The organism is Aliidongia sp., assembly GCF_035943795.1.
Taxonomy (GTDB): Bacteria; Pseudomonadota; Alphaproteobacteria; order ATCC43930; family CGMCC-115725; genus Aliidongia.
The window spans coordinates 1-42,503 of the sequence record NZ_DASZBY010000096.1 but is presented as its reverse complement, the minus strand read 5'-3'; the positions used below and the strand labels follow the sequence as shown (position 1 = coordinate 42,503).

Annotated in this window: 45 protein-coding genes and 1 pseudogene; 27 read left to right on the top strand and 19 right to left on the bottom strand. The window is 67.8% G+C overall.

Annotated features, from left to right (window positions below):
- Positions 1 to 1,417, top strand: a 1,417-nt coding sequence (locus tag VGV37_RS18250) for a hypothetical protein (RefSeq protein WP_326881168.1), incomplete at its 5' end; no start/stop codon positions are given.
- 32 nt (positions 1,418 to 1,449) lie between these two features.
- Here the strand turns inward: VGV37_RS18250 and VGV37_RS18245 are convergent.
- On the bottom strand, positions 1,450 to 2,352 hold the full coding sequence (locus VGV37_RS18245) for a hypothetical protein (RefSeq protein WP_326881167.1): 903 nt from the start codon (positions 2,350 to 2,352) through the stop codon (positions 1,450 to 1,452).
- Between the two features lie 416 nt (positions 2,353 to 2,768).
- Here VGV37_RS18245 and VGV37_RS18240 point away from each other — a divergent pair, with 416 nt between their 5' ends.
- The 5 genes from VGV37_RS18240 to VGV37_RS18220 all read left to right on the top strand — a co-directional run bounded on the left by VGV37_RS18240 (position 2,769) and on the right by VGV37_RS18220 (position 7,357).
- On the top strand, positions 2,769 to 3,962 hold the full coding sequence (locus VGV37_RS18240) for an MFS transporter (RefSeq protein ID WP_326881166.1): 1,194 nt from the start codon (positions 2,769 to 2,771) through the stop codon (positions 3,960 to 3,962).
- 25 nt (positions 3,963 to 3,987) lie between these two features.
- On the top strand, positions 3,988 to 5,847 hold the full coding sequence (locus VGV37_RS18235) for an ABC transporter ATP-binding protein/permease (protein WP_326881165.1): 1,860 nt from the start codon (positions 3,988 to 3,990) through the stop codon (positions 5,845 to 5,847).
- A gap of 81 nt (positions 5,848 to 5,928) precedes the next feature.
- A complete protein-coding gene (locus VGV37_RS18230; protein WP_326881164.1) occupies positions 5,929 to 6,171 on the top strand; it encodes a GlsB/YeaQ/YmgE family stress response membrane protein in 243 nt (80 codons plus the stop codon).
- Between the two features lie 30 nt (positions 6,172 to 6,201).
- Complete coding sequence (locus VGV37_RS18225) at positions 6,202 to 6,399, top strand: hypothetical protein (RefSeq protein WP_326881163.1); 198 nt, start codon at positions 6,202 to 6,204, stop codon at positions 6,397 to 6,399.
- Positions 6,400 to 6,481: 82 nt separating this feature from the next.
- A complete protein-coding gene (locus VGV37_RS18220; protein ID WP_326881162.1) occupies positions 6,482 to 7,357 on the top strand; it encodes a transglutaminase family protein in 876 nt (291 codons plus the stop codon).
- An 18-nt stretch (positions 7,358 to 7,375) separates the two neighbouring features.
- Here VGV37_RS18220 and VGV37_RS18215 read toward each other — a convergent pair whose 3' ends face one another.
- Positions 7,376 to 8,362: a quinone oxidoreductase gene (locus VGV37_RS18215; RefSeq protein ID WP_326881161.1), complete on the bottom strand. Its 987-nt coding sequence runs from the start codon at positions 8,360 to 8,362 to the stop codon at positions 7,376 to 7,378.
- A 120-nt stretch (positions 8,363 to 8,482) separates the two neighbouring features.
- Here VGV37_RS18215 and VGV37_RS18210 point away from each other — a divergent pair, with 120 nt between their 5' ends.
- From VGV37_RS18210 to rpmB, 4 genes are all read left to right on the top strand, one after another.
- Positions 8,483 to 9,391 carry a LysR family transcriptional regulator gene (locus VGV37_RS18210; protein WP_326881160.1) on the top strand — a complete coding sequence of 303 codons (909 nt, stop codon included), beginning with the start codon at positions 8,483 to 8,485 and terminating at the stop codon, positions 9,389 to 9,391.
- A gap of 60 nt (positions 9,392 to 9,451) precedes the next feature.
- Positions 9,452 to 10,525, top strand: coding sequence for a patatin-like phospholipase family protein (locus VGV37_RS18205; protein WP_326881159.1), 1,074 nt, complete (start codon positions 9,452 to 9,454; stop codon positions 10,523 to 10,525).
- Between the two features lie 23 nt (positions 10,526 to 10,548).
- Positions 10,549 to 11,538 (top strand): methylmalonyl Co-A mutase-associated GTPase MeaB, encoded by a 990-nt coding sequence (gene meaB, locus VGV37_RS18200; protein WP_326881158.1) that lies wholly within the window; start codon positions 10,549 to 10,551, stop codon positions 11,536 to 11,538.
- 168 nt (positions 11,539 to 11,706) lie between these two features.
- Entirely contained in the window at positions 11,707 to 12,021 is a 315-nt protein-coding gene (rpmB, locus tag VGV37_RS18195) for a 50S ribosomal protein L28 (protein ID WP_326881157.1), read from the top strand.
- 108 nt (positions 12,022 to 12,129) lie between these two features.
- Here the strand turns inward: rpmB and VGV37_RS18190 are convergent, their stop codons facing one another.
- Positions 12,130 to 13,788: an FAD-dependent monooxygenase gene (locus VGV37_RS18190; protein ID WP_326881156.1), complete on the bottom strand. Its 1,659-nt coding sequence runs from the start codon at positions 13,786 to 13,788 to the stop codon at positions 12,130 to 12,132.
- 115 nt (positions 13,789 to 13,903) lie between these two features.
- Entirely contained in the window at positions 13,904 to 15,496 is a 1,593-nt protein-coding gene (locus tag VGV37_RS18185; protein WP_326881155.1) for a PAS domain-containing sensor histidine kinase, read from the bottom strand.
- A gap of 240 nt (positions 15,497 to 15,736) precedes the next feature.
- On the opposite strand from VGV37_RS18185, the gene VGV37_RS18180 reads away from it, so the two are divergent.
- The gene (locus VGV37_RS18180) at positions 15,737 to 16,129 is read left to right on the top strand and encodes an MAPEG family protein (protein WP_326881154.1); all 393 of its coding nucleotides are present in this window, start codon (positions 15,737 to 15,739) and stop codon (positions 16,127 to 16,129) included.
- Positions 16,130 to 16,183: 54 nt separating this feature from the next.
- Here the strand turns inward: VGV37_RS18180 and VGV37_RS18175 are convergent, their stop codons facing one another.
- Positions 16,184 to 16,711, bottom strand: a complete 528-nt coding sequence (locus tag VGV37_RS18175; protein ID WP_326881153.1) for an acyloxyacyl hydrolase — start codon at positions 16,709 to 16,711, stop codon at positions 16,184 to 16,186.
- A gap of 77 nt (positions 16,712 to 16,788) precedes the next feature.
- Entirely contained in the window at positions 16,789 to 17,742 is a 954-nt protein-coding gene (gene pip / locus VGV37_RS18170; RefSeq protein ID WP_326881152.1) for a prolyl aminopeptidase, read from the bottom strand.
- A gap of 314 nt (positions 17,743 to 18,056) precedes the next feature.
- Between pip and VGV37_RS18165 the strand changes: the two genes are divergently transcribed.
- A complete protein-coding gene (locus VGV37_RS18165) occupies positions 18,057 to 18,707 on the top strand; it encodes an ABC transporter substrate-binding protein (RefSeq protein ID WP_326881151.1) in 651 nt (216 codons plus the stop codon).
- A gap of 139 nt (positions 18,708 to 18,846) precedes the next feature.
- Here VGV37_RS18165 and minE read toward each other — a convergent pair.
- The 4 genes and pseudogenes from minE to VGV37_RS18145 all read right to left on the bottom strand — a co-directional run.
- Positions 18,847 to 19,086 (bottom strand): annotated as a pseudogene (gene minE, locus VGV37_RS18160) (cell division topological specificity factor MinE); the annotation flags it as partial.
- Positions 19,086 to 19,898, bottom strand: coding sequence for a septum site-determining protein MinD (minD, locus tag VGV37_RS18155; RefSeq protein WP_326881149.1), 813 nt, complete (start codon positions 19,896 to 19,898; stop codon positions 19,086 to 19,088). The pseudogene minE and the gene minD, both read right to left, overlap by 1 nt.
- A 172-nt stretch (positions 19,899 to 20,070) precedes the next feature.
- Positions 20,071 to 20,793 (bottom strand): septum site-determining protein MinC, encoded by a 723-nt coding sequence (minC, locus tag VGV37_RS18150; protein WP_326881148.1) that lies wholly within the window; start codon positions 20,791 to 20,793, stop codon positions 20,071 to 20,073.
- 178 nt (positions 20,794 to 20,971) lie between these two features.
- A complete protein-coding gene (locus VGV37_RS18145) occupies positions 20,972 to 21,841 on the bottom strand; it encodes a hypothetical protein (protein ID WP_326881147.1) in 870 nt (289 codons plus the stop codon).
- A 169-nt stretch (positions 21,842 to 22,010) separates the two neighbouring features.
- On the opposite strand from VGV37_RS18145, the gene VGV37_RS18140 reads away from it, so the two are divergent.
- From VGV37_RS18140 to VGV37_RS18130, 3 genes are all read left to right on the top strand, one after another.
- Entirely contained in the window at positions 22,011 to 22,547 is a 537-nt protein-coding gene (locus VGV37_RS18140) for a phasin family protein (RefSeq protein ID WP_326881146.1), read from the top strand.
- A 120-nt stretch (positions 22,548 to 22,667) separates the two neighbouring features.
- Positions 22,668 to 22,895, top strand: coding sequence for a twin-arginine translocase TatA/TatE family subunit (locus tag VGV37_RS18135; protein WP_326881145.1), 228 nt, complete (start codon positions 22,668 to 22,670; stop codon positions 22,893 to 22,895).
- 51 nt (positions 22,896 to 22,946) lie between these two features.
- On the top strand, positions 22,947 to 24,071 hold the full coding sequence (locus VGV37_RS18130; RefSeq protein ID WP_326881144.1) for an aminotransferase class I/II-fold pyridoxal phosphate-dependent enzyme: 1,125 nt from the start codon (positions 22,947 to 22,949) through the stop codon (positions 24,069 to 24,071).
- A gap of 11 nt (positions 24,072 to 24,082) precedes the next feature.
- Here VGV37_RS18130 and aroB read toward each other — a convergent pair whose 3' ends face one another.
- Positions 24,083 to 25,189: a 3-dehydroquinate synthase gene (aroB, locus tag VGV37_RS18125; protein ID WP_326881143.1), complete on the bottom strand. Its 1,107-nt coding sequence runs from the start codon at positions 25,187 to 25,189 to the stop codon at positions 24,083 to 24,085.
- The gene (locus tag VGV37_RS18120; RefSeq protein WP_326881142.1) at positions 25,189 to 25,791 is read right to left on the bottom strand and encodes a shikimate kinase; all 603 of its coding nucleotides are present in this window, start codon (positions 25,789 to 25,791) and stop codon (positions 25,189 to 25,191) included. Before VGV37_RS18120 ends, aroB begins: the two co-directional genes overlap by 1 nt.
- Before the next feature lie 132 nt (positions 25,792 to 25,923).
- Here VGV37_RS18120 and VGV37_RS18115 point away from each other — a divergent pair, with 132 nt between their 5' ends.
- The 3 genes from VGV37_RS18115 to xerD are packed head-to-tail and all read left to right on the top strand — an operon-like array spanning position 25,924 to position 28,737.
- On the top strand, positions 25,924 to 26,064 hold the full coding sequence (locus VGV37_RS18115) for a hypothetical protein (protein WP_326881141.1): 141 nt from the start codon (positions 25,924 to 25,926) through the stop codon (positions 26,062 to 26,064).
- A 55-nt stretch (positions 26,065 to 26,119) separates the two neighbouring features.
- Complete coding sequence (locus VGV37_RS18110) at positions 26,120 to 27,793, top strand: hypothetical protein (protein WP_326881140.1); 1,674 nt, start codon at positions 26,120 to 26,122, stop codon at positions 27,791 to 27,793.
- Between the two features lie 5 nt (positions 27,794 to 27,798).
- Positions 27,799 to 28,737, top strand: a complete 939-nt coding sequence (gene xerD / locus VGV37_RS18105) for a site-specific tyrosine recombinase XerD (RefSeq protein ID WP_326881139.1) — start codon at positions 27,799 to 27,801, stop codon at positions 28,735 to 28,737.
- A gap of 4 nt (positions 28,738 to 28,741) precedes the next feature.
- Here the strand turns inward: xerD and VGV37_RS18100 are convergent, their stop codons facing one another.
- Positions 28,742 to 28,930: a hypothetical protein gene (locus VGV37_RS18100; RefSeq protein WP_326881138.1), complete on the bottom strand. Its 189-nt coding sequence runs from the start codon at positions 28,928 to 28,930 to the stop codon at positions 28,742 to 28,744.
- Between the two features lie 159 nt (positions 28,931 to 29,089).
- Between VGV37_RS18100 and VGV37_RS18095 the strand changes: the two genes are divergently transcribed.
- The 3 genes from VGV37_RS18095 (at position 29,090) to VGV37_RS18085 (ending at position 31,766) form a co-directional block, all read left to right on the top strand.
- Positions 29,090 to 29,989 carry an amidohydrolase family protein gene (locus VGV37_RS18095; protein WP_326881137.1) on the top strand — a complete coding sequence of 300 codons (900 nt, stop codon included), beginning with the start codon at positions 29,090 to 29,092 and terminating at the stop codon, positions 29,987 to 29,989.
- 2 nt (positions 29,990 to 29,991) lie between these two features.
- Entirely contained in the window at positions 29,992 to 30,687 is a 696-nt protein-coding gene (locus tag VGV37_RS18090; RefSeq protein WP_326881136.1) for a carboxymuconolactone decarboxylase family protein, read from the top strand.
- Positions 30,688 to 30,788: 101 nt separating this feature from the next.
- Complete coding sequence (locus VGV37_RS18085) at positions 30,789 to 31,766, top strand: CoA ester lyase (protein WP_326881135.1); 978 nt, start codon at positions 30,789 to 30,791, stop codon at positions 31,764 to 31,766.
- Here VGV37_RS18085 and VGV37_RS18080 read toward each other — a convergent pair.
- Positions 31,735 to 32,214 carry an Rrf2 family transcriptional regulator gene (locus VGV37_RS18080; RefSeq protein ID WP_326881134.1) on the bottom strand — a complete coding sequence of 160 codons (480 nt, stop codon included), beginning with the start codon at positions 32,212 to 32,214 and terminating at the stop codon, positions 31,735 to 31,737. The genes VGV37_RS18085 and VGV37_RS18080 overlap by 32 nt on opposite strands.
- A 235-nt stretch (positions 32,215 to 32,449) precedes the next feature.
- On the opposite strand from VGV37_RS18080, the gene VGV37_RS18075 reads away from it, so the two are divergent.
- The 4 genes from VGV37_RS18075 (at position 32,450) to VGV37_RS18060 (ending at position 35,325) form a co-directional block, all read left to right on the top strand.
- Positions 32,450 to 33,403, top strand: coding sequence for an acetyl-CoA carboxylase carboxyltransferase subunit alpha (locus VGV37_RS18075; protein ID WP_326881133.1), 954 nt, complete (start codon positions 32,450 to 32,452; stop codon positions 33,401 to 33,403).
- 161 nt (positions 33,404 to 33,564) lie between these two features.
- On the top strand, positions 33,565 to 34,008 hold the full coding sequence (locus tag VGV37_RS18070) for a response regulator (RefSeq protein ID WP_326881132.1): 444 nt from the start codon (positions 33,565 to 33,567) through the stop codon (positions 34,006 to 34,008).
- A gap of 269 nt (positions 34,009 to 34,277) precedes the next feature.
- On the top strand, positions 34,278 to 34,466 hold the full coding sequence (locus VGV37_RS18065; protein ID WP_326881131.1) for a hypothetical protein: 189 nt from the start codon (positions 34,278 to 34,280) through the stop codon (positions 34,464 to 34,466).
- A 40-nt stretch (positions 34,467 to 34,506) separates the two neighbouring features.
- Positions 34,507 to 35,325, top strand: a complete 819-nt coding sequence (locus VGV37_RS18060; RefSeq protein ID WP_326881130.1) for a DUF2272 domain-containing protein — start codon at positions 34,507 to 34,509, stop codon at positions 35,323 to 35,325.
- 6 nt (positions 35,326 to 35,331) lie between these two features.
- Here VGV37_RS18060 and VGV37_RS18055 read toward each other — a convergent pair whose 3' ends face one another.
- The 4 genes from VGV37_RS18055 to hflK all read right to left on the bottom strand — a co-directional run bounded on the left by VGV37_RS18055 (position 35,332) and on the right by hflK (position 39,186).
- Entirely contained in the window at positions 35,332 to 36,861 is a 1,530-nt protein-coding gene (locus VGV37_RS18055; protein ID WP_414638029.1) for a DegQ family serine endoprotease, read from the bottom strand.
- Between the two features lie 101 nt (positions 36,862 to 36,962).
- Positions 36,963 to 37,151 carry a DUF2065 domain-containing protein gene (locus VGV37_RS18050; RefSeq protein ID WP_326881128.1) on the bottom strand — a complete coding sequence of 63 codons (189 nt, stop codon included), beginning with the start codon at positions 37,149 to 37,151 and terminating at the stop codon, positions 36,963 to 36,965.
- Between the two features lie 11 nt (positions 37,152 to 37,162).
- Complete coding sequence (gene hflC / locus VGV37_RS18045; protein WP_326881127.1) at positions 37,163 to 38,041, bottom strand: protease modulator HflC; 879 nt, start codon at positions 38,039 to 38,041, stop codon at positions 37,163 to 37,165.
- Positions 38,038 to 39,186: an FtsH protease activity modulator HflK gene (hflK, locus tag VGV37_RS18040; protein WP_326881126.1), complete on the bottom strand. Its 1,149-nt coding sequence runs from the start codon at positions 39,184 to 39,186 to the stop codon at positions 38,038 to 38,040. Before hflK ends, hflC begins: the two co-directional genes overlap by 4 nt.
- Positions 39,187 to 39,330: 144 nt before the next feature.
- On the opposite strand from hflK, the gene apbC reads away from it, so the two are divergent.
- Positions 39,331 to 40,464 (top strand): iron-sulfur cluster carrier protein ApbC, encoded by a 1,134-nt coding sequence (gene apbC, locus VGV37_RS18035; protein WP_326881125.1) that lies wholly within the window; start codon positions 39,331 to 39,333, stop codon positions 40,462 to 40,464.
- Positions 40,465 to 40,642: 178 nt separating this feature from the next.
- On the opposite strand, the gene thyX is transcribed toward apbC, so the two are convergent.
- Positions 40,643 to 41,581 (bottom strand): FAD-dependent thymidylate synthase, encoded by a 939-nt coding sequence (gene thyX, locus VGV37_RS18030; RefSeq protein ID WP_326881124.1) that lies wholly within the window; start codon positions 41,579 to 41,581, stop codon positions 40,643 to 40,645.
- A 158-nt stretch (positions 41,582 to 41,739) separates the two neighbouring features.
- Here thyX and VGV37_RS18025 point away from each other — a divergent pair, with 158 nt between their 5' ends.
- Positions 41,740 to 42,402: an orotate phosphoribosyltransferase gene (locus VGV37_RS18025; protein WP_326881123.1), complete on the top strand. Its 663-nt coding sequence runs from the start codon at positions 41,740 to 41,742 to the stop codon at positions 42,400 to 42,402.
- Positions 42,403 to 42,503 lie beyond the last annotated feature (101 nt).

The following is a 42,503-nucleotide window of genomic DNA, read 5'->3' as shown; positions in this document are numbered from 1 at the left end:
CGCGGCCCTTCTGCTGCTGCCGCTCGCGCTCGCCCACCTGGCCGACGTCGAAGGCCCGGCGATCCTGGGTCGCGATCTCGACCTGGCCGCCGACCTCGGCCATGTGCCGTCGCTGATCGGCCTGTTCGCCGGCGCGGCCAGCCCCTGGCAATCGATCGGCGCCACGATCGCCGCCGTTCTGCTGCCGCTCGGCCTCATCGCGCTCATCGCCGCCAACCTGGGCTGGATCGAGCGCGGTCTCGCCGGCCTGCCCCGCCCGGGCCGCCTGCTGCCGCTCGGCCTCGCGGCCCTTGGACTGGTCCTGGTGTGCTTCCCGGGCCGGAGCCGCGTCGTCGGCTTCGGCACGACGGCCTCGATCGAGCGGCAGCTGACGACGGTCGCCGACGCCTGGCGACTGACCCATGGCGACCGCGCCGGCTTCCTGGCACGGCTCGGACCGGCACCGGCGGCCAAGCGCGATGTCGGCCGCCTCGGGCACCGCGACGTCTGGCTGATCTTCTTCGAATCCTATGGTGCCGTGCTGCTGGACGATCCGGCCTTGAGCGTCCGGGCACTGCCGGCACTGGCACGGTTCCAGACGCTGGTCACCCGGGCCGGCCTCAGCCTGCGCAGCAGCCGCATCGCCTCACCGACCTATGGCGGCGGCTCGTGGCTGGCCCATGGCACGGTCGACGCCGGCACCTGGCTGGCCAACCAGCGGCTCTATCAACTGGAGACGACGACCGACCGGCCGACCTGGCCGGGCATCATGAGCAAGGCCGGATGGCAGAGTTTCGACATCCAGCCCGGGCTCAAGACACCGCTCGAGCACGCGGAATTCTGGGGCTTCGACCGGATCGTCGGCGCCGACGATCTCGCCTATGCCGGCCCGAGCTTCGGCTGGTTCGGCATCCCGGACCAATATGCGCTGGATGCGAGCCTGGACCTGCCGCGCGATCGGGCGCGGCCCCTCTTCGCCCAGGTCGTGCTGGTCTCCAGCCACATCCCGTTCCACCCGGTGCCGCCCGTGGTGGCGGACCCGGCCGACGTCGGCCGGTTCGCGAGCCATCCGGAGGTCGCCCGGATCGTGGCGACGCCGCCTGACTGGAACGATCTGGCAGGTCCGTACCTGCAGTCGGTCGAGTATGATTTGACCGTGCTCGCGAACTGGCTGCCCCGCGCGCTGGGCGACGACGGGGTGGCGATCATCCTGGGCGACCACCAGCCCCCGGCACTGATCGGCCATGCCAGCGCGTCGCACGACGTGCCGATCCACATCCTGTCGCGCGATGCCGCCTTCGTGCGGCGCCTGGCCGGGGCGGGCTTCGTCGATGGCGCGGTGCCGACGGGCGAGGCAGGCACCATGGCCGAACTGATGAACCGCTTCTTCGAGGCTGCAGCCTCACCCGCCGACGCTGCGGTAAACCCGGCAGACTGATCCGCTACATTCTTGTCCGTGCGCGCGATATTTCAGGATCGCGCTGCCTGGGTCTCGTCCGGCTCCAGCGCGAAGGACGAGCGCAGGATCGAGGCGCCGCTGACGAATAGCTCGCCGCGCGACCGCCAGGGCAGCATCAGGCGGTCGTAACGGCTGCGCTTGACCGGACGCCCGGGCACGTCGATCACCGCATCGACCAGTTCGAGCCGCGGTTGTCCAAGCGCCGCCACTTCGTGGTAGCCCCGGGCAGATTGCGCGCCATAGACGGGATCGGGCTGATCTTCGAGATCCCGGCCGATGGCGTTCAGGGCCCAGCAGGCGTCGAACGCGCGATACTCCGGCCCGATATGTTCCACCAGGGCCCGACTGCCGTTCGCGCCGTCCGACGGACGCATGCGCGCCAGCGTGATCCGAGGCTTCAGCGAGGCCGGTGTCAGCCCGATGATCTGGTTCGGGGCCAACTGGCCCCGGCGCGCGCGCCACAGGTGGAGCAGCGCCTGCAGCGATTCCTGACCCGATTGGCCCAACCGGTCGAGCGAGAGTTCCTGGCTGGAATAGGGATTGCCCCGGGCCAGCGCCGCGGATGGAACGCTCAAATCCTTGAGCCGCGCCACCGCTTCCTCGACCTCGCCAAAGATCTCGAAACGAGGAATCGGTTCCGAATGTTCGATCACCAGGCGGCGCCAGGATTCCTTCAGCAGAAAGCGCACGACCGCTTCGAGCGTCGGAAATTCGAGCCGCCCGGCACGGATCGTGAGCCGGATCTTGCCCTGGCCCAAACGCAGGCGGGCAAAGCCAAGATCGCGCACGACGAAACCCGCCATGTCGACGTCCGGGCTTGGCCGCCCCAGGCGATGCCGCAAGGCGCTCGAACCGTTCAGCCAGGGGTGCCCGGCATGGTCGATCAGCAGATCCATCTGTCCGGTACCGCTCATCGCATGCGATCGACGCGGCGATCATGATCCATCGACGAACCATGAGTCCGCACGAAGGCGCCTCGGAATATGCTGGACACTTTGCTCGTTCCCCCGGATTTACCGGTTCTTCACATCGTTTTCACAACACGGGCCGCAACGCCCGGAAAAATCAGCAAATCATACCCGCTGATAAAATAAGAAGACATGAATTTCTCATAGCGTCTTTCCGCAATACCTCCGCACGGGCTTCCGACTCTTGCGGACGACCATCGAAAACCGCGAACTATGAGGGATAATCTCTAACAATCGTTGTGAACCTTCTCTCACCCTCGGCCGGTGTCAGGCGTCAAAGGTGAGGCCCGCGCGCTCGCGCCGCAGCGGGGCTGCCATCTCTCCCCTGTCGCGCCGGCGTCGCGCGCGGTATGTAGGCCCTCATGCTGATCATGCTTCTGGTCGTCTTCACCGATCTCGTCGGATTTGGCGTCGTCATTCCGCTGCTGCCGTTCTATGGCGAGCATTTCGGCGCGTCCGCGCTGACGGTCACGATGCTGCTCGCGACCTTTTCCGGCTGCCAGCTATTCGCCGCACCCCTCTGGGGTCGCCTGAGCGACCGGATCGGCCGGCGCCCGATCGTCCTGATCAGCACGGCCACCTCCGTTTTGGCTTATGTCTGGCTCGCATCGGCCGATGCGCTGTGGATGCTGTTCGCCGCCCGGGCGTTGCAGGGCATCAGCGCCGGCAACATCTCGGTCGCCCAGGCCTACGTCGCCGACGTGACCGCGCCGGAAAATCGGGCTAAGGGCATGGGCATGATGGGGGCGGCACTCGGCCTGGGCTTCATCGTCGGCCCGGCGATCGGCGGGCAGCTGGCAGGCGGCGATCCGACGGCATTGACCGTAGCGCTGCCAGCCTATGCCGCCGCCGCGTTCTCGGCCCTCGCCTTCATCCTCGCGGCCCTGTTGCTGCGCGAATCGCTGACGGACGAGCGCCGCGCCGAGGCCATCCGGAATCGGACCGGCCGGATCGCCCAGATCCGCGAGGCCTTCGGGCGGCCGAACCTGCGCCGGCTGATGATCTTGTTCTTCACCACGACCTTTGCCTTCGCCGGCATGGAGACGACCTTCGCGCTGTGGGCGCTTGCCCGCTTCGGCTGGGGACCGCGCCAGGTCGGCGAATTGTTCGCCATGGTCGGCATCGTCCTGGTGCTGATCCAGGGCGGCCTGATCGGCAAGCTGACCCGCCGCTTCGGCGAGGCGCGCATGCTGCTCGCCGGCACCGTGACCATCGGCCTGGGCCTGGTCCTGCTGGCGGCGGCGATGACGCCGCTCGTCGGCATTTCCGCCAGCTGCCTGCTGGCGCTCGGCATGGGCATGGCCCAGCCGTCGACCGCCAGCCTGATCTCGCGCGAAGCCGGTGCCGCCGAGCAGGGCGGCATCCTGGGCGTCAACCAGTCGGTCGGCTCGCTGGCCCGGCTGGCCGGGCCGGCCGCGGCAGGTGTTGCGTTCACCTTCGGCGGCCCGTCCGCACCTTATATACTGGGGGCTGCCTTGATGGTCGTGTCGTCCTGGCTCGCCGGCCGGGTGCTGCGCCGGCATCGCATGGCCGATCTCGGCGCCCTGGCGCTCTGACCGCCGGGACGGTACCGTCCGTCCGATGCGCGACCGAATCCGTTCCCCCTCGACCGAACCGCGCGCGGCGGCCGCCACGGTCCGGGCCCAGCTGCGCGTCGTCCGGCACCTGGCCCCCCACCTCTGGCCGGCCGGCGAACCCGGCCTCCGGCTGCGGGTACTGGCGGCCATCGGCCTCATCGTCGCCGGCAAGCTCATCACCGTCACCATTCCGCTGCTCTACAAGCAGGCGGTCGATGCGCTCAGCGGTGCCGCCGGTCCGATCGTGCTCGTGCCCGCCGCCCTCATCATCTTCTATGGCCTGGCGCGCCTCGCCGCGCAGGCGACGGGCGAACTGCGCGAGCTGGTGTTCGCCAAGGTCGCCCAGCGGGCGATCCGCCGCATCGCGCTCGAAGTGTTCCAGCATCTCCACGCGCTCTCGATGCGCTTCCATCTGGAGCGGCAGACCGGCGGATTGAGCCGGTCGATCGAGCGCGGCACGACCGGCATCGAATATCTGCTGTCCTTTACCCTGTTCAATATCGGGCCGACCCTGCTCGAGATCGCCCTGGTCTCGACCATCCTGTGGCGCCGCTTCGACGCCCGGTTTACCGCCGTGACGCTCGCGACCATCCTCTGCTATGTCGCCTGGACCATCGGCATCACCCAATGGCGCGTCCGCTTCCGCCATGAGATGAACGAGCGTGACGGCGAGGCCAACACGCGGGCGATCGACAGCCTGCTGAATTACGAGACCGTCAAATATTTCTCGAACGAGGCCCACGAGGGGCGGCGGTTCGACCAGGCGAAGCAGGCGTTCGAGCGCGCGGCCGTGCGCAGCCAGACCTCGCTGTCGCTGCTCAACCTGGGCCAAGGCCTGATCATTTCGAGCGGCCTCGTCGCGATGATGATCCTGGCCGGCCAGGGCGTCGCCGCCCATCGCCTGACGGTCGGCGATTTCGTGCTGGTCAACAGCTACCTGCTGCAGCTCTACCAGCCGCTCAACCTGCTGGGCATGGTCTATCGCAACATCAAGCAGTCGCTGATCGACCTCGAAGCCATGTACCGGCTGCTGGGCGAGCCGCCGGAGGTCCAGGACCGTCCGGGCGCCCCGGCCCTGATCTCACGCGGCGGCCGGGTCCAATTCGACCGCGTGACCTTCGCCTATGATCCGCGCCGCCGGATCCTCGACGGGATCTCGTTCGACGTGGCGGCCGGCCAGACCGTGGCGATCGTCGGACCCTCGGGCGGCGGCAAGTCGACCATCGCCCGGTTGCTGTTCCGGTTCTATGACGTGACCGACGGTGCGATCCGCATCGACGGACAGGACCTGCGCGAAGTGTCCCAGGAGTCGGTCCGGCGCGCGATCGGCGTGGTGCCGCAGGACACGGTGCTGTTCAATGACACGATCCGCTACAACATCGCCTATGGGCGGCCCGAGGCCGGCGAGGCCGAGATCGTCGAGGCGGCCCGGCTGGCGCAGATCCACGACTTCGTCGCCCGCCTGCCGGATGACTACGAGACCAGGGTCGGAGAGCGCGGGCTGAAGCTGTCGGGCGGCGAGAAGCAGCGGGTGGCGATCGCGCGCGTCATCCTGAAGGCGCCCGAGATCCTGATATTCGACGAAGCGACCAGCGCGCTCGACAGTGCCACCGAGCAGGAAATCCAGGCCAGCCTGCGTCAGGTTTCAACCAACCACACCACCCTGGTGATCGCCCATCGCCTGTCGACCGTGGTCGATGCCGACGAGATCCTGGTGCTGGACCAGGGGCGGATCGTCGAACGCGGTCGCCACGGCGAACTGCTGCGTCGAGACGGCGCCTATGCCGGCATGTGGGCCCGCCAGCGCCGCGCCGCCGAACGCGAGGCAGCGCTTGCCGAAATGCAGGCCGATATCCAAGAATGAGCCGTTTTCGCTTTTCGGGCGTTGGTCATCACGTCAGAGGGCAGCCCTAGTCGGCTACCCCCTGAAACAGGAGGTGTGGGCATGTCGGTCGTCCTCTGGCTCGTCTCGGGCCTGATCGCCGGATGGCTGGCCAGCCTGCTCGCGGGCAATCGCGCCGGCCGGGTCACCTATCTGGTGCTGGGCTGCATCGGCGCGCTGGTCGGCGGCTTCCTGTTCTCGCTGTTCGGCGGCCTGGACGTCACGACACCCGGCCTGCTCACGGCCGTTGCCGGGTCGATCGTCGTCCTGACGCTCTATCTGGGCATCAGCCGCCGCCGGACCTGACGTGTCGGATCGAAACGAGGATTTGTGACCATGACCAAGCTGTTGCGCCTGTTGGTGCTGTTTCTGCCCCTCGCCGTCGTCGTGACCGGCTGCGACGAAAAGAAGGGCCCGGCGGAAAAGACCGGCTCGGCCATCGACAACACGGTTCAGAAAGCCAAGGACGCGATCGATCCGCCCGGCCCCGCCGAAAAGGCCGGTCGTGCGGTCGACAAGGCCGTCGGCAACTGAGCAGACTGGCACCAGGTCTATACAGAGTATCGCGCGACAGGCGGAGGACGCGGACCCCCGCGCTTCGCGGGGGTCCGGGTTCATGCCGACATTGCTGACGGTCCGTCATCGGACGGTCTATCGCTACGTCAATCCCGTCTATCTGGGTGAACACCGGCTGATGTGCCGCCCGCGCGACAGCCACGACCTGCGCCTGGTCCACACCGGCCTGACGATTTCGCCGCCGGCACAGGTCCGCTGGCTCCATGACGTCTTCGGCAATTCGATCGCGCTCGCCCGCTTCGACGAACCCACCACAGAGCTCGCCATCGAATCCTCGTTCGAGGCCCAGCATTTCCCGATCCGCGCACGCGACATCGTGCTGGAGCCCTATGCCGAGACCTACCCGTTCCGCTATGCCGCCGACGAGGTGCCCGACCTGGGCCGGACCTACGAGCGGCACTATGCCGATCCGGACCACCGGATCGACGCTTGGGCGCGCCGCTTCGTCGGCGGCATCGGCCCCGGCACCATCGACCTGCTGCTGAACATCACCCGCGCCATCCGCAACGAGTTCAGCTATGGCCGGCGCGAGGAGATGGGAACGCAGACCCCGACCGAGACGCTCGACCTGGGCGGCGGCAGCTGCCGCGACTATGCGCTGTTCATGATGGAGGCTGTGCGCAGCCTGGGCTTCGCCGCGCGCTTCGTGTCGGGCTATCTCTATGACGCCGCCCTGGTCGGCGCATCCGGCGGCTTGGTCGGCGGCGGCGAGACCCATGCCTGGGTCCAGGTCTACCTGCCCGGCGCCGGGTGGGTCGAGTTCGATCCGACCAACGCACTCGCCGGCGGGCACAACCTGATCCGCGTCGCGGTCGCCCGCGACGCGTCCCAGGCCGTGCCCCTGTCCGGCAGCTATACCGGCAATCCCGCCGACTTCATCGGGATGGAGGTCGAAGTCAGCGTGACGGCCGATTAGACTCTGGGTGAACCGGCGCTAGGGGATCAGCAGCAACGAGCCGGTCGTGCGCCGGCCTTCGAGATCCGCATGGGCGCGAGCCGCTTCGGCCAGCGGATAGACCCCGCCGACCTCGATGCGGATGGTGCCCGCCGCGATCGCCGCGAACAGCGCGGCGGCCGAGGTCGTGATGTCGGACCGGTTCGCCATGTAGGTGCCGAAGGTCGGCGCAGCAACCTGAAGCGAGCCTCGGGCCCGGAGATCCTCGACCGACAGCGGCGGCACGGGACCCGATGCGCTGCCGAAGCTGACGAGCATGCCGTGAGGCGCCAGGCTGTCGAGCGACAGGTCGATCGTGTCCTTGCCGATCGAGTCGAACACGGCCGGCACGCCCTTGCCCTGGGTCAGGGCCCGCACCCGGGCCGGGACGTCGTCGCGGCCCAGCACCAGCACTTCGTCATAGCCATGGTCGCGGGCCAGCGCCACCTTGCCGGCCGATCCGACCGTGCCGATGGTCCGCACGCCCAGCGATTTCAGCCATTGGCCGGCGATCAGCCCGACCCCGCCGGCCGCGGCGTGGAACAGCACGGTTTCGCCGCCCTTGGCCGGATAGAGCCGATGGATCAGGTAATGCGCGGTCAGGCCGGCAAACAGGCCCGCCGCCGCCGTCCGGTCATCGACCCCGTCGGGTAGCGCCACGACCCGCGCGGCGGGCATCACGCGATGGCCGGCATAGGCGCCGGGCGGAAAGCTGGCATAGGCAACACGTTGGCCGACCGTGAAGCCGGTATCAGCGGAGCCGACCGCCTCGACCACGCCGGCGGCTTCGACCCCCAGCACGGCGGGCAGCGGCACCGCGTAGCGGCCCTGGCGATGATAGACATCGACATAGTTGATGCCGATCGCGGTCTGGCGGATCAGCACTTCGCCGGCGCCGGGTTCGGCGAGCGGCAGCTCGACCAGGCGCAGCAGGTCGGCGGCGCCGACCTCGGTCATCTGGATGGCCTGGGTGGTGGATACGGTCATGATGTGCTCTTCCTTGCTGGAACGATGAAACCGCCATGACATCTGCGCCCGGATCTGCCAGAAGCCGAGAGTGAAGACCGCCAAGTCATTTGCCGTTTTTGCGGAGTGCTGCGCCCAGCCATGGATTGGAACGACCTGCAATATTTCCTGGCCGTGGCACGCGACGGCAGCCTGACCGGCGCCGCGCGCCGGCTCCATGTCAGCCAGTCGACGGTGACCCGGCGGATCGAAGCCCTGGAAACCGCGCTGAAGGCGCCGCTGTTCCTGCGCCGGCGCGAGGGCTATGTGCTGAGCGAGGCCGGTGCCGAGCTGCTGCCCTGCGCCGAGCGGGCGGAGGAGGCGCTGGCCGTCGTGACGCGCCAGCGTTTTGATTCCCCGGCCGAAATCGCCGGCACCGTGCGCGTCGCGGTTGCGGAGATGCTGGGGCAGTGGGTCCTGCTGCCGGCGCTCGGCGAGTTGCGAACGGCCCATCCGGATCTGGAGATCGAGCTGGTCGCCGGCATCGAGACCATCCGGCTGGGCCGACGCGAGGCCGACCTGGCGATCCGGCTGCAGAGCCCCCGGGAAGCCGGCGGCCTGACCATCCGTCGCCTGGGGGCACTCGGCATCGGGCTCTATGCCAGCGCCGGCTACCTCGAAGCGCGCGGCATACCCGTCGTCCTGGCGGATCTCGCGGGTCACGACCTGGTCGGCTGGGACCCGGTACACGCGGATTTCCCGATCCCGCGCTGGATGGCCGAGATCGCACCGGCCGCGCGCCAGCCGATCCGGGTCAACACCATGGCCGGCCATCTGCTCGCGGCGCGGGCCGGGCTCGGTATCGCAGCATTGCTGCGCCCCGCGGCCGAGGAGACCGGCCTCGTCCGCGTGCTGCCGGACGCGGCCGTGTTTCACCACGAGATCTTCCTGGTCGCCCAGGCGCTGCCCCAGCCGGACCGGCGGATCGAGGCGGTCGCCCTATTCATCGATCGGCTGTTCCGGCGCGAGATGGACCGGCTGACCCTCCCCGACCTCGTTACCGATCGCTAGCTTTTCCCGCCCATCGGCGCCATCTTTGCCGGGCCATATCATTCCCAGGGTTCCTCATCCATGACCGACATGCTCGACACGTCCGTGCCGCCGAAGAAGGCACGTGCCAAGCCGACCGGGCCGAAGCGCATCAATCTGGCGCTGCAAGGCGGCGGCTCGCACGGCGCCTTCACCTGGGGCGTGCTGGACCGGCTGCTCGAGGACGATCGGCTGGAGATCGAGGGCATCAGCGGCACCAGCGCCGGCGCCATGAACGCCGCGGCCCTCGCCCAGGGCTACGTCGACGGCGGCCGCGAAGGCGCCCGCAAGTCGCTCGACAAGTTCTGGGGCCGCATCGCCGATTTTTCCCGCTACAGCCCGCTGCAGCGCAGCCTGATGGACCGGCTGATGGGCAATTGGAACCTCGACAGTTCGCCCGCCTACATGATGCTGGATACGATCGGCCGGGCCTTTTCGCCCTACCAGACCAACCCGCTCAACTGGCACCCGATCCGCACCGTGCTGGAGGAGGAGATCGACATCTCCCGGATCCGCAAGTGCAAGGATATCAACCTGTTCGTCTCGGCGACCAACGTGCGCACCGGCAAGATCCGCGTGTTCGACCGCAAGGATCTGTCGATCGACGCGCTGCTGGCGTCGGCCTGCCTGCCGACCGTGTTTCAGGCGGTCGAGATCGACGGCGATCCCTATTGGGACGGCGGCTACATGGGCAATCCGGCGATCTTTCCGCTGGTCTACGAGTGCGAGAGCCCGGACGTGGTGATCGTGCAGATCAACCCGGTCGAGCGCGAGGGCACGCCGCAATCCACGGCAGAGATCCTGAACCGTCTCAACGAGATCACCTTCAATTCCTCGCTGATCCGCGAGTTGCGCGCCATCGCGTTCGTCCAGCGCCTGATCCACCAGGACATGCTGCAGGGCGACCATGTCTCGCGGCTGAAGCTGATCCATATCCACATGATCGGCGCGGAGGAGCACATGAAGGAGTTCGGCGCGTCGAGCAAGATGAACTCCGACCCGGAATTCCTGGGCTACCTCAAGGAACTGGGCCGGGCGCAGGCCGACGCCTGGCTGGCCACGACCTTCGACAAGATCGGCAAGCACACCAGCATCGATATCAACAGCTACCTCTAAGCCCGTCCTGCATGAATTCGGCCATGAATGCTTCGACCGCTTCGCTCGACGCCCGCGCCGCCGCCATCGCCGCGGGCGACCGGCGCGCGCTCGCCCGGGCCATCACTCTGGTGGAATCGACCCGGCCGGACCATCGGACCGAAGCGGAGAGCCTGATCGAGCGCGTGCTGCCGCACACCGGCAATTCGACACGCATCGGCCTGTCCGGCGTGCCGGGCGTCGGCAAATCGACCTTCATCGAGGCGTTCGGCCTCAAGCTGATCGGTCATGGCCATCGCGTCGCGGTTCTGGCGGTCGATCCCTCGTCGCGCCGGACCGGCGGCTCGATCCTGGGCGACAAGACGCGCATGACTGAATTGGCGCGGGCCGAAGCCGCTTTCATCCGCCCCTCGCCGACCGGCGGGACCCTGGGCGGCGTCGCCCGGCGCACCCGCGAATCGATCCTGCTGTGCGAGGCCGCCGGCTTCGACGTCATCCTGGTCGAGACCGTCGGCGTCGGTCAGTCGGAGACCGCGGTCGCCGACATGGTCGACCTGTTCTGCCTGCTGCTGTTGCCGTCGGCGGGCGACGATCTGCAGGGCATCAAGAAGGGCATCGTCGAGCTGGCCGAGTTGCTGCTGGTCAACAAGGCCGACGGCGAGTTGATCTCCAAGGCCCGGACCGCCGTCGGCGACTATCGGGCGGCACTGCGCCTGCTGCGCCCGCTGTCGCCGTTGTGGCAACCCGAAGTGCTGCCCGTCTCGGCCGTGACCGGCGAAGGGCTGGACCTGGCCTGGGCAGCGATCGAGCGGCACCAGGCTGCCCTGGACACGGCCGGCGAGAAGACCCGCCGCCGGGCCGGGCAGGCCCAGGCGGCGCTCTGGGCGGACCTGGGTGACGGCATGATCGAGGTCTTGCGCCACCGTCCCGCGATCGCCGAACGCATTCCGGAAATCGAGGCAGCGGTCGCGGCCGGGACCATGACCTCCATGGCCGGCGCACGCCGGCTCTTGGGCTTGTTCTTGGGCGAATGACCTGCCCGTCGGTTGGCGCAGCCCAGCCTTTCGGTGCGTTATTCGGGAAATGTCCCGACTCTTGTTGACGCGCCGTCCGACCTCGCGTAGATACCCCAGCCTTGTTCCGGCTGCCCTCGATCGCGAGGCGAGCGGTCGATACACCTGATTTTTGCGAAGAGACACGTCATGGCCAGAAAGTGCGAAATCACCGGCAAGGGTGTGCAGACGGGTAACAACGTCAGCCACGCCAACAACAAGACCCGCCGCCGGTTCATGCCGAACCTGCAGGTGACCTCGTTGCTGTCGGACACGCTGGGCTTCGCCGTGCGTCTGCGCCTGTCGACCAACGCGATCCGCACCATCGAGCATAATGGCGGCATCGACTCCTTCCTGATGCAGGCCACTGCCTCCAAGCTGCCGGCCGAAGCCCGCCGCCTGAAGAAGCAGATCGAGAAAGCCGCCGCCGCCAAGGCCGCGAAAGCCGAAACGGCTGCCGCCTGACCAGGCCGGCCTGGCGCCTGCCAGGCGCTACGCTTTCCATGTGAAATGACGAAGCCGCCGGGACGCGTTCCGGCGGCTTCGTTCGTTTGGGTTTTCCGGGCCCCGGACCTAGCCGGCCTCGGCGACCGGCGCTGCCGCGGGCACCAGCCAGCGGGCCAGGTATTTCTCCAGCAGTTCGGCCTGGACCGCCGGTGCGCGGAATCCGACGTACCAGTCCGGCCGCAGCAGGTAGAGCGCCGCGTGGCGCACGCCGTAGCGGTCGTGCAGCAATTGATCCCGATCGATCAGCACCTCGCCCGGCCAGCTTGCCGGCGGGCGGTCCGGCGTCACCAGGACCGGCCGGACCCGGGGGCCGAAGCCGGCGGTCACGCGTTCGGCAATCTCGGCCAGCTTTCCGCCGACATCGGATTGATCGAGCCCGGCGAAGATCAACAGCGTCCAGGCCTCGCCCGTGATCGCCTGCAGCAGCCGCACGGTCCGCCGGTCGGCCGCGCGCACGGCGACCCCGTCGGGCGCCCGCTCGCCGGCGATCGGGCCGATCGTGCCGCCGTGATCTTCGCTGAGGGCGCTGGTCAGGTACGAGATGGGCACCTCGCCGACCGTGCGACGCAGGCGTTCCTGGACCGACTCCAGCCCCATCACGCTGGCACCGAACAGCTTCATGGCGCGCTGGGCCAGGTCGCCCGGTTTCACCATGCTGTGGAAGCCGCGGTCGGTGAACTTCAGCAGATCCTCGGCAACCGGCAGGCGCTCGGCACCATAGGAGTCCAGCAACGCGGGCTGCGCCTCGCCCTTGAGAACGGCTGCCAGCTTCCAGCCGAGATTGAACCCATCCTGCATGCCGGAATTCATGCCCTGGCCGCCGATCGGCAGATGGGTATGGGCCGTGTCGCCGACCAGGAACAATCGGCCCGAACGAAATTGCTTCGCCAGCCTCGGCGCCCCCCGAAGCCGATTGAGCCAGCGCGGCTCGACCAGGGTCGCATCGGGATCGGCGATCTCGCGCAGGATGGCCTCGAGTTCCTCGAGGTCGGGCGGCTCGGTCTTGTCGGGGTCCTGGTCGGCCCGCGCACAGACGATGCGATAGGCACCATCGGCATCGAACGGGAACAGGCCCAGGAACCGGTCCTTGGTGACGAACAGGTAGCCGCGCCCGGACGGATAGGACCAGCGCACCTCGCAGTCGCTCTGCAGGAATTCGAACCCGTCGCCGCGCTCGCCCTCGAACGGGATCTGGGCCGCCGCGCGGAGCCGGCTGTCCGGCCCCTCGGCCGCGATGACATATGGGGCGGCGAGTTGGTATTCGCTGCCGTCGGCGCGTTTCAGGGAGAGCGTGATCCGGTCGCCGTCGTCGACATAGCCGGTGGCCTCGACGCCACGCTCGATCGGCACGTCGCATTCGTCGAGCCGTTCGAGCAGCAGGCGTTCGGTGACGTGCTGGCCGATGATCCGCGGCACCGGATAGGCGCTGTCGGCACCGCTCAAGCGAATGCCGCCCATGAATTTGCCGAAGGCATGGAGGGAGATCGCCTGGAGCGGATAGGCGCGGGCGACGAACCGGTCGGCGAGGCCCATCGCCGACAACATCTCCTGGGTGCGGACGTGAACGACCGAGGCGCGGGAATGAAGGGTGGGGCCCACCGACTTGTCAACCACGCGAACCCGGATGCCGTGCCGGGCCAGTTCCGCCGCAGCGGTCAGTCCGGCCGGCCCCGCGCCGACCACGATCACATCCGCTTCCCGCTCGCCGCCAACGTCCGTCGCCATCCGCTTGTCCGTCCTCGACCGCCCCGCCTCGTGGCAGGCATGATCCATGAAGCATGCCGCCGAGGCCAGCCAATTGACGCGCGGAACGGTTGCGATGCTTTGAAGCGGTAGCCGACTAAGCCCGGAGCACCCGGACGGCCGGCAACCAGATGCCAGCCCGCGTGCCGCCACCGGCGACGGGATCGAGCGTCAGGCGCCCGCCATGGCTTTCGACGATGGCGCGAGCCAGCGGCAGGCCCAGACCCAACCCCTCGTAGCGTCGGCTGAGGGCCCCGTCGATCTGGGCGAACGGCTCGAAGGCGCGCCGCAGATCTTCGGGCGCGATGCCGATGCCGGTGTCGGTCACGGTGATGTCGACACCGCCCTCGGCATCGCTCTCGACGTCGATCGACAGGCTGCCGCCATCCGGCGTGAACTTGACTGCATTCGACAGCAGGTGGCTCAACACCCGGCGCATCTGCAGCCGATCGACGATCAGGCGGTGCGGGTGCCCGTCGACCCGGACGACGGCGGTCAGATCGCGGCTGCCGATCTTGTCGGCCAGGGCGGCAAGGCAAGGCTCGATCAGCGCCCGGGGCAGCACATCGGATTCGTCGAGCTGGAGACCGCCGGACTCGATCTGGGCGAATTCCAGCACGCTGTTGACCATGTCGAGCAGTCGGCGGCCGCTGCCGAGGATGTGGCCGGCATGGTCGCGATACCGTGCGTCGCCAAGCGGCCCGTGCAATTCATCCCGGAACACTTCGGCGAAGCCGATCACCGCATTGAGCGGCGTGCGCAATTCGTGGCTGACGGCGGCAAGGAATTCCGTCTTGGATCGGTTTGCCGCCTCGGCCCGCTCCAACGCGTCGACGGCAGCGGCCTTGGCCACCATCTCGTCCGTCACGTCGATCAGCATGCCGTTCCAAACGGTGTCCCCGTTGCCGAGCCGCATCGGCAGGGAAGCACCACGGATCCAGCGATATTCGCCATGGACCTCACAACGGAAAACGTGCCGCCAGGGTTCGAGCGTGCGGCGCGACGTCTCGATCGACATCATCAGCGCATCGCGGTCCTCCGGTGGCACGGCGGCCAGGATGCGGTCGGCCCCACCGGCCGTCACTTCCGACGCGTCGAAGCCGAAGACGCGCGCGCAGCCCTCGCTGATGAAGCTGTAGCGGCGACGGCCACGGGCATCGATGCCGAACTGGTAGACCACGCCGGGCACGCCATGGGCGATCGCCTCGATCACGTCGCGCGCCCGGGCAACGACGGCATCGGCAGCGCGACGGTCGGTCAGGTCCTTGAGGATGCCGAGGAACCAGGTGGTTCCGTCATCGTCGATCGGATCGAGCCGCAGTTCGGCGCGGAACGGGGCGCCGCCGCGCCGCGCCAGATCCAGTTCCAGGCGAAGCGGTTGCTGGTTGCCGATCGCGGCGGCGATTGCATCGCGCGCATTCGGCGAGGTGAGCGGGCCGTAGAGCATTTCCAGCCCGGCAGCAGGGACGAGACCGGCCGGACCTGGCGGCGGACACCCCGTTCCAATGATGAAGGAGCCGTTGGTGAAGGCGATGGCGCCGGCCTCGTCGGCGAGCCAGGCCATCTCGTCGAGCGCGCGCACGACCGCGATCAGCGCCGCAGGCGGCGCCGTGGTTGTCAGGACATCCGGATGTCGCTCGGTCGGAGGGAGCGCCGCGGACGAACTCGACGTGTGGCCTATGGGCGGCACGCCTCGCGACGCTCCTGAAAAAAGGGAAGGTGGCGCACGGACCCACGCGCGTTTCGGACCGAGCCTATGCCCGTAAGGCTGAACAAATGATGGGCAAACGGCCGCGGGAGTAAGCCTGCAATTTTGCTAAAATACAATGCTGTTCCGCGTCCGGCGCTTGCCTCGCGACCGCATCGCCCCGAGGATCGCAATCGTCCCGGCCCGCGCCGGCAATAAGAACCCGATCGGAGAATACCGTCGATGCCACTCACCATCACGCCGCTTTATGCGGCGCTCGCCGCCGTCATTTTACTGGTTCTGATGTTCCGGGTGATCCGCCTGCGCCGCAGCCTGTCGGTCGGCCTCGGAACCGGCGGCCATAGCGCTCTCGAGCGGGCCGTGCGCGGCCATGGCAACTTCACCGAATACACGCCGCTCGGGCTCATCCTGGTCGCCAGTGCGGAATTGTCCGGGGCGGCCGGCCACTGGGTCCATGCGATCGGCATTCTGCTGATCGTCGGACGCGTGCTGCACCCCTGGGGGCTGGCCCAGAGCAGCGGCGCTTCGATCGGCCGGGTCTCAGGCATCCTGCTGACCGCCGCCGCCCTGCTGCTCGGCACCGGGGTCAACCTCTTCCAGTTCTTCGGTCGATAGCCGCGCGCTCGGACGGGGCCCGTCAGGCACCGGGCCCCGTCCGAGCGATTTCGATCAGGGAAACATGCCGCCGAGCGGGATCGAGTACTGAAGCAAGGCTTCCTCGACACCCGGATTGCGCTGGGTGATGCCGGCGTTCGAGATGTGATGAAAGGTCACGCCGATACGCGATGCGTCGTCGAAGCGCCAGGCGATCTCGGCGCCGGTCCGGAATTCCTCGTGCGCGCCCAGGTTCTTGCCATCGCCGCGGTCCCAATAGCCGAAGGCGCCCGAGGGAAAGACGACGATGTGATCGGTGATCGGCAGATTGACGCCGAAGCCGCCATAAGCGTAGACGCCGCCCGCACTGTTGGCCTCGACGCCGACAATCGGGCGGATGTAGAAGATTCGCGTGCCGAAGCGATATTCGCCGCGGAAGATCGCGTCCTTGTCGGCATGCAGGACGTTGTAGCCGCCGACGCCGAGCGTCAGCAGGGCCGGATCATAGGCGACCGAATCGGCCTTGGCGGGGCCGCCGGCAAGGCCGGCGCACAGCGCCAGAGTGGCCACGGCCAAGGCCGGAATGAGGCGACGCTTCGACAAGGGGTTTCTCCTCAACAACTTGAGCGGCGCCACCATAGGCGAGCCCCGCCGCTACGCCTAGGGCGTTCTGACACGGATCAAGCGAAGCGTCCGCGCATGCGATCGAGCGCGGCGAGCAGGCGCTGGCGCGTTCCCGGCTCCATCGCCGAATGCCCCGCATCGGGAACGATCTGGTAGTCGGCTTCCGGCCAGGCGCGGGCCAGCGTATCGGCGGTGACGATCGGACAGACCGCGTCGTACCGGCCCTGCACGATAACGGCCGGCAGATGCCGGATCCGGCCGAGGCCGCCGAGCAGGCCGCCCGCCGGCAGGAAGCCTCCGTGGACCATGTAGTGTGCCTCGAGTCGGGCGAGACCGAGCGCCATCCGGTCCTCGCCGAACGCCGCGATCGTATCGGGCGACGGCAGCAGGGTCGAGCAGCTGCCCTCGTAGGTGCTCCAGGCCCGTGCCGCCGGCAGATGGATCCGCGGATCTCCGTCGGTCAGGCGGCGGTAGTAGTTGGCGAGCAGATCATCTCGCTCGGCGGCCGGCAGAAATTCGCTGAAGGCCCGCCAGGGCTCGGGAAAGAGCGTTCCCATGCCGTGCAGGAACCAGTCGATCTCGCTCGGTCGGCACAGGAAGATGCCGCGCAGCACGAAGCCCAGACAGCGATCGGGATGGGCCTGGCCATAGGCCAATGCCAGGGTCGAACCCCAGGAACCGCCGAACACGAGCCATTTCTCGATGCCGAGTCGCTGCCGCAGCCGTTCCATGTCGGCGACGAGATCGGGCGTGGTGTTGTCATCGAGCGCGCCGACCGGGGTCGAACGACCGGAGCCGCGCTGGTCGAACAGAATGGCGCGATAGGCGACCGGGTCGAAGAAGCGACGATGGGTCGGCGTCGAGCCGGATCCGGGACCACCGTGCAGGAATACGACCGGAATCCCATGCGGATTTCCGCATTGTTCCCAATAGATCCGATGGATGTCGTCGACCGCCAGCAGGCCGGTCTCGAAGGGCTCGGCCGGCGGATGCAGGTCGCTGCGGCTCATGTCGTCGCGGTTCCTTACGGGTCAGGAGAAGACGGGTCGCAACCCCACTCTACGAGGATCCGGCCCGGCAAGGCAAAAGCGCGTTGTGCAGTCATTCAGGCGACCCGTATTCCGGCGCTTCGCGTTGGACGTGCGCTTTCTAGGACACAGCCATTCAAAAGCTGCAACGGCGTTGCACTGCAACATCGATCTGGCGCATCCATATGGAGTAGAACGCGAGCGCTTGGGCGCCGCCCTTCCTGCGGACGGGACGGCGCGAAGCGAGATTGTCGGTCGCTGCCATAGGGCAGGATCGACGTGGACGGAGTGGAATGATGAGGGCCTGGTACGCGGCAACGCGCGACATGATATTGGCTGGAGCAATCGCGATCGCGGGCGTTGCGCCTGGCATTGCGGCGCCGGCCGTGTCGGCGGCCGACCCGAGCATGGTGGTGAGCAGCCTGAACGGCAATCTGCTCGCGGTCATGCAGAATGCCCAGAAGCTCGGCTACAAGGGCCGTTACGCGGCGCTCGAGCCCGTCGTGCGGCAAGTGTTCGACGTGTCCTACATGACGCGTATTGCGGTCGGCAGCGGCTGGTCGACCCTGTCGAGCGAGCAGCAGGCGCAGTTGACCGATGCGTTCCGCAAGTTCATCACCGCGACCTATGCCCGCCGCTTCGACGGCTATTCGGGCGAGAAGTTCGTGACCGACGGCGCCAAGCCGGTCGGCGACTCGACCCTGGTCGCGACGCGGCTGATCAAGTCGGACGGCGAGCCGGTCGTGCTGAATTACCTGACGCGCCAGGACGAAAGCGAGAGCGGCCATTGGCAGGTCGTCGACATCTACCTGACCGGCACGATCAGCGAGATGGCGACACGCCGCTCGGAATTCGCCTCGGTGTTCCGCCGCTCGGGCTACGACGGGCTGCTGCAGGTCCTGCAGCAGAAGGTCGCCCAGATCGAGACCGATTCCCACCTGTCCTGACGGCCTGGCGCCGCGCCGTCGCGGATAGAAGACAGGGCCATTGCCGGCATCAAGCGCCGGCGATGGCCTTTTTCGTTGTCGCGGTCGGCTTGTTCTCGGCGCCGACGACCGGCAACGCCTTCTTGATGCGCGCCTTGTCGAGCTCGACGTTGATTTCGAGCACCGAGATCTCGCCGGCCTTTTCCAGCGTGATCTTGATCATCTCGTCTTCGACCTCGAGGTACTTGGCGACGACGGACAGCAGTTCTTTCTGCAACAATGGCAGGAAGTCCGGCGCGGTCCGGCCGGCGCGTTCGTGGGCCAGGACGATCTGCAACCGTTCCTTGGCCACGGAGGCGGTATCGTTCCGCTTGCGGAACAGACGCTCGAGGATGCTCATCAGGCTTTCCCGAACAGGGTACGAAGCAGGCTCTTCTTCTGAGCCTTGAGGAAGCGCATCTCGCGCTGCTCGCCCAGAAAACGTGCGACCGCGTCGCCATAGGCGATGCCGGCCGTGCTTTGGGTGTCGAGGATGACCGGCATGCCCGTGTTCGAAGCCTTCAGCACCGCCTCGGATTCCGGGATGACGCCGATCAGCGGCACCGACAGGATTTCCTGCACGTCCTCGATGGACAGCATCTCGCCCCGCTCGACCCGCTCCGGCGAATAGCGCGTCAGCAGCAGGTATTCGTCGACCGGCGCCTCGTTCTCTTCGGCGCGACGCGACTTGGAGGCGAGCATGCCGAGGATGCGATCGCTGTCGCGCACCGAAGAGACCTCGGGATTGGTCACGATGATCGCGGCGTCCGCATGGTAGAGCGCGGTCAGCGCGCCATGCTCGATGCCGGCCGGGCTGTCGCAGATGATGTAATCGAAATTATCGCGCAGCTCGTTGATGACGCGCGCGACGCCTTCCTTGCTGAGCGCATCCTTGTCGCGCGTCTGCGACGTCGGGAAGATGTAGAGATTGTCGACCCGCTTGTCCTTGATCAGCGCCTGATTCAGGTTGGCGTCGCCGTTGATCACGTTGATGAAGTCGAACACGACGCGCCGTTCGACACCCATGATCAGGTCGAGATTGCGCAAGCCCACATCGAAATCGATGACGACGGTCTTGTTGCCGCGCTGGGCGAGGCCGGTAGCGAAAGCGGCCGACGTGGTGGTTTTTCCGACGCCGCCCTTACCGGACGTAATGGTGATGACCTTGGACAACAAGATCCTCCTTGGAGATGCGGTAGCCGGGCCCGCGGACGCGCCGTCGCTCGCTCGTGGCTGATAAAATCTAAGTATAGATGGTCTAACGACGTCCGACCACAATTAGTATAACGGACTGTCATTAAATCTCATCAATGCCACAGAGTCACCCGCGGCGAAACCGCGTCCGTCAGGTGCCGGAAATGGTCAGGCGATCGTCGACGAGGGTGACTTGGACCGAGCGGCCGATGTAATCGGCCTCGATCGCCTCGCTGACCAGATAATGGCCTGCGACGCACAGCAGTTCGGCCTCGAGCTTGCCGACGAAGATCCGCGCCTCGGTGTCGCCACCGGCGCCGGCGATCGCCCGGCCGCGCAGCGCGCCATAGATATGGACATGGCCGTCGGCGATGACCTCGGCGCCCGGGCTGACCGACGCGAGCACGATGAGATCGCCGCCCCGGGCATAGACCTGGGTTCCGGAACGGACCGGTTGGGTGATGATCTTGGTGCGGGCACTGCCGCCCAGCGGGATGATCGGTGCGGCCGGGGCCGGGCGCGGCGGTGGCGGTGCTGCGGCCTCGACGCTCTCGGTCCGGCGCCCGGCATTGGCCGGTGCGAAAGCGGCCAGGTCCGCATTCATCGCGGCCCGGATCTGGGTGGCATTGGCGTTCTGCACGCCGACCGCAATCAGGTGCTGGCGCTTAAGCATGCGCCGCAGCCCGTGGAACGCGTCGGCCGAGGCGGCCCCGGTGCAATGCTGCAGGTCCATCACGACCGGCGCATTGGCGAAGAAGGTCGGACTGCGGGCGATCTGCTCGGCCAGCCGGCTCTCGAATTCGGGATCGTTCGGATCGTCGACGCGCACCACCATGACGGTGAACATGCCGCCGTGGACGAGATCGGCGCTCATTGGCGGGGCGGCCCCATGATGCTTCGGGTTACGACCATCCCTTCGATTCCACCAAACCCGCCGGCGCCGATAGGCTGGAGACGGAAGAGCGGGAGCGCAAGGCACGGCATGGCGACCGGCTTACCGGCAAATCGGCCGCAACGCAACCCCAAGGCGCCGCGTGTGCGGACGGCGATCGTCATCGGAATTTCCACAGGCCGTGCTTCAGGGTGTGGGCGACGCCCTCGGCGCCGACATAGTCGTAGCTCTGGCCGGTGTCGGCGAGCGCCAGCCCCTCGTTCAGCAGGTAGCTGCCGAGATCGATGCCACGAGCGTCCAGGCAGATCGCGAAGGCGACCACCATGCCGGGCTGCGGATTGGGCGTGCGGCAATTCACCTGATCCGACGCACCCAACCGCTCGCCCAGCCGCCTCTTCGCCAGGTCGAGGCAGCCCATGGCGACGCCGCCCAGTTCACATCGGTCGCCCGCCAGGGGCGGCTTCACGCCGAACAGCTGGACCGGGATGGCGCCGACCGTGATCGAGGTCGCGCCGGTCACCTTGGCCGCGCCGGAGAACTGCTTCGGCGCAGCGCGGGTCGATCCTTCCGAAGGACGCTGCCCCGCGGCACCCGGCGGAGGATGGGTCATGTCGAGGGCCGTCGAGTCGGGGCGCGGCGGGTTCTTGTCCGGCGGCACCTCGTGGACCGGCCGTTCGGCGACCTGGACCGAAGTCAGAGGCGGCGGTTGCGGCGCTGCCGGTGGGGCGGGCGGCGCCTCGACGACTGGTACGGGCGCCGGCTCGACGGGAGCCGCCTCGTCCGAAGCGGTCCGGGGCGGCGTCGCTTCCGGGGCCGGGACCGCGGGCGTTTCCGGGGCGGCGGCCGCTGGCGCCGCCGGGGGCGAAACCGCGGCGACGACCGGGGCCGGCGCGGAGGGTGGCGCCGACGGTGGAGTCGAACGCAGGCCCCAGCCGGCGGCGACGAGGAGCACCGCGACCACCGCGGCGATGACGACCCGGCGGCGGGGCCGGGCCCGGCCGGCCGCGGAAGGGGGAGTGTTTTTGGTCATGGGCGCGCACTCTACACGAAGCCCCGGCGAGACGGCACGCGGGAAGCGCTCCAGCCCCGCCGAGAATCGGGGAACTGCTCAGGCGTGCGATATGCTAACTATGGAGGGCGGCAAGCGATCCCACTCGGACCAGATCGAGAAGCGGGGCCAGCCGGGGAGTTCAGGTTACATGGCAAAAGCGATCCCGACGGCGGCAGCGCCGGATACGCTGGAGCGCTCGATGAACGAGACGAGCGCCGGCTTCGCCGCCACCGCCCGGGCGATGAGCGAGACGGTCACGGCGGCCGGCACCGTCATCGGCCATCGCGTGGCGCTCGGCGCCCAGGCCGCCGCCGACCCGTTCAATACCGCCCACCACGCCGAATTCTCGCTCATGACGTCGGAAAAGGTCGCGGCCTTCTCGGACGCCTCCGCCGTCATGATGGACGAGTTGCAGGACCTCAACCGCGAGGTCATGAAGTTCGTGGCGCAGCAGACCGTCGGAACGGCGCAGGCCGTGTTCGCGCTGGGCTCGGCCTCGACACCGTCGGCGATGTTCGAGGTGCAGCAGCGCTTTCTGATGGAAAGCTGGGCGCGCGGCTCGGCCCATGCCTTCAAGCTCGCCGCCTTGAGCTCGGGGGCTTCGGCCCTGGTGCTGGCGCCGGTCCATAGCGCCGCGACCGCCAATGCCAAACGCCTGACCAAGGACGCGCGCAAGAAGAGCTGACGGGACCGGCGCCAACAAGACGCTTGTATCCGAGCCCGGAACATCCGACCTATTGGGTTCGTGTCGTCTAGTAAGGGCGATCCATGCTAGGATCGCGCATCGCATTACGGGAAACGCAACATGGGTGGTTTGAGCCTCGTCCACTGGATCATCATTCTCTTCGTCATCGTGCTGCTGTTCGGCGCCGGCCGGATCTCGCCGATGATGGGGGAACTCGCGAAGGGCATGAAAGCCTTCAAGCAGGGCCTGAAGGATGACGAGAAGCCGGTCGAGCCGACCTCGATCGGCCAGAACCAGCCGGTTTCGCCGATCCCGAGCCAGCAGAACCAGGAACACAAGGTCGGCTGACCGCCGGTCGCGTTCGCTTCCGAGGCTTTTGAGAGAGACGCGCGCCCGATCATGGCCGTCCCTTCCGATCTGGCGCCCGGTCGCCCGGCGCTTGCTGCGATCGTCGCCGGTTTGCCGGCTTCGACGCCCTTCGTCGGCCCCGAGGCGCTGGAGCGTCGCCTGGGTCGCCCTCTCGGCGTCCGGCTCGGCGCCAACGAGAGTCTGTTCGGTCCCTCGGCCCGGGTGATCGAGGCCATGCGGGCCGCGGCGCTCGACATCAACCTCTACGGCGACCCCGAAGGGTTCGAACTGCGCACGGCGCTCGCGCGCCATCACGCCCTGACCCTGGATCATGTCGTGCTGGGCTCCGGCATCGACGAGCTGTTGGGCCTGCTCGTCCGCGCCTATCTGGAGCCGGGCGGCATCGCCGTCATGTCCCTGGGCGGCTATCCGACCTTCGTCTATCAGGTGAGCGGCCACGGCGGCCGCATCGAAACCGTGCCCTATCGCGACGACCGCAACGACGCCGAGGGCCTGGTCGAGGCCGCCCGCCGGGTCGGCGCCAAGCTGCTCTACCTGTCCAACCCGGACAACCCGAGCGGCAGCTATCTCACCGGCGCCACGATCTGTGACATGGTCGACCGGTTGCCGCGCGGCTGTCTGCTGGTGCTCGACGAAGCCTATGCCGAATTCGCGCCGGCAGATGCGATCCCCGATATCGCGGCGGACGATCCGCGCGTGGTCCGGCTGCGCACCTTCTCGAAGGCGCACGGGCTGGCGGGCATGCGCGTCGGCTATGCCTTCGGCGCGCCGGAGACGATCCGGCCGCTCGACCGCATCCGCAACCAGTTCGGCGTCGGCCGCATGGCCCAGGCGGCGGCCCTGGCCGCCCTCGCCGATCAGGATCATGTGGCCACGGTGGTCGCCGCCGTCGCCGCCGGCCGCGCCGACTATGCCGCACTCGCCCGCGAACTGGGCGCGGTGGCCCTGCCGTCCGCAACGAATTTCGTCACCATCGACGTCGGCGGCAGCGTTTGCGCCAAGACCATTCTTGCGGCACTGCTGGAGCGCGAAGGCGTGTTCATCCGCATGCCCGGCGCCGCCCCGCTCGACCGCTGCATCCGCGTCACCGTTGGCCGCCCGGAAGAGCGCACCCTCTTCGCCGCCGCCTTCCGCCGGGTCTTCGCCTGCTTGTAGCGGGCAGCCCGTCAGACCGCGCCGGCCGCCAGGAAACAGTCGCGCACCAGATCCGGCGGCACGTCCCGGCGCTGGAACGACTGGCCGATGCCGCGCATCAGCACGAAGGCGATGCGCCCGTCGGCCACCTTCTTGTCGTGCGCCATATGGGCAATCAGCCGGTCGGCGGGGAACGGCCCGCCCGGCACCTGGTCGATCCGGGTCTTGAGCCCGACCGCGGCCAGATGGTCGCCGATGCGTCCGAAGTCGCCATCACTCACCAGACCCAGCCGCCGCGACAGGTCCGCCGCCAGCATCATGCCGACCGCCACCGCCTCGCCATGCAGCAGGTCCGGGCCGTACCCGGTCTCCGCCTCGAGCGCGTGGCCGAAGGTATGGCCAAGATTGAGCAAGGCGCGGCGGCCGGCCTCGCGCTCGTCCTCCGCCACGATCCCGGCCTTCATGCGGCAGCAAAGGGCCACCGCCTCGCCCAACGGCCCTGCAGCGCCGGCGATGATATCGGCACCGGTCCGTTCGAGTTGCTCGAAGAAGCCGGCATCGCCCAGCAGACCGTATTTCACCATCTCGCCATAGCCGGCCAGCCATTCGCGGCGCGGCAATGTCGCGAGCGCGTCCAGATCGGCCAGGACCAGCCGCGGCTGATGGAAAGCGCCGACCAGGTTCTTGCCGCGCCGGGCATTGACGCCGGTCTTGCCACCGACCGAGCTGTCGATCTGGGCCAGCAGCGTGGTCGGGATCTGCACGAAATCCATCCCGCGCAGCAGGGTCGCCGCGGCGAAGCCGGTCAGATCGCCCACCACGCCGCCGCCCAATGCCACGAACGCGGTACCGCGCTCCAGGCCCAGGCCCAGCAGCCGCTCGGCCAGATCCGGGAAGCGGTGCAGGTCCTTGGCCTGCTCGCCTGGCGGCACCACGACCACGTCGAACCCGTAGTCGGCCGCGGCCAGGCTTGCCTCGAGCGGCGCCAGATGATGGCGGGCCACGTTCTCGTCGGTCAGCACGACCAGGCGGCGCGTGCCCAGTACGGGACGGATGAGCGCGCCGGCGCGGGCGATCAGGCCACCCTCGATCAGGATGTCGTAGCTGCGGCCGGCGAGCGTGACCGGAACAAGGCTCATCAGGCGACCTCGTGAATGGCGGAACGCGGATATTCCGGAGGATGGTCGACGATGCCGTTGGCGTCGGCCCAGGTGGCGAGCAGGGCCAGGACACGCTCGACCATGGCTTCGGCCGGGGCGGCCAGGCTGTCGACGGTCAGGTCGGCCTCGGCATAGATCGGATGGCGTATCGTCATCAGCCGTTCGAGCACCTCGCGCGGGTCGCCCTGGTTCAGCAGCGGGCGATGCCGGCGTTTGGCGACCCGGGCCAGCAGCACTTCGATATCGGCGCGAAGCCAGACCGACAGGGCGCGCTCGCGGACGCGCCCGCGGGTCGCCGGGTCCATGAACGCGCCGCCGCCGGTCGCCAGTACGTGGATCGGTCCGTCGAGCAGCCGGGCGATGACCCGGCGTTCACCGGCCCGGAACGCGGCCTCGCCGTCGCGCGCGAAGATTTCGGCGATCGTCATGTTCGCCGCGGCCTCGATCTCGCTGTCGGCATCGGTGAAAGGGACACCCAGGCGCTGGGCGACCCGCTTGCCGATCGATGTCTTGCCCGCCCCCATCAAGCCGACCAGCACCAGGGTTCGACCGAGCCGAAACGGCGGCTGCGGATTAAGCATCGTCCTCCTCTCCCCAACCGACCGAAAAAATGCCATGAAGTGGGTCCACGACCCGAGCGTAACATGGTCCGGTATGCCGGGTCTGTCGCGTCGCGGCAAGTCCGGTAACGAGTGTGCGCAAGATGGATATAAATGGGTAAGGTATTTCTGGCTCTGGCCGTGCTGATCGTCCTCGTCATCGTCGGCGGGGGGCTGTTCCTGGCCTTTTCGCCGCCGTCCGCCTCTCCACAGAAGGTCGAAAAAGTCCTGCCGGATGCGCGCTTTCCCCGCTAGATCAGCATCTTATCGATCGTTCGTCGTCATCGTTGCGGCGTTCGGATTCGTCTTTTTGCCCGGCATCGGCCGTGCCCAGGTCGGCCCCCCGGTGCGCCTGGCGCCCGCCGGGACGCTGGTTCCGGTTCCGCCGCCGACGCCGCGGCCCGCGATTGGCCAGGTTCCCCAGCCGCTCGGCTCCTCGGGCATCACGGTCGATCAATTGGCGCCACCCAGCCCCGATGGGCTGGGCGCGCTCGGTCCCAACGACCGCCGGCTGCCGCCGACCCTGTGGCAGGGCACGTCGCGCGCCGGCGCCGAACCCCTGATCCCGCGGATCAGGCCCAGCACGTCTCCGACCTTGCAGGACCTGGCGTTTCGCCTGCTGGCCAGCCCGGCGGCGCCACCGGCCGGCGATAAGCCCAACGGCGGCGCCCTGCTGGCGCTGCGTGCCGAACGCCTGACCGCGCTCGGCCGGGCCGACAGTGCGCTGGCCCTGCTGCAATCGGCCCCGCAGGCTGGCGGCGGCGAAGATGTGGCGCGGGTCGTCGTCGATCTCGCGTTCCTGTCGGGCAATACCCAGGCCGCCTGCGAGGGCGCCCGCAGCCGCGATCCGTCCTGGCAAGGGCCGTACTGGGATCAGGCAACCGTCACCTGCCAGGCGCTTGCCGGCCAGGTCGACCAGGCGCAGCTCGGGCTCGACATGCTGCGCGAGGCCAAGGTCAGGGACGACGGCTTCTCCACCGTGGTGCTGAAGGCCGCCGGCGTCGATGCCAAGCTGCCGGACATCCTGCCGTCGCCCCAGACCATGAGCCTGGCCCTGCTGCAGAAGGCCGGGCAGCCGTTGCCGAAGAAGGCGCTCGATGCGGCATCGCTCGCGATCTTGCGCACGGTGGCGCTGGGCGAGGGCTTTCCGCCCGATCAGCGCCTGGTCGCCGCCGAAAAGGCCGCCACCTATGGCGCCATCGCGCCGGAACGGCTCGCCGACGCCTATCTGGCGGCAGAGTTCACCGACGAGGACCGACAGAGCCCGCTCAATCGCGCCAAGACCGCCGGCGGCGCCCGGGCGCATGCCATCCTGTTCCATGCCGCCCGTGACGCGACACAGATCGCGGCGAAGGCGAATTTCCTGGCGGCCTACCTGGGCGATGCCCGGAGCGATGCCTATCCGGCGCTCGTCCGCGCCGCTGCGGGCCTGCTGACCGAGGTGCCGGCGAGCGGTGATCTGAAATCCGTAGCGCCGGACTTCGCCCGCGCCTTCTATGCGCTCGACCAGCCGCGCGCGGCGCGCGTCTGGTACGACCTGGCCGCGCCGGACGCTCAAGTCGCCCTGCTGCCGCTCGCCCATGCCGTCGCGGGCGATGCGGCACCGGCCTGGGCCGGCGTGACGCTGACAGACCTTGCCGGCGGCAAGAAGGATGCGGCCGCGCCGCGCCGCGCCGCCGCCACGGCGCTGCTGCTGGCGGCCGAGGGCGTCGCGCTGCCCGACCAGATGCTGCTGCCGCTCGCCGATCCCGGCGCGGCGAGCCTGACTTCGCCCGCGGCCGGGCCGGCCGCCCTGATGGCCGTCGCGGCCGCGGACAAGCGCCTGGGCGGGACGTTGCTCGCCCTGTTCACGAGCCTGGGCGACCAAGGCATCGGCACCCAGCCGGTGCTGGCGGCGCAGGCCGTCGCGGCGTTGCGCCAGGTCGGCCTGCCGGACGAGGCCCGCCACCTGGCGATCGACGCGGCCCTGGCCGAAGGGCTCTAGCCGCGATGGCGGGACCGGGCCGTCCCAAGGCGCCGCCGGCGATCCTGCCGCGCCAGGCCGAGGCGTTCCTGGAAATGCTGTCGGCCGAACGGGGAGCGGCGGCGCTGACGCTCGACGCCTATCGGCGCGATCTCGCCGATTTCGACGGGTTCCTGAAGGACACGCCGACCGCCGCCGCCGGTGCCGAGGACATCCGGCGCTACCTGGCCCGGCTGGATGCGACCGGCATGGCGCCGCGCACGGCGGCTCGGCGGCTGTCGGCGCTGCGGCAATTCTTCAAATTCCTGCTGATCGAGGGCCTGCGGGCCGACGATCCGACCGCCGTCATCGACGCCCCGCGCCAGGGTCGCCCCCTGCCCAAGATCCTGAGCGAGGTCGAGGTGACCCGCCTGATCGAGGCCGCCCGCGCCGATGAAAGCCCAGAAGGCATCCGGCTGTCCGCCATGCTGGAGCTGATGTACGCGAGCGGCCTGCGCGTGTCGGAACTCGTTTCCCTGCCGCTCGGCACGGTGGCGCGCGGCGACCGGGCGATCGTCGTGCGCGGCAAGGGCGACAAGGAACGGCTGGTTCCCCTGGGCGGCCAGGCGCTGCGGGCGGTGCAGGATTATCTGGCCGTGCGGCCGCTGTTCCTGGCCAAGGGCCAGGTGTCGCGCTGGCTGTTCCCGTCACGCGCGGCGAGCGGCCATTTGACCCGAATGCGCTTCGGCCAGCTGCTGAAGGATCTTGCGGTCAAGGCGGGCATCGATCCGGGCAAGCTGTCGCCCCATGTGCTGCGCCACGCCTTCGCGACCCATCTGCTGAGTCACGGCGCCGACCTGCGCAGCGTGCAGCAGATGCTGGGCCATGCCGACATCTCGACCACCCAGATCTATACCCACGTCGATGTCGAACGCCTGACGGCGCTGGTGACCGCCCATCATCCCCTGGCCAAGCGCCGGCCGTGAAGGGTCAGTTCAACGTCCAGCCGCGTCCCTGCATGCAGGCGGCATAGCCGTCCGGATTCTGGACCTGCTGGCAGGAGCCCGAGTCCGCCTTGAACGCGGTATCGTCGGCGCCCGGCTTCTGCCATTTGTACAGGCCGCATCCGCCGAGGCTGAGCGCCGCCACGGCGAGAAGGAGACGTGCTCTGGTCGTCATGCGGTTCTTCATCCTGCCTCGTTGCCTTGGTCTGGAACGTCGACCGCGCGCGGATCGATCCTTCCCTGATTAGGCACGACGGCGCCATGATGCAAGCCAAGACGGTGCGGCCGGCGCCATCAATGGCCTGCACTCTCGAGTTTCCCAGGGGAATGCCCCATGTCGGACATCCTGCCCATCGCCGATGCCCATGTTCATTTCTGGAACCTGGAGCAAAATCCCTATCCCTGGCTGATGCCGGCCCAGCCGTCGGGACCGTTCGGCAAGACCGCCGAAATTCGCCGGTCCTATCTGCTGGACGACTACCGCACCGACGCCCGGCACCAGCATGTCGTCGGGATGGTGCATGTGGAGGCGGGATGGGACCCGGACGACACGCTGGGCGAGATGCGCTGGATCCAGAGCGTGGCCGACACCCGGGGTGCGCCGCACGCCCATGTCGCCCACATCGATCTGGCCGCGGACGGTGCTGCAGCCCTGATCGCGGCCCATGCGGCGTTTCCGTTGTTCCGCGGCGTGCGCGACCGGTTGCAGGACGGCGATTTCACCAAGGCGGATGGCACGAACACCCGGATCGACGATCCCGACTGGCGGCGCGGCATGGTGGCGCTGGACGCCCGCGAACTGGTGTTCGACCTGCAGGCCCCGCCGGCCCTGGCCGGCCGGGCCGCGGCATTGGCCGGGACATTCTCCGGCGTGCGGTTCGTCCTGACCCACGCCGGCTATCCGCCCGCCCCGGCCGGCGACGCGTTCGCCCGCTGGTCGGACGGCATCGCCGCCCTGGCGGAACGGCCCAACGTCGCGATCAAGCTGTCCGGCCTGATGCTGGCAGAAAAGGCCTGGGTCCCGGAGCACGCCCGGGCGGTCTTCCGGCGGCTGCTCGCGGCGTTCGGCCCGGACCGCGTCCTCATCGCCAGCAACTTTCCGGTCGACCGCCTGTTCGCGCCGCTCGACAGCCTGTTCGGCGGCTACCGCGACTGGCTGGCGGAATTGCCCGAAGCGGACCAGCGCAAGGTCCTCCACGACAATACCTGTCGGCTCTACCGGCTGGGTGAGTAGGCATGGCGAGCGCATTCGAGACCGTGGCCGATTTCCTGGTCGAGGACCGCCGGACGGTCGATGGCCTGAGCGTCGAGGACCAGCGGCTGGCGACGGTCGGATGCCTTCTCGTCGTCGGGCCGGAGGGACCGGAGCTGGCCGCCACCCTGCGCGAGGCGATCCGGGAGGGATCGGCACCCAAGCGGCTGGAAGCGATGCTGGTGCACGCGATCGGCTATCTGGGCGTCGTCGTTCCGCGCCGCGCGTACGAACAATTGCGGCGCGCCCTTGCCGAGGCCGGGCAGGCGACGGCGCTCGACGGGGCGATACCGATCCCCGCCGACCGGGCGGCGCGTGTCGAGCAGGGCGCCCGTCTCTACGACCGGTTCGATCCCGGCCGCCGGGCCCAGCAGGCCGCCGGGTTCGTTCCCCTGTCGCCGATCTACTATCCGAGGGCCATGGAGCTGTCCGGCCTCGTGCTCGCGGACGGGACGCTGGTCGCGCGGGATCGCCAGATCATGACGGTCGCCATGCTGGCCAGCCTGGGCGGGCAATCCGACCAACTGCGCTTCCATATCGGGGTGGCGCTCGGCAGCGGCATCTCCCGCGAGACGCTCGCCGCCGTGCTGATCATCGTGCAGGCTTATGCCGGGATGCCCCGCGCCAACGGTGCGGCCTCGCTAGCCTTGGAGATGCTGGCCGACGATTCCGCCTCGTGACCGCCCCGGCACGGTTGACAAAGCATCGTCCACCAGCGATATCGGATTTTCCGAATTGCGATAATATTTCCATTATCAACGAACCGCCCGAGGATCCTGCCATGAGCTTCACCTTGATCGACCAAGCGCCGGCCCGGCTCAATCGCAGCGAACTCGCCGTACCCGGCAGTTCGCCCCAGCTGTTCGAGAAGGCGGCGAAGAGCGCCGCCGACGTCATCTTCCTCGACCTGGAGGATGCGGTGGCGCCGGACGACAAGCCGCAGGCCCGCAAGAACATCATCGAGGCCCTGAACGACATCGACTGGGGCAACAAGATCATGTCGGTCCGCATCAACGGGCTGGACACGCATTTCATGTATCGCGACGTGGTCGACGTGGTGGAGCAGGCGGGCAAGCGGCTCGACCTGATCATGATTCCAAAGGTCGGCACCGCGTCGGACGTCTATGCGGTCGACATGCTGGTGACCCAGATCGAGCAGGCGAAGGGCCATACCAAGAAGATCGGCCTGGAGCTGATCATCGAAACCGCGCTCGGCATGCAGAACGTCGAGGCAATCTCGGCGGCGTCCAAGCGCAACGAGTCGCTGCATTTCGGCGTCGCCGACTATGCCGCTTCGACCCGGGCGCGTACCACGAACATCGGCGGCGCCAACCCATCCTATTCGGTCCTGACCGACAAGGATGCGGTCGGCGAACGCGCGGTGCATTGGGGCGATATGTGGCACTACGCCATCGCCCGCATGGTGGTTGCCGCGCGCGCCAACGGCCTGCGTCCCGTCGACGGCCCGTTCGGGGATTTCTCCGATGCGGACGGTTACAAGGCCGCGGCGTTCCGCGGTGCCGTGCTCGGTTGCGAAGGCAAATGGGCGATCCACCCTTCACAGATCGCGCTGGCCAACGAGGTGTTCAGCCCGTCCGAGGCAGAGGTCGGCAAGGCCCACCGCATTCTGGCAGCCATGGCGGAAGCCCAGCGCGAGGGCCGGGGCGCCGTGGCGCTCGATGGCCGCCTGATCGACATCGCGTCGATCCGCCAGGCCGAGGTGCTGGTCAAGAAGGCAGCCCAGGTCGCCGGCCACTGAGGACGAAACCGGACGGGTGCAGCAGGCCCAGCACCTGGGCCAGCTGCGCCCGCGGCGCCAGCAGATCCGCCAGGTTGTAGGCATCGAGGGCAGCCAGGAACGCCCGCGTCGCCTCGTGCAACGCGCCCTGCAACACGCAGGTGCTCTGGATCCGGCAGAACCGTTCGTCGGTCATGCAGCCGATGACCGCCAGGTCCTCCTCGATCGCGCGCACCACATCGCCGATGCCGATTTCCTCCGGCCGGCGGCGCAGGCGGATCCCGCCATTCTTTCCGCGGATGTTTTCCAGATAGCCGCACTGACCCAGCTTGTGGACGACCTTCATCAGATGGGTCTTGGAAATGTCGAAGGCGGCGGCGATCTCGCCGATCGTCGACAGTTCGCCCTGCTTGGTCCCGACGAAGATCAGAGTGCGCAGCGCGTAATCCGTCAGCAGGGTCAGCTTCATCGCACCGCTCATAAGATATAAGGAAAATACATCTTATTGCCCCTGCCATCCCCACTCAATCGAAAGATCGATCGAGTCCGGGCAATCCACCCGTAACCACCTGACGGATAACGACATATCCCGTTGTACGTCAGATTGGGCGCCTTTTCTGGGCGACGGAGCCACCGGTTTCTGCCACGCCGCCATGCTGCATCGCGATTGGCGGGCAGGCTCAACCGTGGTAACGACACCGGCCATGCAAAATTTCCTCGAATTCGAGCGACCGATCGCGGAGCTCGAAAGCAAAATCGAAGAGCTGCGGCATCTGCCGACCGCAGCCGACATCAACATCACCGACGAGGTCGCCGTGCTCGAGGCGAAAGCCTCGCGGCTGCTGAAGCAGACCTACGCCAAGCTGACGGCTTGGCAGAAGGTCCAGGTCGCACGCCATCCGGACCGGCCGCATTTCCTCGACTATGCCCAGGCGCTGTTTACCGAGTTCACGCCCCTCGCCGGCGACCGGGCCTTTGCCGAGGATCGGGCGATCGTCGGCGGCCTCGCCCGCTTCCGTGGACGATCGGTCGTGGTCATGGGCACCGAGAAGGGCCACGAGGTCGAGAGCCGCGTCCGCCATAATTTCGGCATGGCGCGCCCCGAAGGTTATCGCAAGGCGATCCGCCTGTTCGAGATGGCCGAGCGGTTCCGCCTGCCGGTCATCACCCTGGTCGACACGGCCGGCGCCTGGCCCGGCATCGATGCCGAGGCGCGCGGGCAGGCCGAGGCCATCGCCCGATCGATCGAGGCCTCCCTGAAGCTGACCGTGCCGCTGGTCGCGACCATCATCGGCGAAGGCGGTTCCGGTGGCGCCGTGGCGCTGGCGACCGGCAACACGGTGCTGATGCTGGAGCATTCGATCTATTCGGTGATCTCGCCGGAGGGCTGCGCCTCGATCCTGTGGCGCAGCGGCGACCAGGCCTCGGTCGCGGCCGAAGCCCTGCGGCTGACCGCCCAGGACCTGCTGAAGCTGGGCGTGATCGACCGGATCGTGCCCGAGCCGGTCGGGGGCGCCCATCGCGAGCGGGCCGCCGCCATCGCCACCCTGGGCGACGCGCTGCAGGAGTCGCTGAAGCCGCTGCTCGACATGGCGCCGGCCGATCTCAAGATCCAGCGCCGCCAGAAATTCCTCGCGATGGGCGCCCACGGGCTCTGACGTATTGATTCAAAACAATCTCGAATTCGAATTATTTTTCCAGAAACCTATTTGCCGTACCACCGTTCGCTCTATGGGGTCTGGGTTCGCCGCCTGACCACCGAGCGTGGGGTCTCGACCCCGCGTATTCTATGCAGAGGCGGGGCGGGATGAGCAGGGCAATGCCAAAGACCGTGGACGAGGCCGCCCATCGGGCGACCGTCCTCATCGTCGACGACGAGGCCGAACTGCGCAGCATGCTGGCGACAGGCCTGACCATCTCAGGCTACGACGTGCTCGAGGCGGCCAGTGTAGAGGCGGCCCAACAGGTGCTGCACGATCATCGCCAGATCGATATCGTCATCTCCGACGTCCGCATGCCGGGTGGCGCGGACGGGACCGATCTCGCCATCTGGCTCTATCGCTTCCGGCCCGAAACCATCCTGATCCTGACCTCGGGCTATTTTCAGCTGGCCGAAGCCGAGGCCGGTCCCATGGTCTATGGCCATCGGCTGCCCAAACCGTTCCGGCCGTCCCAGGCAGTGCAACTCATCGAGCAGTGTCTGGCCAAACGGGCGGAAGAACGGTCGCGCAGCGACGATTTCCATCACGGCCATTTCCGCTGACCCTCGTGGATCCACAGGCAAAATACCCAAACGAGCTCCGGACGCCTGCGCAACGCCAGGCAAATTGCCACAAGCCGAAGGGTAAGGCTTAAGGAAGCGTGGCCCCCGGCTAGCGCAACCAGGGCGGGTGCCGTTGCTCCGGCACCCGCAAGCCAGCATTTCCGCGGATCTTCGCCGCGCGCTGTTTGGAAACGGCCCGTGGCACATCGCTTGCTCTCCTCTCCAGGTAAGACCGTACCTGAGCCAACCCTGTAGAGAGCGAGGTCGTCATGTCGAATTTCTCCGCCCGCACCGTCGAGACCCTGGTCGATCTGGTCGAAAACAAGCTGAGCTATCTCGACATCACCGACCGCGACGATCGCGCCGAAATGAAGCTGCTGCAGCGGGCCCTGGTCGAGTTGCAGGCCGGCGTTCGCACCGCCCCGCGGGCGACCGGGTCGCTGCACGCCCATCATTGAGGCAGCGGCACCAAAGAAAGATGGCTAGGGTTGGCGCGCCATGCCGCGCCCCCGCTGCCCGACCCGTTTCATTCCTCTGCTGCCGTTCGTCGGGCTGCTGATCGGCTGCGCCACGCCGAACGCCCGCGACGGCCATGTGCCGGATTTCGCGCGCCGGCCGTACGAGCCGTTCAGTCGGACCGGCGCGGTTGCCATCGCGCTTCGGGAATGGCGCCTGTTCGGCAGCCAAGTCGCCGACGAAGATCCGGCCGACCGGCCGTCGATCGATCCGGCGGCGAAGGCAGAGCGGTTGCCGGGCCTGTGGCAGCGCGTCGGCGAATATTGGTGGCTGGGCCTGGATGCCGACGACCCGGCACGACGCTGGACCGGCAAGCATGATGCCGCGGGCCGGATGTTTCCGGCGGAAGACGACGGCAGCTTCGCCTGGTCGGCCGCCTTCATCTCCTACGTCATGCGCATCGCCGGCGCGGGACGGCACTTTCCCTATAGCGCGTCCCATTCGGTCTACATCGACGCGGCCCGCGCGACGTCGCTCGGCAAACCCACCGGCATCGCGCTCTGGGCCGAGCCGGCCGACCGCTATGCGCCACAGGCCGGCGATCTCGTCTGTTTCGGCCGCGACGGGGCCCAAGGCCTCCGTTTCGAGGACTTGCCGGCCGGACGGTTCGCCAGTCATTGCGCCATCGTCGTGGCGGTCGCGCCGGGCGAGATTTCGGTGGTCGGCGGCAACGTCGAGGATACGGTGGCGCTGACCCATGTTCCCGTGACGGCGGGCGGCGTGCTCACCGCTCCTGGCGGCGGTGCGATCGATCCGCGCTATCCCTGGTCCGTCGTGCTGCGGGTCCTCTACGACGAGTGAGCGGCGTCAGCCCTGATCGACGCGGAGGGCGACGAAGCGCAGGTCGCCGCCATGGTCCACCAGCAGCAGGATCGATTTGCGCCCTGCCTTCTTGGCGTCCTCGATCTTGCGCGCGACTTCCTGGGCGCTCTTGATCTCTTCCTGGGCCACCTCGAGGATGACGTCGCCCGGATGCAGATCCTTGTCGGCGGCCGGGCTGCCCTTGGCCACGTCGACCACCACGACATTCGCCGAATCGTCGAGTTTGAATTTGTCCTTGAGGTCCGGCGTCGCCTCGGTGATCGACAGGCCGAGCGCCTTGACCAGCGGCATCGACGGGCTGATGCCGGTGCCGGGTCCGAGCGAGGCGGTCTGCTCCTCGGTCTCGACCGCCTGCCCGACCTTGACCATGACGGTCTTCATCTCGCCCTTGCGCCACAGCTTGACCGGCACCGGCTTGTCGACCTGGGCGTCGGCGACCAGGCGCGACAGGCGGCGGCTGTTGGTGACGTCGCGGCCGTCGAACTGCAGCAGCACGTCGCCCGGCTGGATGCCCGCCTCCTTGGCGGGGCTCTTGTCGACGAAGCCCCCGACCAGCGCACCCTTGGCCGTATCGAGGCCGAGCGCCGTCGCCACATCATTGTTCACGGTCTGGATGCGCGCACCGATCCAGCCCCGCCGCGCCCTGCCCGTCGCCTGCAGCTGGGCGATGACGTTCTTGGCCAGATCGGAAGGAATGGCGAAACCGATGCCGATCGAGCCGCCGGACGGCGAGAAGATCGCCGAATTGATGCCGATCACCTCGCCCGACGTGTTGAACAACGGACCGCCGGAATTACCGCGATTGATCGAGGCGTCGGTCTGCAGGAATTCGTCGTATGGACCATTGTCGTTGATCGCGCGCGCGCGGGCCGAAATGATGCCGGAGGTGACCGTGCCGCCCAGGCCGAACGGATTGCCGATCGCCATCACCCAGTCGCCGACCTTGGCCTTATCGCTGTCGCCCCACGGGACCGACGGCAGCGGATGATCGGGCTTCACGCGAAGCAGGGCCAGATCGGTCTTCTGGTCGCGGCCGACCAGCTCGGCCTTCAGGTTGGTGTTGTCCTGCAGGATGACCGTGATCTCGTCGGCGTCCTCGATGACGTGGTTGTTGGTCACGACCAGGCCGGCAGGATCGATCACGAAGCCGGAGCCCAGTGCCTGCGACTTCTGCGGCTTCGGCGTGGCGCCCTTGTCGCCGCCGCTGCCCCGGCCCTGGCGATCCATGAAATCCTTGAAGAATTCCTCGAACGGCGAGCCTGGCGTCGCCTGCGGTTCGTCCGGATCGGGCTTCTTCTTGGGATCGGGCTTGATCGTCTGGCTGGTCGAGACATTGACCACGGCCGGCAGCAGCCGGTTGGCGAGCGGCCCCAGCCCGGGGATGACCAGCGGTGTCGCCGGCAGTTGCGCTTCGGCCTGCGCCGAGGCGGGTCCCGCGCCGAGCGCCAGCGCCAGTCCGATCATTGCGACCCGCGAGGCCGACCGGCGGCCCGAACGGGTAAGAAGTCCACTCAACCGGATCACTCCTCGCGACCACCGGAAAAATTACGATATAGCGTCATCGACACTAGAACCAACGGCGCCCGGGAGCCAGTTCGTTCCCGGGCGCCGGCTGCTCAATGATGCCGCAGGAACCAGACCAGACCGACGCCGAGGCACGCGGCCGCCAGGCCGGCACCGCGCAGCAGGCCCTCGGACTGGCCGATGACGGAGAGCAGAGCCCGCTTCATAGGCTGCGGAAACAGCGCATATAGCGCGCCCTCGATCACCAGCAGCAGCGCGATCGCGGTCAGGAGATCGCGCAATCCGCCGTCCATCAAGGACCCGTCGCCTTCACCGCCTTGTGCTGACCGAAATACTGGAAGAACTCGCTGTCGGGCGAGAGCACCATGGTCGTGTCGGGGCCAAGCGCCGTGCGATAGGCCTCGAGACTACGGTAAAAGGTGAAGAATTCCATGTCCTTGCCGAAAGCGTCGGCATAGGTCTTGATGCTTTCGGCGTCGCCCTGGCCGCGCAGGATCTGCGACTGCTTCGTCGCCTCGGCCAGGATCACGGTGCGGTCGCGCTCGGCGCGGGCACGGATGCCCTGGGCCTGCTCGGCACCCTGGGCACGATACTCGTTCGCCTCGCGCTGCCGCTCCGACCGCATGCGGGCATAGATCGCATCACTGTTGCCCGGCGGCAAATCGGCCCGCCGAATGCGCACATCGACGATTTCCACACCGAACGGCTTCGCCTGGTCCGAGACCTTGCTGCCGATCTCGCTGATGACCTTGTCGCGATCCTGGGACAGGAGCGCGCTCAGCGGCTGGGTGCCCAGCACTGAAAATAGCGTGCCCGAGATGATCAGGCTGAGGTTCTGCTGGAACCGCGCCTCGGTACCGGCCTTTTGATAGAACTGCAGCGGATTGATGATCCGATAGCGCGCATAGGCATCGATCAGCAACCGGTTCTGGTCGCGCAGCGTAACGCTCTCCGGTGCCGGCTCCAGGTCGAGCAGCCGGCGATCATAGAATACGGCATTCTGCCAGGGTGCCTTGACATGCAGCCCGGGCGCGCGAACCTCGCGGACCGGACGGCCGAACTGGATCACGAGCGCCTGGGCGGTCTGGTCGACGATGAACAGCGCGTTGAAGGCGACCAGAATCAGGACGATCGCGCCGACGATGACGCCGGCAATCATGGAGCGGTTCATGGCTTGCCCCCCGACTTCGGCTGGGGCGCGCTCGGCGGCAATGCCGCCTGAGGCTTGTCTGTGAGACCGGGCAGCGGCAAGTACGGCACGACGCCCTGGGCCGACTTGTCGATCAGCACCTTGTTCGCGTTCTTCAGCACGCCTTCCATGGTCTCCAGATACAGCCGCTCGGCCGTCACGTCCTTGTTCGCCTGATAGGCGGCCAGCACGGACAGGAAGCGCTGCGCGTCGCCCTGGGCCCGGGCGATGATTTCCTGGCGGTACGCTTCGGCATTCTGGATCTGCTGTTCCGCTTCACCGCGCGCCACCGGCACGATGTTGTTGCTATAGGCCTCGGCTTCGTTCTTGAGGCGCGCCTGGTCGGTCGCCGCATTCTGCACGTCGAGGAACGCATCGATCACCGGTCGGGGCGCGCTCATGCTCTGCAGGTTGGCTTCGGTCACCTTGATGCCCGAATTGTAGCTGTCGAGAATGCCCTGCAGCAGGACCTTCGCATCCGCAGCCGCCTTGAACTTTCCGTCGGTCAACAGGCTGGCGATCGGCGTCTGGCCGACCACTTCGCGCACCGCGGCCTCGGCCGCCGCCTTCACCGTCGTCTCCGGATCGCGCACGTTGAACAGATAGGCCTGCGGGTTGTCGATGATCCACTGCACGAAGAAATTGACCGCGACGATATTCTGGTCGCCGGTCAGCATCAGCAGCTCGTCCGGCTGCGCCTTGCCGCGAACGGCAAGCTCGGCGCCGCCGCCGATGTCGAACTGGTTGACGCGCGTCACCTTCGGCTTGTCGACGGTCTCGATCGGCGACGGCAGGTGATAGTGCAGGCCGGGCGGCGTCGTTTCCGAGTAGGCCCCGAAGCGGAGGATGACGCCCGCCTCGTCGGGGTTCACCCGATAGATGCCGGTCGCCAGCCACAGCACGAACACGACCAGGACGGCCAGGAGTGCCAGCCGCCCGCCGCTGTTGTTGCCACCCGGCAGCAGCCCGCGCAGACGGTCCTGACCGCGCCGCAGCAACTCGTCGAGATTGGGCGGCTGCGGGCCATTGCCCTTGCCGCCGCCGGAAGGTCCGCGCCCCCAGGGGCCCTGACCGCCGCCACCGCCCCAGGGGCCGCCACCGCCGCCCCCTTGCCCATTCCACGGCATGTCTGAAAGAAACCTTCGAAAGACTGGGCCCGAAAGGGCACATACCCGACACGCACCCGATTGTGCGGCCGACGATCCGGCCCTTATATCAAAGCGCTGGCACGGCGTATCCAGGAAGTGGTGTCGATGGGAAAGGTTATTTAGATGTCAGGTTTCGGCGAACAGCAGGTTTTGACGGCATTGAAGGCGGTCATGGACCCGGAGCGCGGCCGCGACCTGGTCAGCCTGGGCATGGTTTCCGGCATCGCCATCCGCGACGGCAACGTGGTGTTCTCAATCGAGATCGCACCCTCCCGCGCCGCCGCGTTCGAGTCCGTGCGCAAGGCGGCGGAGCGCGCGGTCGAGGCCATTCCAGGCGTGCTGTCGGTCAGCGCGGTGCTGACAGCGGCCCGTGCACCCCAGCCGCAGGCGGCCGCCCATGACCATGCCGGGCACGGCCATGCCCATGGTGCCGCCGCCCCGCGCCCTGCGCCCCGCTCGCTGGTGCCGGGTGCCCGCGCCATCGTCGCCGTCGCGTCGGGCAAGGGCGGCGTCGGCAAATCCACCACCACGACCAATCTCGCGGTGGCGCTGGCCGCCCAGGGCCTCAAGGTCGGATTGCTGGACGCCGATGTCTACGGCCCGTCGCAGCCGCGCATGCTGGGCATCACCGGCCGGCCGCGCTCGCCCGACGGCAAGATCCTGGAGCCGATGCGCAACCACGGCATCCTGTGCATGTCGATCGGCTTCCTGGTGCCCGAGGATACCGCGACGATCTGGCGCGGCCCGATGGTCATGGGCGCGCTGCAGCAGATGCTGCGCGACGTCGCCTGGGGCGAGCTCGACATTTTGCTGGTCGACATGCCGCCCGGCACCGGCGACGCGCAGCTGACCATGGCCCAGCAGGTGCCTCTCGCCGGCGCCATCATCGTGTCGACGCCCCAGGACATCGCGCTGCTGGACGCGCGCAAGGGCATCAACATGTTTGCCAAGGTCGAGGTGCCGGTCCTGGGCCTGATCGAAAACATGAGCTATTTCTGCTGTCCGAACTGCGGCCATCGCACCGAGATCTTCAGCCACGGCGGCGCCCGCCTGGAGGCCGAGAAGCTGGGCGCCGAATTCCTGGGCGAAATCCCGCTGGACATCCGCATCCGTGAGACCTCGGACGCCGGCACCCCGATCGTGGTCGAGGACCCCGCCTCGCCCCTGTCCCAGGCCTATATGCAGATCGCCGCCCGGGTCTGGGAAAAGATCTCGGGCACCGCACCGCGCCAAGCGCCGAAGATCACGATTGCGTAGGAGCGATGTTTTCTTCTCTCGTCATCCCCGGGCTTGACCCGGGGATCCACGCATCTCCACGCGGAAATTCGCCGGCAGCGCACCCGCGTTGGCCGACCCCGTGGATGGCCGGGTCAAGCCCGGCCATGACGGAAAGTCGCGAGCGGCAAGTCGGCCGCACCGCAATGGCGACGGAGTTTCAGGCGTTGCGCCCCAGCGTCGCCTGCAGTTCGGTCCATTCGCGTTTGCCCATGCCGGATTGGTCCTGGGTCACGGCCTCGCCGGCCAGCAGGCGGCGGACGACGGCCAAACCGGCGGACGACAGGGTGGCACCGCCCATACGGTATTGCCGGAACGCCTCGGCGCTGGCCGGGCACCAGCGGTCGAGCACGCCCAGCATCGCGTCGGCATAGACCCGGATCTCGTACTGGGCATGCGGATCGGCGCGCAGGCTGAGGAAATTCATGAAATTATGCAGGTCGGTCTTCCAGTACCATTGGGTATAGAAGTTGAGCGACAGGTTCATGCGCGCCAGCTCGCGCGCGAGGCCGGCGCGCGACGGATCGACTGGTTTGCCAGTCTCGTCCTCGTTCAGCATCTCGGCATAATGACCATAGGCGCGCTCCGCATCCTCGCGCAGCAGGGCCATGACGCGCTTGGCATCGTCGCCTTCCAGCGTATTGCCCCGGCCCTGGCGGTTGACCGCCGATTGAGCGGCCAGTTGCGCCGGCGCCGGGATGTAGAACTCGTTGTCGAGGATCGAATAGCGCGCCGAGATCTCGTTCACGTTCGCGGTCCGGTGCCGGATCCATTGCCGGGCGACGAAGATCGGCAGCTTCACGTGGAACTTGATCTCGCACATCTCGAACGGGGTCGAATGGCGGTGGCGCATCAGATACTGGATCAGCCCCTTGTCCTCGCTGACCTTCTTGGTGCCGCGGCCATAAGAGACGCGGGCCGCCTGCACCACCGCGGCATCGTCGCCCATGTAGTCGACGACGCGGACGAAGCCATGATCGAGCACGGGTAGCGCGTCGTACAGGATCTCCTCCAGCGCCGGCACGGTTGCGCGGCGGGTCGGGGTCGAAGCCTGGCGGAGCGCCGCGATCTCGGTCTGCTGGTCTTCGTTCAACGGCATGGGACGGGGCCTCGGCAACAGGGAGGCTCCCTGATTACCACTACATCTTGTGTGCGTCCAGCCAACCGAACCGCATATGTGGGCAATCCACGTCGAGCATTGCCGAGCGCCGCCCGACCCCTTAGAAACACGGCAATATCCCTTCCAAGGAACGATCGATGAGCGACAGCTTCGAGAAGCAGGCGGCCCTTGCCGCCGCCAGCATCCTGCTCGAAACCAATTCGGTGCATTTCCGCCCGGACGAGCCTTTCACCTTCACGTCTGGCCGCAAGAGCCCGGTCTATATCGACTGTCGTCGGCTGATCTCGTTCCCGCGGGCGCGCGCCAAGCTGATGGACCTGGGAGCGGAGATGATCACGCGCCGGATCGGCTACGAGTCGCTCGACGCCATCGCCGGCGGCGAGACCGCGGGCATCCCCTTCGCGGCCTGGCTCAGCGAGCGGCTGTCGCTGCCGATGCTCTATATCCGCAAGAAGCCGAAGGGCTTCGGCCGGATGGCCCAGATCGAGGGCGAGATGAAGGAGGGCGCCCGCGTCCTGCTGGTCGAGGATCTGGCGAGCGAGGGCACCTCCAAGATCAACTTCATCAACGCGATCCGCGCGGCCGGCGGCCAGATCGCCCATACTTTCGTCGTGTTCCACTACGGGATCTTCCCGTCGAGCGTCTCGAGTCTTGCCGCCGAGGGCGTACAGCTACACGGGCTGACCACTTGGCGCGACGTGCTGGAACTGGCCAACGAACGCGGCAGCTTCACCCCGCCGCAATATCAGGCGATCAAGTCGTTCCTGGACGATCCGGAAGGCTGGAAGGCGCCGGAGTAGCGACCTAGAGCGTGTTCGTTTTAAATTGAAGCGTAACCTGAGTTGGCGAGATAGGCAGCGCACTCGGATGGCGAGAAACAGTCGAGCAGCTTGCCGATGCG

Bases quoted from the DNA above. Each gene is read 5' to 3' on its own strand.
- minC (WP_326881148.1), bottom strand. From the start codon at position 20,793: ATGAGCGCCGATCTCGTCCACGGCGGCATGTTCACCGTCATGGTGGTG.
- VGV37_RS18085 (WP_326881135.1), top strand. From the start codon at position 30,789: ATGAGCTTCACCTTGATCGACCAAGCGCCGGCCCGGCTCAATCGCAGC.
- VGV37_RS18205 (WP_326881159.1), top strand. From the start codon at position 9,452: ATGACCGACATGCTCGACACGTCCGTGCCGCCGAAGAAGGCACGTGCC.
- VGV37_RS18065 (WP_326881131.1), top strand. From the start codon at position 34,278: ATGTCGAATTTCTCCGCCCGCACCGTCGAGACCCTGGTCGATCTGGTC.
- VGV37_RS18120 (WP_326881142.1), bottom strand. From the start codon at position 25,791: ATGCTTAATCCGCAGCCGCCGTTTCGGCTCGGTCGAACCCTGGTGCTG.
- VGV37_RS18115 (WP_326881141.1), top strand. From the start codon at position 25,924: ATGGGTAAGGTATTTCTGGCTCTGGCCGTGCTGATCGTCCTCGTCATC.
- VGV37_RS18135 (WP_326881145.1), top strand. From the start codon at position 22,668: ATGGGTGGTTTGAGCCTCGTCCACTGGATCATCATTCTCTTCGTCATC.
- VGV37_RS18145 (WP_326881147.1), bottom strand. From the start codon at position 21,841: ATGACCAAAAACACTCCCCCTTCCGCGGCCGGCCGGGCCCGGCCCCGC.
- apbC (WP_326881125.1), top strand. From the start codon at position 39,331: ATGTCAGGTTTCGGCGAACAGCAGGTTTTGACGGCATTGAAGGCGGTC.
- VGV37_RS18240 (WP_326881166.1), top strand. From the start codon at position 2,769: ATGCTGATCATGCTTCTGGTCGTCTTCACCGATCTCGTCGGATTTGGC.
- VGV37_RS18140 (WP_326881146.1), top strand. From the start codon at position 22,011: ATGGCAAAAGCGATCCCGACGGCGGCAGCGCCGGATACGCTGGAGCGC.
- VGV37_RS18130 (WP_326881144.1), top strand. From the start codon at position 22,947: ATGGCCGTCCCTTCCGATCTGGCGCCCGGTCGCCCGGCGCTTGCTGCG.
- VGV37_RS18215 (WP_326881161.1), bottom strand. From the start codon at position 8,362: ATGACCGTATCCACCACCCAGGCCATCCAGATGACCGAGGTCGGCGCC.
- VGV37_RS18225 (WP_326881163.1), top strand. From the start codon at position 6,202: ATGACCAAGCTGTTGCGCCTGTTGGTGCTGTTTCTGCCCCTCGCCGTC.
- VGV37_RS18070 (WP_326881132.1), top strand. From the start codon at position 33,565: ATGCCAAAGACCGTGGACGAGGCCGCCCATCGGGCGACCGTCCTCATC.
- pip (WP_326881152.1), bottom strand. From the start codon at position 17,742: ATGAGCCGCAGCGACCTGCATCCGCCGGCCGAGCCCTTCGAGACCGGC.
- VGV37_RS18075 (WP_326881133.1), top strand. From the start codon at position 32,450: ATGCAAAATTTCCTCGAATTCGAGCGACCGATCGCGGAGCTCGAAAGC.
- VGV37_RS18090 (WP_326881136.1), top strand. From the start codon at position 29,992: ATGGCGAGCGCATTCGAGACCGTGGCCGATTTCCTGGTCGAGGACCGC.
- VGV37_RS18210 (WP_326881160.1), top strand. From the start codon at position 8,483: ATGGATTGGAACGACCTGCAATATTTCCTGGCCGTGGCACGCGACGGC.
- VGV37_RS18025 (WP_326881123.1), top strand. From the start codon at position 41,740: ATGAGCGACAGCTTCGAGAAGCAGGCGGCCCTTGCCGCCGCCAGCATC.
- xerD (WP_326881139.1), top strand. From the start codon at position 27,799: ATGGCGGGACCGGGCCGTCCCAAGGCGCCGCCGGCGATCCTGCCGCGC.
- rpmB (WP_326881157.1), top strand. From the start codon at position 11,707: ATGGCCAGAAAGTGCGAAATCACCGGCAAGGGTGTGCAGACGGGTAAC.
- thyX (WP_326881124.1), bottom strand. From the start codon at position 41,581: ATGCCGTTGAACGAAGACCAGCAGACCGAGATCGCGGCGCTCCGCCAG.
- hflC (WP_326881127.1), bottom strand. From the start codon at position 38,041: ATGAACCGCTCCATGATTGCCGGCGTCATCGTCGGCGCGATCGTCCTG.
- VGV37_RS18095 (WP_326881137.1), top strand. From the start codon at position 29,090: ATGTCGGACATCCTGCCCATCGCCGATGCCCATGTTCATTTCTGGAAC.
- VGV37_RS18190 (WP_326881156.1), bottom strand. From the start codon at position 13,788: ATGGCGACGGACGTTGGCGGCGAGCGGGAAGCGGATGTGATCGTGGTC.
- VGV37_RS18220 (WP_326881162.1), top strand. From the start codon at position 6,482: ATGCCGACATTGCTGACGGTCCGTCATCGGACGGTCTATCGCTACGTC.
- VGV37_RS18180 (WP_326881154.1), top strand. From the start codon at position 15,737: ATGCCACTCACCATCACGCCGCTTTATGCGGCGCTCGCCGCCGTCATT.
- VGV37_RS18235 (WP_326881165.1), top strand. From the start codon at position 3,988: ATGCGCGACCGAATCCGTTCCCCCTCGACCGAACCGCGCGCGGCGGCC.
- VGV37_RS18080 (WP_326881134.1), bottom strand. From the start codon at position 32,214: ATGAAGCTGACCCTGCTGACGGATTACGCGCTGCGCACTCTGATCTTC.
- VGV37_RS18245 (WP_326881167.1), bottom strand. From the start codon at position 2,352: ATGAGCGGTACCGGACAGATGGATCTGCTGATCGACCATGCCGGGCAC.
- VGV37_RS18165 (WP_326881151.1), top strand. From the start codon at position 18,057: ATGAGGGCCTGGTACGCGGCAACGCGCGACATGATATTGGCTGGAGCA.
- VGV37_RS18230 (WP_326881164.1), top strand. From the start codon at position 5,929: ATGTCGGTCGTCCTCTGGCTCGTCTCGGGCCTGATCGCCGGATGGCTG.
- aroB (WP_326881143.1), bottom strand. From the start codon at position 25,189: ATGAGCCTTGTTCCGGTCACGCTCGCCGGCCGCAGCTACGACATCCTG.
- meaB (WP_326881158.1), top strand. From the start codon at position 10,549: ATGAATGCTTCGACCGCTTCGCTCGACGCCCGCGCCGCCGCCATCGCC.
- VGV37_RS18100 (WP_326881138.1), bottom strand. From the start codon at position 28,930: ATGACGACCAGAGCACGTCTCCTTCTCGCCGTGGCGGCGCTCAGCCTC.
- VGV37_RS18060 (WP_326881130.1), top strand. From the start codon at position 34,507: ATGCCGCGCCCCCGCTGCCCGACCCGTTTCATTCCTCTGCTGCCGTTC.
- hflK (WP_326881126.1), bottom strand. From the start codon at position 39,186: ATGCCGTGGAATGGGCAAGGGGGCGGCGGTGGCGGCCCCTGGGGCGGT.